Here is a 56,269-nt window from a genome sequence, read left to right as displayed (position 1 = left end):
GCGTTCGAGCGCGTCGTCGTTCAGGTCGCCGAGCGCGACGCGCGCGCCCATCGCGGCCAGCTCGCTTGCGAGCAACGCGCCGAAGCCGCTCGCGGCGCCGGTGATCATCACGGCCTGTCCGGCGTAGCTGTCGATCTTCATCGCGCGCTCAGATCGTCAGGCCGCCGTCGACGACGATGCATTCGCCGTTCGTGTAGCTCGCCGCATCCGATACGAGATACAGCACCGTGCCGGCCATTTCGCGCGGCTCCGCATGGCGGCGCAGCGGAATCTTCCCCATCCAGGTCTCGTAGATGTCCTTGTCGGCGAACAGCGCGCCCGCGAACTTCGTCTTCGTGAGGCCCGGCAGCAGCGCGTTCACGCGGATGCCGAGCGGCCCGCATTCCTTCGCGAACGCCTTCGTCATGTTGACGACCGCGGCCTTCGTGATCGAGTAGATGCCCTGCCGGTCGCCCGGCTGCAGCGCGTTCACCGACGCCGTGTTGACGATCGCGCCGCCGCCGTGCGTCTTCATCAGCTTGCCGGCCTCGACCGACATGAAGAAGTAGCCGCGGATGTTCACGTCGACCGTCTTCTCGTACGCGGCGAGGTCGGTATCGAGGATGTGCCCGAAATACGGATTCGCGGCCGCGTTGTTCACGAGGATGTCGAGGCGGCCGTGCTTGCCGCGGATGTGCTCGAACGTCGCGGCGATGTCCTCGAGCCGCCCGACGTGGCAGGCCAGCGCCTCGGCGCGGCCGCCTGCCGCGACGATCTCGTCGGCCACGGCCTGGCAGTCGTCGAGCTTGCGGCTCGACACGATCACGTGCGCGCCCTGCTCCGCGAGCAATTTCGCGATTTCCTCGCCGATGCCGCGGCTCGCGCCCGTCACCAGGGCGATCTTGCCCGTCAGGTCGAACAGATTCGTTGCCATGTTGCTGTGCTCCTCCATTGATGTGTTGTCGTGCCGCCGCGCGGTGAAGCCCGCGATGTCAGCGATGCGCGTCGATCACGCCGACGGCCAGTTCGGCCAGCCGCCCGGCCATCTCGCCGACACGCAGCGCCTGCTCGCTCGACGCATTGCCCTGCAGCGCGCGCGCCTTCACGCCCTGCGCGATCGACGCGAGCCGGAAGAAACTGAATGCCAGATAGAAGTGCCAGTCGCGGATCGGCTCGATGCCGCGCAGTTCGCAATAGCGCGCGACGATCGCCGCTTCGTCCGGCACGCCGAGTTCGGCGCGATCCTGGCCCGCGAGCCCGCGCACCTGCCCGCCGGTCGGCAGCCGCAGGCACATGCAGAGATACGCGAGATCGGCGAGCGGGTTGCCGAGCGTCGACAGTTCCCAGTCGAGCACGGCCTGCACGCGATAGCTGTCGCGCGCGAACATCAGGTTGTCGATCCGGAAATCGCCATGCACCAGCGTCGGCCGGCCGGTATCCGTGGGGCACGCCTTCGGCAGCCAGTCGATCAGCGTTTCCATCGCATCGAGACGCTCCGTTTCCGCCGCGCGATACTGCTTCGTCCACACGCCGATCTGGCGCTCGAAGTAGTTGCCCGGGCGGCCGTAGTCGCCAAGGCCCACCGCGTCGACATCGACGTCATGCAACGCGGCCATCGTCTGCAGCAACGCGTCGTAGCACGCCGCACGATCGGCCTTCGGCAGTTCCGGCAGCGCCGGATCCCAGAAAATCCGGCCGTCCTCGAAGCTCATCACGTAGAACATGCTGCCGATCACGTCGCGGTCTTCGCACAGGTGATACGGCCGCGCGACCGGCACCGCGGTGCCAGACAGCGCGCTCAGCACGCGGAATTCGCGGTCGACCGCGTGCGCGGACTTCAGCAGTTCGCCGGGCGGCTGGCGGCGCAGCACGTAGCGGCCGCTCTTCGCATGCAGCAGGAAAGTCGGATTCGACTGGCCGCCGGCGAACTTCTCCGTGTCGACCGGGCCTTCGAAGCCCGGCACGTGCGCTTCCAGATAGCGCGTGAGGCGGGCTACGTCGAGTTGCTGGGTAGGGTTCGTCATCGTCGCGATCGTTCGTGGGTCAGCCGTAGGTTCGCAGCGCGTGTCGTTCGGAATCCTCCAGATGCGGGATGCCGTTGAACGACGCGAGGTGGAACGCATCGGCGTTGAAGAAAAACTGCGAAAGACTGCTGTTGCGGATCTGCAGGTTCAGCGCGATCGCGCTCGACGGCGGGGCGGCCAGCACCTGCTGCACGGTGACCGCGATCGGGCCGCCGGAGCTCACCGCCAGCACGCGCTGGCCACCGCCGTGGCGGATCGCCGCGCGGGCGTCGGCCACGCGCTGCTGGAAGTGCGCCCAGGTCTCGGGGGCCGAATCGCCGAGCTTGTCTTCCGACCAGAGCTGCAGCACCTGCCGGAGCGCGCGGAAATGTTCCTTCATCGAGCCGGCCGCGAGGCGGGCGAGATCCGGGTAATCGTGTGCGGCGGCGGCGAACAGGCCGTGGAAGTCGTATTCGTTCAGGCCCGGGTGGCGGTCGACCGACGTGCCTTCCCGGCCCATCCCGCGCAGGATCGCGTCGACCGTCTGCGCGTGGCGGTTCAGCGTGCCGCAGATCACGCGGTCGAATGTGAGCGCTTGCTGCGCGAAGTATTCGCCGAGCCAGACGCTCTGCTGCTCGCCCGCTGCGGACAACCGGTCGTAGTCGTCCGTGCCGAAGGACGCCTGCCCGTGCCGTACCAGAAAAAGTTCAGCCATCGCATGCCCGCCAGATCAGAAGGATTCAGCATAGGGGGCGGGGACGCATTTTTAAACTTTATTTTCTGAATCCGGGGGTATTCATTGGGTGAATTGCGGCCGGCCGCCGTTGCCGCGGAGCGACGCGCCGGTGTTACCGGATCGGGCGCTGCATGACGATCACGTCGCCGGTAAACCGCGGATTCACCGTGCGCCGAATCTCGTCGAAGCCTTCGCGCTGCCAGAAGGCCTGCGCGCGAGGATTGGTCGAAATGACGGCCAGCTGCGCCACGCGATAGCCCCATTCCCGCGCCATGTCGAGGAGCAAACCCAATGCAGCCTTCCCGTAACCGCGCTGTTGCTGCGCTTCCGAGAGCAACAGCAGGCCGATCCATAGGCAATCATCGTCCGGATAGGCGCGGATGACATCCGCACAGCCGATCATGTGCCGGTCGACCCACAATCCGAACACCGATTTGTCAGCCGCCGCCTTCGCAGCGGGCTTGCCGACGAAAAAATCGTCGACGTCTTCCTCGGTGGGCGCACGGCCTTCAACGCATTGCGTGTACGAAGGCGCTTCGGTAAAGACGCGCCAGACGTTGGCACGGTCGCTGGCCGACTCGCCGGACAGCCGGTGGAGGGTGAGCATCGGGATCGGATACGCGTCGGGGACAGGAGAGCCGATTTTAGGGCGAACGGAATGCCTTTTGCGTTACGCTTCCCGGACACCCCGCAAGCCGTTTGCGCCCAGCCTCCGCACCCGCCCCTGCTCACCCCGCTCGACACGCCATGACCGACGTCCTCAACCCGAACTACCGCGAATCCGTCGCCGCCAGTTTCGACAAGCAGCACGCGATGCGCCTGATCCAGGCCAGCATGCCGCTGATCGACATCGGACGAACCGAGATCCACGTGCCGCACTGGCAGGGCATCGAACAGCAGCACGGCTTCGTCCACGGCGGCGTGGTCGGCATGATCGCCGATTCGGCCGCCGGCTACGCGGCGATGACCACGGTGGCGGCCGATGCGTCGGTGCTGACCGTCGAATACAAGGTGAACCTCGTCGCGCCCGCCGCCGGCGACAAGCTGATCGCCCGTGGCGAGGTGATCCGGCCGGGACGCACGCTGATCGTCACCAAGGCGGAAGTCTTCGCCGTCAGCGGCGACAAGGAAACGCTGTGCGCGGTCATGCAGCAAACCATCATGGTGATGCACGGGAAGCGCGATCGCGCGTGACACGGCACCGATCAGCGACGCAGCGGCGCGTGCACGCGATCCAGCGCGTCATTCATCCAACGAATGCCCCGGACGTAGCCGCCCGGGGGTGCATGCCCGTTACTGCGAGCCCTCCAGACGCAACTGCAACCGGCTTTTCACGGACGTGACACCCGGCACCTGGCGGGCCGCATCCACCGCGACCTGATCCTGCGACTGATCCGTGATCTGCCCCGCCAGCGTCACGTCGCCCGTCTTCGCCTTCGCAAACACGGTGACCTGCGCACTGCCGATGCCGGGCGCCTTCGTGATCGCCAGGCGGACCTTCTTCGCGAATGCGCGATCGGCCGCGCGATCGGCCTTCTTCGCCGCCCGTGCCGCCGCTGACGGTGACGGTGACGGTGACGCAACGGACGACGCAGCCTGCGACGTGGTGACCCGTTGCGGGCCGGACACGTCCGCATTGGGCGCGCCGGACTGCGCATGGACCAGGATCGGCGACAGCGCGACACAACCTGCAACGACGGCAAGACGGATCTTCATCGAATTCTCCTCAAGGAACGAACGGTAACTGCGGGGGAAACTGCGGGGGAAAGCGGTCAGGCCACCGCACCCGACATCGCACGGGTGCGCGCGCGGCCGCGCGGCGCGGTGATCGATTCGAGTGCGAGTTCGTCAGCCGCCAGCGCGGGCGACAGCGTCGCGCGCAGGTGGTCGAGAAAGGTACGGATCTTCGCGTCCACGAAGCGCCGGGACGCGAACATCGCGTAGACGTCGAGCATCGTCAGTCGGTAATCGGGCAGCACGCGGACGAGCCGCCCGCTGCGCAGATCGTCGATGACCGAGTAAATCGCGAGCGAGCCGATGCCCAGCCCCGCACGCAGCGCGATCGACAGCGCTTCCGGCGCATTCGCGTGGAACGGCGCGGCCAGCACGGTGTGCGTTGCAACGTCGCCGACGCCACCGGCGCCATGCAACTGCCATTCGCCAGTCGCGTCGGCGGGCGTATCGAGGCACAGGCACGTATGCCCGTCGAGTTCGGCCGGGGTACGCGGCGAGCCGTGCCGCGCGAGATAGGCCGGCGACGCGACCAGCACGCTGTAGCTCCGGCCACACGAGTGCGCGATGTAACCGGAATCGGGCAGGCTCGACGCGGTGACGACCGACACGTCGTACCCCTCTTCGACGAGATTCGGCAGCCGCTGCGAGTACGTGATTTCGACCGACACTTCGGGAAAGATCGCCTGGTACGCGACGGCCGATGCGGTCACGTGGCTCTGCCCGAGCCCCGGCATCGTATGCACGCGCAGCCGCCCGTACGGTCGGACCAAGGCATTGCGCGCTTCGGCGTTCGCCTGGTCGACATCGCCGAGGATCGCCAGCAGGCGTTCGAAATAGCGCCGGCCGCTGTCGGTCAGCGCGATCTTGCGGGTCGTCCGGTTCAGCAGCCGGATCTGCGCGTAGTCCTCCAGGCTGGCGACCGCCCGCGACACCTGCGCGGTCGCCATGTCGCCCTGCCTCGCGACGGCGGTGAAACTGCCGGCCTGCACGACACGCACGAACGTCCGCATGTTTTCAAGCATGTCCATTTCGATTCATCGTCCATCGCGGCCGTCGCGCCATCCGCCGCGCGCACGATCGGGCCAACCCGCGCCCGGCCGCACGACGCAGCCTCGGTTTCGAACCACGGCTCGCCACGCATCGGACCGCACCGGGGCCGTCGATCGTGCTACGCGCCGTCATGTTCAGTGATACCGATTGTCGCCATTCGTCGCGTTGCCTTCAGCCCCCCGTCCGGGGGGCTGAAGCGCGGCCCGATCATGTGGAATGCTTGCCGTCTGCGGCGGAAGCCGGCGTGCGTAGCACGATCTTGCCGATGTGGCGGCCGGAATCCATCAGCGCGTGCGCCGCGCTCGCATCGCGAAGATCGAAGGTCTGGTAGACCTGCGGCTTCACCGTGCCCTGTCGGATCAGCGGCCACACGGCTTCCTCCAGCTCGCGGATGAGCTGCGCCTTTTCCTCGTAGGTGCGCGAGCGCAGCGTCGAGCCGATGTGCGTGAGGCGCTTGGTCAGCATCGGGAACAGGTCGAGCTCCTTCGCGGGCCCGTTGATCACGCCGATCTGGACGATGCGGCCGTTCATCGCGGCTGCCGCGAAATTGCGCGCGACGTAGTCGCCGGCGATGATGTCGACGATCACGTCGACGCCCTTGCCGTCGGTGAAGCGCTTGACCGCGTCGACGAAATCCTCGTTGCGGTACTCGATCGCGAGGTCCGCGCCGAGCCGCTGGCTTGCGTCGCGCTGCGCTTCCGAGCCCACCGTCGTGATGATGGCCGACGCGCCGAACGCCTTCGCCAGCATCGTCGCGGTCGTGCCGATGCCCGACGCGCCGCCGTGAATCAGCACGCTGTCGCCGGCCGCGAACCGGCCGCGCTGGAACAGGTTCAGCCAGACCGTCATGAAGGTTTCGGGCAGCGCCGCCGCTTCCGTCATGTCGAGGCCTTCGGGAATCGCGAGCGTGTTGCTCTCGTTCGCCACCGCGTATTCCGCGTAGCCGCCGCCCGGAATCAGCGCGCAGACCTCGTCGCCGATCGCGAAGCGCGTGACGTCGCGGCCGACCGCGACGACTTCGCCGGCGACCTCGAGGCCGGGAATGTCGGACGCGCCGGGCGGCGGATCGTACAGCCCCTTGCGCTGGAACACGTCGGGGCCGTTCACGCCCGCCGCGTGAATGCGGATCAGCACTTCGTCCGGGCCCGGCGACGGCACGGGACGCGTGGTCGGCACGAGCACTTCGGGGCCGCCGGGACGCACGATTTCAATCGCCGTCATGTCGGCGGGCAGGGGTTTCACGTCATCAGTCACGATATGATCCTCAACGTTCGTCGATGCGCGGCCGATTCGCGGATCATCCTCGAATCGCGGCATCGCAATGGGTGTGAAGACAGTCTAGGGACGGTGCCGCTCGCAGGCACGCAGTGAATTGCCGAACGAGGAATGCAAAAATGCATCAGTCAGCACAAGCGATGAACTGGGACGACGCGCGCGTGTTCCTCGCGATTCATCGCGAACGCACGTTGCGCCGCGCGGCGCAAACGCTCGGGGTCGACCAGGCGACGGTCGGGCGCCGGCTCGCGCAACTCGAACACATGCTCGGCGCCACGCTGTTCCTGCGCTCGTCGAAGGGCTACCTGACCACGCCGGTCGGCGAGCTGGCGCTGCGCGCCGCCGAGGCGATGGAACAGCATGCGCACGAGCTCGTCCGGCTGACGCAGGGTGTCGACCGGCGGCTCGCCGGCGAGGTCAAGATCACGACGACCGATGCGCTCGCGCTCGAATTCGTGATGCCGTCGATCGCGCGGCTGCATGCGAAGCATCCCGACGTGTGCGTGTCGCTGAACACGGCGACTCAAGTCCTGAACCTGGCGAAACGGGAGGCCGACATCGCGGTGCGCACCGTGCGGCCCGACAACCCCGATCTCGTCGCGCGCCGCCTCGCCTGCTGGGACATGGGCCTGTTCGCTTCGCACGACTATCTGCAACGGCATGGCGAGCCCGTGCGCGGCAGTGCGTTCGCGGGGCACGACCTGGTCGTCTACCAGCCGTATGTCGAGGCAAGCCGGAAGCCGGCGATCGCCGGCGAGCCGATCGCCGCAGGGCGCATCGTCGGGCGGATGAATTCGAGCCTGATGATGCGCGCCGCGCTGCGCGCGGGCCTCGGCATCGGCGAAGTGCCGGTACACATGGGCGAACGCGACGGCCTCGCCCGCATCTGGCCCGCGCAGATGCGGGAAGCGCCGTACGAAGTCTGGCTCGTCACGCATCGCGACCTGCGCCACACCGCGCGCATCCGCGCGACGATCGACGAGATCGTGTCCGCGTTCGACACGCATCGATGAATGCATCGCGCCGTGGCAACGTCGGCGTGCCGCCCGCAGCCGTCTACTCGTCGCCGACGCGCGTGCGGGACGACGCATCGAGCGCCAGCCCGCTGCGAACGGCCTGGATGCGCGACGTGACGTTGAGTTTCTCGAAGATGTTCTTCAGGTGCCACTTGATCGTCTCCGGCGCAACGCGCAGCGCGCGGGCGATCTCCTTGTTGGACAAGCCGCGCGCGACGTAATCGAGGATCTCGACCTCGCGCGCGCTCAGGTTGCCGGCCGTACCGGGCCGCGCAGCCGGCGCGGCATTCGATGCGCGGTCCGCGTCGAACGCACGGGCGAGTTCGCGCAGATACCACGCGCCGACTGACGGAAACCGGTCGGCCCGCTTCAGCACGCGCGCCGTCAGGCGTTCGACCACGGCGCCTTCGTCGACGAACGTGCGCACGAGCCCGTTGCCTTGCCCGTATTCGAGCGCAGGGGCAAGCACGGCCAGTGCGTCGTCTTCCTGCCCGGCCTGTTCGAGCGCGACCGCACGCAGCACGGCGGCCTGCGCGGCGAACCAGTCGAAGCCGCGCACGGCCAGCACGTCGTGCACCGTTGCCATGACCTGGGCGGCTTCTTCCGCGCGGGCATCGGCGAGCAGCAAACGCGCCCGCGCGGACTGCGCCATCTGCCACGTCTCGACGTAGCTCGACGCGGCCTCCGGCGGCGCAGCCGACACCAGCGCCGCCAGCGCGCGGCCGACACGATGGGCCTGCGTCAGCTTCCCCGCGCTCACATGCAGCCGAACGCCGGTCGCCATGCAGGCGACGCGCAACCGCAGCCATTGCCGGCTGCAGGCGATGTGATCGGCCTCGTCGAGCATCTCGTGCGCGCGGGCCTCGTTGCCCGCCCGGAACTGCAGCTCCGCGGCCGTCTGCATGAACCGCAGCAGCGGCCCGAGCGAACACGCCTGCATCGCGATGTCGAAACGGTCGCGCTGCGCTTCGCGCACCTTCGGCCAGTCGTTCCATTCGTAATAGATCGCGGACAGGTAGCCGGCCGACAGTGCCGTCGCCGCCGACAGCCGCCCCGCCGAGCGCTCCGCGCCGCGCAGCGCGGTCTCGAAGGTCTTCGACGCATCGTGCAGCCTGCCCGCGACGAATTCGGCCAAGCCGGACATGTTCTGCCGATAGACATGCGCAAACAGCGGCTCCTGCCCCGACGCCGCACGTTCCGCGCGCACGCGCAGGTCGAGCGCATCGTCGAGGCGGCCCGCGTAGCCGAGCCCGAAGAGGAGCGTCGTCTGCCCGATCTGCTCGACCCACGAGCCGGCCGGCGGGCCGGCCGCCAGCACGCGCTCGCCGAGCTCGAGCGACTCGATGCTCCGGTCCGACAGCCCCGCGATGAGCGAGCGGACGCCGAGCAATTCGGTGGCGGTAATCGCATCCGTACCGAGCCGCCGTGCGTCGATATCGGCTTCGATCGCCTCCAGCGCGCGGCGCGCGTCGACCATCTGCATCGACAACGCCAGCGCCCACACGTGGGCGATCCGCAGGCGCAGGCGACCCGCCAGCGCCGGCTCCGGCAGGCGGGACACCCAGTCGAGCACGGTGCGGACGTCGCTGGCGGCGATCAGCTTCATCGCGCACGCCTCGACCCAGCCGGCGGCCGCGTCGAAATCGCCGGCGGCGAGCGCGTGCCTGACCGCATCCGGCCATTGCCGTTCGGTCGCGTACCACGCGCTCGCGCGACGATGCAGCGCGGCGACGTCGTCCGGCCGGCGCAACGCCAGCTCCTCGCGCAGGTATTGCAGGAACAGCGCGTGATACCGGTAGCTTCGGCGGCCGCCGTCGACCGACCGGATGAACAGGTTGTGCGCGCTCAGCCACTCCAGGCACGCGACGGCATCGTCGCGTCCCGTCAGCGCATCGCACAGTGCGGGCGTCATGCGATCCAGCACGGCCGTGCAGAGCAGGAAATGACGGATCGCGTCCGGCACCTGCGTCATCACGTTCTCGTTCAGGTACGCGGCAATGCCGGCGCGCGCATGGCTGACCTGCTCGGCGACGCGCGCCGCATCGTTGTCGTCGCGCAACGCGAGCGCCGCGAGCTGCAGGCCCGACACCCAGCCTTCGGTTGCCGCGCGCAGCCGCCCGATGTTGTCCGCGCTGAGCGGCTTGCCGGCGACGCGCTCGAAGAACGCGCGCGTCTCCGCTTCGTCGAAGCGCAGGTCGTCCTCGTCGACCCGGACAAGCTCGTCGCGCGATTCGAAATAGCTGAGCGGCAATGCGGGCGCCGAGCGGCACGACAGCACCACGTGCAGGTTCGAGGGCGCATAGCGCAGCAGCTCGAACATCGCGTCGTGGATGACGGGCGACGCGAGGCGGTCGTAGTCGTCGAGCATCAGGACCAGCTCGATACCCGCGCCCTCGAGCTCGTTGAGCAGTTCGTCGAACACGATCTTCAGCGGAATCAGCGCGCGGTCGCGCAGCAGCCGCCGCGCGCGGCCGCCGACACCGCCCGTCGCGTCGACGATCGCCGCCACCACGTACGACGAGAAGATCGACGCGTTGTCGTCGTCCTGGTCGAGGCTCACCCAGGCGACCTTCACGTTCCTCGCCACGAGCGCGTGGCGCCATTCCGCCAGCACGGTCGTCTTGCCGTACCCGGCCGGCGCGCACACGAGCGTCAGCCGGCGATCGAGGCCACGCGCGAGCCGGCCAAACCGCGCGATGCGCGACACGATTCCACGGGCCGATGCCGGTGCGAGCTTGGTGCGCACCAGCACTTCGATCCCGTCGGCGTCCGCAGGCCCTGCTGCTTGTCTGCTGTCGCTGGACGTCATGCTGTTCCTGTTCTCCTTGCGCTGCGCGCGTGCGTCCGCCTGGAAGGCCGGGCCGCCGTGCGGCCCGGTGCGCGGCGCGGAGCCGCCGCACGCCGAAACAGCATAGCGACACGGCGACGACCGTCAAAAGTAGGTGATGTCCGTACCGCGGCGCGCGCCGGTCGAACGGAAGGACTCGCATTGTTCTCGATCGGACGATGCTGTTCAGCCCCCCATTCGGGGGGCTACCGTGCCGGGAAAGTCGCCCCATCCTGACCGGAAGGTGTCCTGCACAGCCGGCTCGCGCCGCGCGGCGGGACCGTTGCCCAGCCGTTCCGCCAGGAGTCCGCATGAACCGTCGCGACGTCGTCGCCGCCTTTTTCGACCGGTATCGCCAGCATGACATCGAAGGCATGCTCGCGCTCTTTTCTCCCGGGGCCGCCCTCGACTACGTGCCGGCCGGCGCGGCTGCTCCGGTCGCCACGCACGGCAGGATGACCTGGGGCGCGCTGCTGGACGCATTCCCGGATTTGTCGAACGATATCGACGCCATTCATGCGGATGATGCCGGCCGCCACGCCACCGCCGAGGTCACGATCCGCGGCACGCAGGCGCGGGACTTTCTCGGCATCCGGAATCGCGGCCGGTCGTTCACGCTGCGGCACGCGTTCGTGTTCGAGTTCGATGCCGACGGCCGCATCGCGCGGCTGGCCGCCTACTGGGACAACGTCCGGCTCTTCGAGGATCTCGGCAAGACGACCCTCGGATGAGCCGGCGCGGCCGGCGCCCGGCCGGCCGCATCGTCACGCGGGCTGGTAGCGTTCCCGCAGCGCCCGCTTGTTGATCTTCCCGACGCTCGTCTTCTCGATCGCGTCGACGATCAGCAGCCGTTCCGGCACGGCATACCGCGAAATCAGCCCGCGATCGGCCACCTCCTTCACGTGCGCCTGCAACTCGGCCGGCCCGACGCGCCCGACATGGTCGTCGGCCAGCACGACGAGCGCGAGCGGCCGCTCGCCCCAGCGCGCATCCTTCACGCCGATCACGGCAGATTCGCGTACGGCGGGGTGGCGCGACAGGATGTCCTCGAGTTCCAGCGACGACACCCATTCACCGCCCGTCTTGATCACGTCCTTGATCCGGTCGGTGATCTGCAGCCGGCCCTCCGGATCGATCACGCCGATGTCGTTCGTGTGGAGATAGCCGCCGGCCCACAGCGACGCCGACGCCGGCACGTCGCCGAGATAGCCGGCCGTCGCCCACGGCATGCGCACGACGACTTCGCCGGCCGCGCGGCCGTCATGCGGCACATCGCGAAACTGCGCATCGACGATGCGCAGGTCGACGAGCGGCAGCGGCAGCCCCGCCCGGGTCCGGCGCGCGAGGTCGTCGTCGGCCGTGCCGTTCGCCGCGGCCGGCGCATCGACCTGGGCGATCGTCATCAGCGGGCAGGTTTCCGACATCCCGTAGCCGGTGTACACGTCGATGCCGCGCGCAAGCGCCGCCCGTGCGAGCCCTTCGGCCAACGGCGAGCCGCCGACGACCACCTTCCACGACGAGAGATCGACCGACGCCGATGCGGGGCAGTCGAGAATCATGCCGAGCAGGGTCGGCACACAGTGCGAGAACGTCACCGACTCGCGCGCGATCAGCGCCAGCAGCCCATCGGGCGAGTAGCGCCCCGGATAGACCTGCTTGAGCCCGAGCGCGGTCGCGATGTAGGGCAGCCCCCACGCGTGCACGTGGAACATCGGCGTGATCGGCATGTAGACATCGTCGCGATGCAGACGCCCGCGTTCGCGCGCGCTCGACAGCGCAGCCATCCCGGCCAGCGTGTGCAGCACGAGCTGGCGGTGACTGAACGCGACGCCTTTCGGCAGCCCGGTCGTGCCGGTCGTATAGAACGTCGTCGCGCGGGTATTCTCGTCGAAATCGCCGAACCCGAAATCGGGCGAGCTGGCCGCGACGAGCCGTTCGTATTCGTCGGCGAAACCGTCGGGCAGTTCAGTCTCGGCGCCATCCGCGATCAGCACGAAGCGCTGCGCGGCATCGAGCCGGTCGCGGATGCCGTCCAGCAACGGCAGGAAATCGCGATGTACCAGCACGACACGCGCGCCGCAATGGTTCAGCGTGTACAGCAGCTGGTCGGGCGACAGCCTGACGTTCGCGGTCATCAGCACCGCGCCCATCATCGGAATCGCGTAATAACACTCCAGGTAGCGGTGGCTGTCCCAGTCCATCACGGCGACCGTATCGCCCGCGCCGACGCCGAGCGACGTCAGCCCGCTCGCCAGTTGCCCGATGCGATGCCGGAACGTCCAGTAATCGTGCCGGACGTGATCGCCGTACACGATCTCCTGCTCGGGCCGCGTCGCGAGCGGCGCGTGAAGCAACTGCTTGATCAGCAACGGATACGCCTGCGCGGACGAGGCCGGCGCATCGTGCAAATGCGGCTGTGACGGATTCATGAAGGGCTCCATAAGCGACCGGTCAGGCACGATGCCGGCCGGGCAAAGATGCGCGCCCGCGGGCGGCTCGGCCCGTGCGTACGCCTGGGCCGGTCTTCGCGAGTGCGGCCACGATACCCGACGCACCGGCTTCGGCGTCCCCCCCTGTCAGGGGGAGCAGGTGGCCGCGCGCCGGCCCGGCGGACATCCGCGCGTCACGTGCCGGGCGTATCCACGACGGTGTGCGCAAGGGTCGCGGCGCGATGTCACGACCCACCTGATCGGGGGGGCGTGGCGCGACGGGTGCCGCGGTACGATTCATGACGGCGCGCAACCTGTCGTTCGGGACGCGCATCCCCTCGCCCCGGGCATGAACGGAGGCCCACGCCGCCGATTCGAAACCGCGCATGCGTAATGCACGTGTTTTGGCCGTTTTCCATGCCGAATCCTCAATCCGTCCCCCCGAGAAAGGAGCAGCCATGACTTCCGAACAGCCGCAGATGGACAGAACGCCCACGCCCGATCCGGCCGAAAACAACGCGTACTTTCCGTCCCCGTATTCGCTGTCGCAGTACACGTCGTCGAAGACCGACTTCACCGGCGCGGATTACCCGAATCCGTACACGGGCGGCAAGTGGAAGGTGCTGATGATCGCGACCGACGAGCGCTACATCCTGATGACGAACGGCAAGATGTTCTCGACCGGCAATCATCCGGTCGAAATGCTGTTGCCGATGCATCACATGGATCAGGCCGGCTTCGAGATCGATATCGCGACGCTGTCGGGCAACCCCGCGAAACTCGAACTCTGGGCGATGCCGGGCGACGACGAGGCGGTGCAGAGCACGTACCAAAAGTACCTGCCGAAGCTCAAGGCGCCGCTGAAGCTGTCCGACGTGCTCGACGCCGACCTCGGCCCCGAATCGCCGTACATCGCCGTGTTCATCCCCGGTGGCCATGGCGTGCTCGCCGGCATTCCGTACAGCAAGGACGTGAAGCGCGCGCTGCACTGGGCACTCGACTACGACCGGCACATCATCACGCTGTGCCACGGGCCCGCGAGCCTGTTGTCGGCTGCCGTGGACGAAGATCCGCAGAACTACCCGTTCAAGGGCTACGAGATGTGCGTGTTCCCGGATGCGCTCGACACCGGCCCGAATCTCGAGATCGGCTACATGCCGGGCCCGCTGCCGTGGCTCGTCGCGCAAAGCCTGGAAAAGCTCGGCGCGAACGTGCTCAACAAGGACATGACCGGCCGCTGCCACCAGGACCGCAAGCTGATCACGGGCGACAGCCCGCTCGCGTCGAACGGCATCGGCAAGCTCGCGGCCGCCGCGCTGTTGAAGGAAGTCGGCCACTGACACGGCCCGCCGCGCGGTCCGTCGGCACCGCGCGGCGCGATGCGTTTCGCGCACCTTCGCATGGCCACAGGGGCCCTGCCCGCCGCCGCGGGTGCGGGCCGGCCATCATCGCCATATCGTTCGTGAACACGCCGACATGGGGCGCCGCGCACCGCCGCCCCACCTCTGCTCGACGGCGTTTCCCATGCGGTAGTATGGCGACTCGATGGATACCCCGATGGACTCACACGAATGGCCCTGCCTGATCTCCCGCCCCCTTCCAGTGCCGGCCAGGACGCCCAGGCGCTCGTCCTGATCGCCGAGGACGAACCCGAGATCGCCGAGATTCTGACCGCCTATCTCGCGCGCGGCGGCCTGCGCACCGTGCACGCCGCCGACGGCCGCCGCGCACTGGAACTGCACCTGCAGCTCAAGCCCGACCTCGTACTGCTCGACGTGCAGATGCCGCACGTCGACGGCTGGAAGGTGCTCGCCGAAATCCGTCATCGCGGCGACACGCCCGTCATCATGCTGACCGCGCTCGACCAGGACATCGACAAGCTCACCGGCCTGCGCATCGGCGCCGACGACTACGTGGTGAAGCCGTTCAATCCCGCCGAAGTCGTCGCGCGGGCACAGGCGGTGCTGCGCCGCTCGATGGCCGGCTCCCGCCAGGAAGAACAGCGCGTGCTGCGGGTCGCGCCGTTCGAGATCGATCTCGAACACCACGAAGCCACGCTCGACGTGAACGGCGAACGGCACACGCTCGTGCTGACGCTCACCGAATTCAAGCTGCTCGCGCAGCTCGCGCGCGCGCCGCGGCGCGTGTTCAGCCGTGCCGAGCTGATGGCCACCTGCCTGCCGGAAGGCGACGCGCTGGAACGCACGGTGGACAGCCACGTCAGCAAGCTGCGCAAGAAGCTGGACGACCTCGGCGTGCCGGGCGTGCCGGTCAGCGTGCGCGGCGTCGGCTACAAGCTCTGGAGTTGAACGTGAAGCTCGATGGCCTGAGCCGGCAGATCGCGCTGACGATGGCCGGGATGGTGTTCGGCGTGACGCTGCTGATGGTGCTCACCGCCACCGTCTTCTACTACGTCGCGTTCAATTACTGGCCCGCGCACTTCAACACGAAGAACTTGCTGCCAACCGCGCCGGAATGGCTGTGGCTGATCGCGACTACGTCGGTCGGCCTCGCGCTGTCGGTCGCGGTCGCCGTCAATCTCGCGCGCCGCATCCTCGTGCCGCTCAACTCGGTCACGGACAGCATTCGCCGCGTCGCGCGCGGCGATCTCGGCGCGCGCGCCGTTGCGGGCGACCGCTCGCTGCACGAAGCCGCGCTGCTCGCCGACCACTTCAACGCGCTCGCCGACGAGCTGCAGCGCGTCACGAATGAGCAGGCGATCTGGAATGCCGCGATCGCGCACGAGCTGCGCACGCCCGTCACGGTGCTGCGCGGGCGCCTGCAGGGGCTCGCCGAAGGCGTGTTCAAACCCGACGAAGCGCAGTTCCGCAGCCTGCTCACGCAGGTCGAAGGGCTGACGCGGCTGATCGAGGATCTGCGCGTGGTCAGCCTCGCGGATGGCGGCCACCTGAGCATCGAGATCCGTGACGCCGATCTCGCCGCCGAGGTGCGCGCCGTGGTCGACGTGTTTGCGCACGCGCTGCAGGCCGCCGGCCAGCATCCGGTGCTCGATCTCGACACGCGGCGCATGCGCTGCGACCCGGTGCGTATCCGTCAGGCGCTGCTGGCGCTGCTGGAAAATGCGCGCCGCCATGCGGTACCCGGTGCGATCCGGATCCAGACGCGCATCGAAGCCGGGATGTGCCGGTTGCGCGTCGAAGACGACGGCCCCGGCATCGCGGCCGATTTCGCGCCGCATGTGTTCAAGGCCTTCCGGCGCGCCGACGACACGCAGCCCGGCGGCAGCGGCCTCGGGCTCGCCGTCGTCGCGGCGATCGCCCACGCGCATCGCGGCGAAGCCGTCTGCGTGCCGACCGGCGCGGGCGGTACGCGGTTCGAAGTGCAGTGGCCCGACAACCTCGTGCCGGCGGCGGAACACGAGCGCTTTCCGGCCTAGTAAATGACCTGACGTCCACCGGGTTCCATCAAGGAACACAAAAACCCTTGAAACCCGCATGAATACCAGGTTTTTTCCTATCAAGCTCCGCTGAAGCGCACCGAAGGCCGTCTGGTTTTATGTCCAAGTAACGTTTATGGCCTGAGCCATCCTCTACTTGGACATACGGAGGAAGAAGATGGCACTCACCGACACCGCCCTGAAGGCACTCGCCCAGGGACAAGACCTATACCGTCAGCGATGATCGCGGCCTGTATCTGGAGGTATTTCCAACAGGCGGCATGGTCTAGCGCTACCGCTACAGACTGACCGGCAAATACGAAAAGCTCACGCTGGGCAAGTACCCGGCGCTTACCCTCAAGAACACAAGGCTCATGCGCGATGGCACATCGCAAATGGCAATAGTTGGCGAGTCGCCCGCTCAGAAGAGACAGCGCGCCAAGGTGCGTGGTCTGCTCAAACACATGCTCGACTACGCAGTGACATGCAGGCTGATCTCGGCCAACCCGGTGCTGGCATTACCGATGCGGCACGTCTACAAGGCCCTCTCGCGTGAACGTGCATTGCCTGCCGAGGAAATCAAGCAGTGCCTCCAAGCAGTCCACCTGTCCAACATGCTCCGTCAGTTCAAGATCCGTTTGCCGCTAAGCATCAGCGGCCGCGCTGAAGGTCCGCCTACGACCGGCACCGTCCACCCCATCAGCGCTTCATGGCCATCCCGCGCGTAACGCTGCCGTGCTCATGCATCTTGCTCAAGCCGGCTAGCTGGAACGCCAGGTCGAGGACTCGCCGCTGCACGGTCGTGGAGATCGACTCGGAGCGCTCCCCCCCTTGGTTCGACTCAACGTGGGCCAATGAGGAAAACTGACGTTCGGATGTAATCGAACGTCAGCGTACTCATGTCGAAAGCAATATCCACAAAATAACGAGCAACAAAAAACCAATCTTCGTACTAAAAACAGACGTATCCGATATTTTTTCAGACGCATCCCATATTCAATTATTCATCAAACGTGACAGCCTATATCTGCAATACCCACCAAAACGACTTGCACTCAGAAATCTAGCTGGCGGCTGCGGCGGAGATTTCTCTTAAGAATTGGAGGTCTCTCGATGAACATGCGCACAAACATAAACGGAAAATCTCAGATCGTAGTTGGAGATCTTACGACCCATGGAGGGGTCGTCATCTCCGGAAGCCCTTTCCATACTTGGAACGACATTCCCATAGTGCGCGTCGGTGACCTTGTTACATGTCCAAAATGCTCACCGCATATTTTTAAGATCGCCCAAGGGGTGGCAACCTTCACCGATAATGAACTACCAGTGGCTACAGAAGACCACTTAACAACCTGCGGCGCGAAGCTCATTGCGCGCGCTGCTCCTGCTAACCTGGTAATTGCCCATACCGCCTTTGCAAGCGGTTCGGGCTACGACGAACAATTCATCTTGCACGATCTGGACGGCAATCCAATTCCGGATATGCCATATAAAATCACTACAGCAGATGGTGCGGTTATTCGCGGAATCACCGATATCAACGGACGCACTGACCGCGTGATTTCTGCGGAGACGTTAGGACTTTCTATCGAACCCGATATGGATCACCTACTCACCAGCCATAGCGAGGACTAACGATGGAAAATCCAGCCTGGCGAGGCGACGCCTCCACAAATGCTGCTCCGCTAAGTTCCAGAAGAATCAGCGCCGACATAATTCGATATATCAACAAAGTTGATGCCGACAGCGGTTGGTTACTTGTCGGAAGTGATGATCTTCCACGTTTTCAGTGGAAATCACTTTTCAAATATTGCAAAGTTATGCTCATCGGAAGCAAGAGCGGCCGAACTTACTTCAAAGTGCTTGAGGGAGAATCGAAAGGACAAATATCATTCTTGTCTGATGACAATGCAAATGAGTATCTTGGGAAAATAGCTCCCAAGCAGCAGCCTGTCGAATTGGTTGCGACCTATGGACACTTTGACCCAGGATGGGTCTCAAAGTCTCGAAATCAGCAACTGCAACAACAATTAGCGCGCGGAGTTCTCGGCAGCATTCATTTTGAAGTCGCAATGAACACCAGTTGGAACGGCGACTTCCATCCCATTCCGCCAGGGAAATACTCGATTTTGTTGCCTGACTTTCCTCACAAGAAAGACTACACCAATCAGTACAAGGCTGAATACCCAAGGCTGTCCCACCATCAAGTGTGGTTTCCAATTTCGTATGGCAACAATAGTCGATACGTTCACGTGGGCAATGTGTCTGAAGGTTGCGCGACTGTCTTGAGCTTAAGTAGCTGGTCTTCAATTCACGAAATGCTCGTTAGTCACCGCAGCGCGGACGGCAACGGCGTAGGTACACTGATTGTCAAAGGCAAACCCGAAAGGAATCGGTAATGATCAAAAGATCAGTGCACTTTGCTTGCTCACTTTTGCTTTCCTCTGTGCCCTTCCACGCCCATGCTTTCGAGGCAGATTCAAATGGGGACGTTGTTATTGATTGGAGGGATTTTAGAAATACAGTAAAAAACTACAAGAGGAAAATCAATTTGACGGTCAATATTGAACAAGCAACCAAGGCAGAGGAGAGGGGGAGGAAATACTTCCTCGAAGGTCGTTACGAACACGCCTACTTTCTTGGCTATCAGGATGCTATAGGCTACATTCCAAGGCCGGAGTATTTTTTTATAGTCGGCGACATAAGACTAAGAACTACGCTGTCACTCCATAGCGACTCTCCGCATGCGCCGCCTGGGTATAAGGCGTGCTGGGACAAATATCAGTTCGCGACGGATGTAAGTAGAGATTTGGAGCCTTCATTTCAAACGGGATTTGGCTTGGTGGATGAGCTGAATCTATCGAAAACCAAGAACTCGAAAATATACAAACAAGCCATGGTCAACGCGTCTTGCCTTGCTCGATTGACGAATAAATATTTAGAACAGATGGGGCCGCAGTGCGTACCTATTGAGGAAGTAAAAGCATGTCTTGGAAGTCCGCTCCTGCTTCTTTATCACTAAAGTGATCGCCGAAGCTTAGAGGGCTGGCAGCTTCACTCATATCGTTTTTCACGGCCCCGTCACCGCCCCACATACACCGCCGTAATCTGCGTCCTTTCGTGTCCAAGTTCACGGCTGATGGTCTGCCGTACTTGGGTATCCACGGATCACGCTTCCCCGTGGCATCAGGCATCTCCACTGTTATCCATGGTCGTCCACGAAGCGCCAGGACATGAATCTATGTCCAGATTTACGTCCACTCGTCCAAAGCGAAATCGGGAAATCGCTTTAAATGCAATATAGTAGGCGGCTTTCTCTTGCTTCTGCATCGAGACGCCACCCGCCGTCACACCGTCACACCCGCGGTTCGCGCCCGACCTGTTCGAGCGGCGGGTTGAACCCGAGCACCGTGTACTCCAGCACCGACACCGTCCCTTTCCCGGCCGCGCCCTGCACGACGACCGCGCGCACGGCGCCGGCCCGGTCGAATTTCAGGCGGGTGCCGAGGGTCGCGTTGCGCAGCGCCTCCACTTCCTCGATCCGCGCGATCGCCAGCTTGCGCACCGCGCCCGACACGTACACCGGCAGGAACACCAGCGCGATGAAGATCGACACCGCATCCTTCGAGACGCTGTCGAGCACCGGCTGACCCGACATCACGAGCGACAGCGACGTCGCGGCGACGAAGATCGCGAGCACGGTCGCGCCCACGCCGAGCGACGAGAACCGCTCGGCCGCCTTCTTCATGCGTGCCTTCACGAGCGCGCGCGTGGTCGCGGACGGCACCAGCCACTCGCGCTGCGCGCCGTGGTACCCGGCGAAGCCGAGGAACAGCGTTGCGACGGCGCTGACGGCGATGCTGGTGTACAGCGCATCGAAGATCATGCAGACGAATTCGAGCACGAACACGATCACCGGCGGCCACAGCAGCAGGCGGAACGAATAGCCATCGCGGCCATGTCCCTGGATCCACGCTCTCACGAGCGGCAGCCGCCAGAAGCGGCTCTCGCGGTGGAGCGAAAGTTGTTCGTTGTCGGTCAATTCTTCACCTGTTGAATCCCTTGCCGTTGCCGCGACGGCCGTGAACCGGCGCACCCGCATTCTCCCAGATATGCGGCGCCGTTCATCGGCGGCTCGACGCGCGCGTTCCCGCATCGCGGCCGGCCAGAACATGCCGGTACCCGATTGACCCGGCCCCTGGGATCGCCTTTATGCTGGTCGTCACGAATCGACGACCCGAAGGTGCCCCATGAGCGATGTCACGCGCGGCCTGAGCGCATCGGAAGCCGCTACGCGGCTCGGCGTATCGGTCAAGGCGCTGCGACTGTACGAGCGGCAAGGACTGGTCACGCCCGGGCGTACCGTGGCCGGATACCGGGCCTACGGCCCGGACGATCTGGCGCGTGCGGCCGAAATCGCGGCGCTGCGCGCGCTCGGTCTGAGTCTCGCCCAGGTGGCGAGCGTGCTGAACGGCGACGCCCGTAGTCTGAGCGACGCATTGGCGACCCATGAAGCGGCGCTCGGGCGCGGCATTCAGGATCTGGTCGGCAAGGTCGACAGGGTTCGCGCGATCCGCGCCGATCTCGCGCGCGGCCGGATGCCCGACGACGGCGAATTGACTCGCCTGCTCGATCCGGCGGCCACTGGCGTTGCATTCAGCCTCCCCTGGCCGTGGGGCGGCGAATGGTTCGAGTGGCGCGATATCCGTCCGTTGAACTACATCATCGGTTCGCTGGGCAGCGGCAAGACCCGTCTCGCGCATCGGCTGGCCGAGGCATTGCCCGGCGCCGCGTTCATCGGGCTGGACCGGCTGGACGACGGCGGTGCGGCGGCATTCGCCGCGTTGCAGGCCGATCCGGCACTGAAGGCACGCGTCGAGCGCACGTCGGCATGGCTCGCGGACGAAGGCGCCACGGCGTCTGCGGCACTGACCGTGCTGCTCGCCGGCCTCGAAGCGGACGGCGCCGGCGCTCGGGTCGTCGACATGATCGAACAGGATCTGGACCAGCCGACGCAGGCGGCGCTGATTGCGTGCCTTCGCCGACGTGCAAGGGCCGACGGCATGCGGCCGCTGTTCATGCTGACCCGCTCGTCGGCGATGCTGGATCTGTCGGCTGTCGGGCCCGACGAAGCGATCATTCTGTGTCCCGCCAACCATAGCCCGCCTGCCCGCGTCGCACCGTATCCCGGCGCGCCCGGCTATGAAGCCGTGGCTACGTGTCTTGCGTCGCCCGCCACCCGTGAACGGATCGCTCGCCGACCGGAGGCCGGGTAACGGCGTCGCCCGGGCTCGGCGTCACGCGCCGATGATGACCGGCGTGCGCGGCCCGGGCTACCGGTATCGTAGGGCGCCAGAGAATCGGCAACGGTGTGCGCAGAAAATCAGCGACTTACGTCCAGTTGCGCCACCGGGGCCGGGGCGGATCGTCAGTGTTCGTGCGATTGGTCTACTGCGGCGCCAAACTGGTGGTATTTCGTTGCGCCCGATTGACTGCAGCCGACCCACTACCGTCATTTATCCTCTTGGGCGGCAATGTCCGCTTTCAATGGCCTGGCTGCTCGACGTCATGTAGCTATCCGCACCGTCGTGCCTTCGATTGACTAAAGCCTTCCGCAACGTCAGATATTGATGTTCACTCCGGTCGGCAACGTTTGGGTAATCCATCCGCTTCGTTGCAGTGACCGGCGACCGTCTGCATAGACGTTCGGGTTGTCGTCGAGGGACCGAAGTGTGACTAGCACGACTGCCCTCATCGGCTTGGTCAAGATAGGCTCGAATTCGCGCCGAAGGACAGACGCTTGCACAGCCCAAACATTACCGGCGACACCGTTTTTCATTGAGCGCCGGAACACCTTGACAGGCGCCCACTTCCCTCCGTGCTCGATTTGGGCGCTTTCGAATCCATGGCTACCTTCTTCGTAGTCGCCGGGCAGTTGGCCGCCGAACTCGAGTGCGTCCTTTTCGTTTTTCTCTAGCGTCCCGAACCCGATGGAGACGTTAAAGCGTACATACTCGGCCCCAGCATCCCCGTTTAGTGGCGGTGCGTAGGCACAGGTCATGATCACTTCAGCACGGAGTTTGCCGTTGACCAATAGGCATTCCGGGATGGGGTAAGGCGCCTTGCGCCATTTCGCACCATCGACGAGATCTATCTCGAACATCAACGTGAAACTCGAATCGGAGTCGTAAAGTACGCCGACAGGATCGGAGGGTATGCCGGCACCGAAGTATCGACGGTCCCGCACGGTGCGAGGCGGGGAGTTCAGTTCTGCGGCGTGGACAATCAGCGCTTTCACAAGCGTGGGCGACACTGGGATAGGATTGCGACGGTTCCCGCTTTCCAGATCTCGCCACGTATGCGCGGCGAGTGCGGCGACGACTGGTGCAGAATAGCTGGTCCCAAACACGCGCGCTGTTTTCCCGCTCGGGTGCAGGATTCTCACGCCTACGCCAGTGCTTTCCCAGTTTGTGGTGGCGTTGCCACCGAAGTGGATCACATCGGGTTTCGGGGTGAATACCGGGCCGGGGCCGCGCCGGGAATAGGGAGCCGGCTCGCCCGACTGTACAAGTGTTTTCGCGTTCGCTCGATGCGCGACCGCACCTACTGTCAACGCTCGTACGGAATCACCTGGGCTTGCAAGGCGGTCGGGCAAACCATCGCTCGCAGGCCACGTACGCCGCGGTTGCTCTAGGTAGTTGCCGGCAGAAACCACGAAGAGAACATTGTGCTGGTCGCTCAGGTTATCAAGCTCGCGAGCGAATTCGCTGAACTCTTCATCGCTAACCTCAGAAGGGGTGGCGATCGAAAGATTCCACACATGGACATTGGGTTGCTTGGCTATGGCAGTGCGCAATCGAAGTATAAGATCTCCTAATCGCGTGCCACCGAGTTCCGCCGCGGCCACATCGTGCACAAGGCAAGGCACTCGCGGAAAGCCGTTGTCTTCCTCGTTCAGGTGCGCCGCACAAGCTATCAATGAGGCGACATAAGTCCCGTGCTCGTAATTTGTGTCTGGTGGCAGAACGTAGGTGTCGCGTCCGGCGATCCACGGTGCCAGGGATTTCAGCTTCGGCGCAACACCACTGTCGAAGACCCCCACAATAGGCAAATCTGGACTAGGTAATGGAAACGAGGGAACGTCAGTTGGGGCAGCTATCTGGGTTGAAGAACTGTGGACTTGGGGTTCCGGCATGATCCTGCGCACGGCCGGGAAGCGTAGCAGTTCTGTCAGCTTGTCCTTCGTCAGTTGTTCCATTGATACCAAAAACACTGGCGCCCCTGATCGCTGAGAGAGCTGTTCTGCACTGAGGTCGGATCGCTTGAGAAATTCAAGGAAACGTTGCAGAACCTTCTTTGACGTTTCCTCTGACGCGTAGGAAAAGAGGCGGACAAGCACGCGTTCGGCCGCCGCCTCGATAGCGCTATGCAGGGCCTTGGCGTCGAGGTCCCGAAATGTCGACGGTAGCCTGCGCTGCATGCCCCACGAGTGGATGCCCTCCAGAGCGCTCAGATTTTCGCGAATTGCTTTCGTCTTTCTCGACTGGATCACCCGATCCAGCGCCACCATGGCGCTCGCGTCTGCTGCGATCAGCATTTCATTCAGAGACCCATGACCAACCCGCACCGCTTGGCCTTCAGCGGCAAGGGTGGTGGGTCGATGGGTTTTCGCGATGGCCTCGTTGCGAAGTTCAAGTACTAGGACTGCCGGCACATCGGGGATGCTTAGATCCTGGCTACTTGCTTCGGCGGCCGCCGACAATGATTTACGCAACCGACTGCGCAACGCAGGCGTGACCGGAACAAACTCGGTACCACCGCCACCTCGCGTCTCCACGCCAAATTGATCTTTGGCCTGGAATGCGACATGTACATACGGATTAGCGCGGTTTGCCCGATCGTTTCGTTGTTTTGCTCGCGGTTTTACCGGCATTAGGCCCCCTCAGCATATTTGATATTTGCCGGGTCGAGACTGCATAGAGTCTAGCAAGCTCCCGCAAGGAAAAGGCTTCACCCCTCCATTGTCTCAACCAGCGCACTTCGTCTTCTATTGACGGCAGATGGTGCCCATTCAGTAAGGAAATGGCAAGGCCCAACCGTCGGAGGATTTCAGTGGTATCTGCTTCGGATTGCCCCGCCAGAATAGCCGTGCGGATAGCATCCTGGCACACCTGTTCAATGACGGCACCTGAAATGCCTTCGGAAAAGCTCACAAGCTCATCCCAATGCAATGACGCTGGGGCGAAGTCCCTTAGCATCGTCTTCCAAAGGGCTTCTCGCAAGGAGGCATCTGGAACGGCGAAGGGTATTTGAAATGGGAACCGTCGCCAGACAGCAGGATCGATTCCCTGCGCAAAGTTTGTCGCAGCGACCACGACCGTATGGCCAGGCAATGCATCGATGTTCTGCAGTAATGCAATCACGATACGCTGCAGTTCCCCCACATCGCGCTCGTTACCTCGCGCAGACGCTAACGCATCGAACTCATCCAGCAGCAGCACGCAGGGCGTCTGTTCGGCAAAATCGAAGACCCTACGCAAGTTTCTGCTGGTCTGACCGAGCAAACTGCTGATCAGCGTGTCGCATCGTACGGTGGCTAGCGGTAGCGCAAGCTTGCTAGCAAGCCATCGCGCGGTCATCGTTTTGCCTGTTCCAGGAGGGCCGTAGAGAAATAGGCGATTGACCGTTGCAACGCCGGCTGCAGCCAGTCGATCGTAATTGGATACCGATCCGATAAATTCCTGCACTCGCTTTGCCGCTGCGGAAGACAGATGAAATCCATTTTCCTGCAACTGGGGATAGGAAACGTCTACGGTTTCGAGGCGGCTCTCGGTGTCGGTCGGCACAGCGGTTGCCATGCGAGAGCCATCTTGTGCGAAGGCCATGGCCGACGGAGCCCTGGCAAGGCGATCGCGAATGCGCAGAGCATCCTCTCGTTCGCCACTCCGTTCGAGCTTGTCCGCGAGCAAGCCGGCGTAGTTGCCGGCCATCGAGGCGTTAGCCTTCAACGCGCCGTCTAGAATTTTCAGAACCTCGGACATGTGCTCCAAAGCGATCCTCACTGGTGTTTCATGTTTCGGTCGAATCGTAACGCAAATAGGTGTCGCCGAGACGATTTTCTCACTTGATGGAGCGAAATTTTAAAAATCGTTGCAATCCATCGCGCGCTTCGAGTGCTCGTTAGTGACGTAACGGCCGCTTACGCGTGCGAACTTTGCCGTGAGAGGCCCCTTAGTTGGGCGGTGCGAACATGCCTCGTATGACCTCTGCGCATGAAAGAGCTGACCATGCGCCCGGGACTAGAACACCTGAACGAGAGTGAAACTGCACAGGAACTGCAGCGACTAACGCGCATCGTAAGGTTCGATTGCGTCAGAACGTCGCTGGTCGAATCGGACGGGGAAGACCGAGGAGTGCTGTCGATATCTAGCGCTGCTGCTTCGACATACGCTTTCAGCGCCATCTGTGCGAAGAGATACGCCTGAATTTGGCCTATCGGTAGATCGGAAGCAGTCGTTCGAACCTGCTCTATCGAGCGGCTGCTTCTGGCCGGCAGCCGCCGTCGGAATTGCAAGCCAGGTCGGTTACGTCGACTCGGTCGAAAGTCGTAAAAGCATGGTACCGGCTGTGCGCCCTATGCGAACACGCGACCTACGAAGTATGAATCCGGACGGCGACGTCACGAGGTGTTGTCGACAATGCGTAGGGCAGTCGCAGTAACTTTGTCACACAGTCACAAAACCGTAGCGCCAGTCGCGCGCCCTCCGGCACCCTACCGGTGCGTTACCGCCACACACAGTTCACGCACGAACAAGCCGATGCAGTCGTCGAACCTGGGTCAATGCCTGCTGCGCCGACGTCAGGTTCGTGAAGCCGAGCAACATGCCGGGCGGCATCCGGCCGCCCGGGCTCCAGTCGTTCAGCGGCTGGATGGAAAACCCCTGCAAATCGGCCATGCGTGCGACGGCGCGATCGTCGACAGCCGTGCGCCAGTACGCCACGACATGCAAGCCGCCCGCGCGGGGTGGCACATGCAGCGTATCGCCGAAGACCTTGACCAGCGCATCGACCAGCCACGCGCGGCGGGTGGCGTACAGCGCGCGCATTTTCTTCAGATGGCGCGCGAAGTGCCCTTGTTCCATGAAGTCGGCGACGACGGATTGCATCAGCATCTGGCCGCTGCCGCCGAGCCAGCCGGCGGTGTCGCGAAAGGCCTCGACCTGCGCGTCGGGCACGACGAGATAGCCCAGCCGCAAGCCCGGATACAGCACCTTGCTGAACGATCCGGTGTAAAGCACGCGGTCGTGGCGATCCAGGCTTTTGAGCGCGGGCAGCGGGCGGCCGTGGTAACGGAACTCGCTGTCGTAGTCGTCCTCGACGATCCAGGCCCGCTGCTGACGGGCCCAGTCGAGCAATGCCAGGCGTCTCGGCAGCGACAGCGCGGTGCCGAGCGGGCTTTGATGGGTCGGCGTGACCACGGCAAAACGTGCATCGGGCGCACGGTGTTGCCCCGCTTCCACGCACAAGCCGTCGTCGTCGACCGGCACCGGCACGAGCCGCATGCCCGCGTGCTCGAGCAGGCGGCGGGCGTGGATATAGCCGGGATCCTCGAACCAGCCGGTGTCGCCGGGATGCAGCAGGGTCCGGCAGATCAGATCCAGCGCACCGCGATACCCCGCGGTGATGAAGATCTGCCCGGCCGAGCAGTCGATGCCGCGCGACACGCCGAGATAGGCGGACAGCGCGCGCCTCAGCGCATCGAGCCCCTGCGGCGGCGCGTAGTCGAGCGACGGCGTCGCCATCGCCCGCACATGACGCCCCGTCAACCGTATCCACGGCATGCGCGGAAACGCATCGAGCGCGGGAATGCCCATCTGAAACGGCTTCGGCTCGCGCGCCGCCGGATCGCCGCGCGGCGGTTCGTCCGGCCTGGCTGCGAGGGCGCGCGGCTGCCGGCCATCCGGCAACTGGGGCGACACGACGGTGCCGGCCGGCCCGCGTGCGACCAGGTACCCTTCGCCGATGAGGATCTGATAGGCCGCTTCGACGGTGCCGCGTGCCAGATTGAGTTCGCTGGCCAGACTCCGTACCGACGGCACGCGCTTGCCCGGCGCAAGCTTGCCCGTTTCGATCGCATCGCGGAAGCGCCGGTACAGCTGCCGATAGACCGGCATGTCGAGATGACGGTCCGGCATCAGATCGTCGAAGTTCATGTCCCAGTCAAATAGTCATTTTTTGACCCTTCAGGATACGTCATCCGGTTCGTAAAGTAACGACGTTACCTTGGAGCAATCGTGATGCCAGAGATCCATTTGAAACGCGCCGTGACGGACGAGGATTACCGGTCGGCGTTCGACGTGATGCGCGAGCTGCGCCCGCACCTGACCGATGCCGATGCGTTCGTGCGGCAGATGCGCCGCCAGGCCGAACAAGGTTATCTACTGCTGACCGCGCGACACGCCAGCCCCGATGATGCAGTCGTCGCGCTGGCGGGATACCGTCACCTTGAAAACACGGTTTACGGCCGCTTCGTCTATGTCGACGATCTGGTGGCGACCGAGCACGCGCGCGGTCAACGGCTGGGCGAGCGGCTGCTCGATGCGGTGCGCGACGACGCGCGACAACACGGCTGCATGTACCTGATACTCGATACCGGCTTGTCCAACGCGCTCGCGCAGCGCTTCTATTTCCGCCAGGGGATGCTGTCCCGCGGCATGCATTTCAGCCAGTCTCTGCAGGCGCCCTGATGAACAACCTTCTTTTTGTCGATGCCAGCCCGCATGGCAATCATTCGCTGGGCGCGCGCATCGCGCGCGACGCCATCGCGCAATGGCAGGCGGCCCGCCCCCATGCACGCGTCGTGTCGCGCAGCCTCGGTGAACCCGGGTTGCCTGCGATATCGGCCGCCTATGCGCATGCGCTGGTCGCGCGGCAGCCGAATTCCGATCCCGCGCTCGCGTGCTCCGAACAACTGATCGCGGAAGTGGAGCGCAGCGACGGCCTGTTGATCAGCACACCGATGCACAATTTCACGGTACCCGCGGTGCTGAAACAGTGGATCGATTACGTGCTGCGTATCGGCCGCACGTTCACGTCCACGCCGGAAGGCAAGTTCGGCCTGCTCGCCGATCGTCCCGTGCTCGTGCTGGCGCGCTCCGGCGGCATCTGCACCGGGGCAGCGGCACGGCAGCCCGATTTCCTGACCCCGTACCTGAAGCAGGTGCTGGCCGTCATCGGCATCTCGACGGTGGATTTCATCTACCTTGAAGGCCATGCGCCGGACGACGCGGCCATCGATGCGGTACGCGGCCAGCTGGCCGCCTCGACCCTGCTGGCTCGCCGCGCGACGGAAGCGGCCTGAAGGCGCGACGCCCCGGCGCGCGCAGGCGTCAACCGATGCGTGCCGGGAGCGGCCGATATCGGGCATCCCGCGCCGGGCGCTTCGCCGTCACGTCTCCAGCCGCCCCATCCGGCGTGCCATCGCCGGGCTGACCGCATGCACCGGATCGAACCCGAAGAATTCGAGCACGTGGCGCGCGACGTCGTCGCGGTCGTTGTCCGCGCAGATCATGTGGTAGCTGTTCTCCAGCACGATCCCGCGCGCATCGGGCATCTTGTCCAGCAGGAAATCGGCCGAGCGCAGGCTGGTCAATTCGTCCTCGCGCGCATGCAGCACGAGCGTCGGGCACGGCGTGCCGGCCGCGGCCTCGAGTGCCCAGTCGCGCATCCGGTCGACCTGGCGCACGCATGCGAGCGGCACCCACGCATAGTGGAAACTGTCCTGCCGCTCGAACTTCTTCTTCACGATCGCGCGGATCGTCGCGTTCTTGATGCCGAACGGATCGCCTTCCTCGACGCGCATCCGCTCCGCGACACCGGGCACGCGGTACAGCACATGCCGCAACGCGCGGTACCACGGCGTCGACCAGCCGTCGATGAACACCGGCGTGGCCAGCAGCGCGAGCCGGCCGCGCGCATGCTGCACGCGATGGCACAGCAGCAGCGCAACCAGCGCGCCCATGCACATGCCCGCGACATGCAGCGTGTCGTACTCGTTTTCCAGCGCGCGATACTGCTCGGTCACCGCGTCGAGCCAGGCTTCCGCGCGCACGCCGACCAGATCCTCGGGGCGCGTGCCGTGCCCCGGCAGCGTGATCATGTGCGTATCGCCGCCTGCGCGCCGCATCGCCTTGTGCAGCGAACCGAGATCGTATTGCGTGCCGCCGAGCCCGTGGATCAGCAGGACGCCCGTGCGGCCCGTCATGACGCGTCTCCGCTCATTCGTCCGCCGGCCACACGCGCTCGATCTGCCAGACGCCCGCCACCACCGTCACGTCGACATTCGAATCGAGCAGCGGCGCGCCGTGATCGGTGATCGTCTGCGTGCCGCCGTCGCGCTGCACGATACGCAGCGACAGCGACGCGCGATCCTCGCCGGCGATCTCCGCATTCCAGTAGTCGCGCAGCGCATCGCGGTCGCCCGGCTGCACGCGTTCGAGCACGCCCGGCACACTCGCGATCTGTGCCGCATCGACGCCGACGCCGAACACGCGCTCGACGTCGCCGCTCCACTCGATCCGCCCCGATTCCGGATCGAGCACGTAGGCGATCTGGCCGGCGCTCGCGAGCGCGAGCTCCATGTTGTTCTGCAGGACCGCCGCATGCTCGTGCACGCGTTCGCGCGTCGTCTTCAATGTGCTCACCGTCAGCACCAGCAGCGACGCGACCGCCAGATAAAGCTGCGCCTCGAGCAGCGCACTGCCGTAGTGCTCGTGAAACGACGCGAACGGGCCGTCGCCCTGCGCGGTCTGCTCGATCACGATCAGCGCGAGCACCAGCACCGACGACGAGCCCGCGCGGCCGCCGAGCAGCAGCGTCACCGCGACCGTGAGGAACAGCGGGATATACGTCAGCGCGAAGCCGGCGCCCGTGCCGAATTTCTGCGACGTGTCGCCGTCGAAGATCACGAGCGCGACGATCGCGAGCAGCACGAACGAAACCAGGCCGAGCACGAGGTCGAAGCGCTCATGGTCGCCCGAGCGGTGCGCGCGAAAGCGCGACCATGACGCGAGCACCGGCGTGACCAGCAGCACGCCGACGAAGTCGGACGCGGCCCACACCGACCACACGTCGAAGAACGGCGCGCCCTTGACCACCGTGTACCACGCCGCGCCGCCGATCGCGCCGACCACGCCCGCGATCAAGCCGGCGAGGATCACCGAGCGCAGGAAATACAGCCCTTCGAGCGAGAAGCGCACGCGCTGGACGAGCCACACCGCAAGCGCGGCCGCGCCGACCTCGTCGACCGTGAACAGCACCGCGTTGACCAGGCTGCCGTGTTCGATCCCGGTCAGCGCGAGCTGCCCGACCAGGAACGCGCCGGCCAGCGTCAGCCATTCGCGCATCGGCCGCAGCATGAATGCGCCGACCGTCACGCCGGCCGGCAGCCAGATGTAGCCCGTCAGCCGGACGGGGCCGTTGAACTGGTGCGAAATGTAGCCGGTCGCGAGATACAGCGCCGCCCAGAGCAGCGCGGCGACGAGGCCCGGCCGCGATCGTTTGGTGTCCATCGAGAATCCCTGTGTGCTGCGCCTGCGATCGGCAGGTGCGCGATGTGCGAATGATATGCGGACGGGGCGGGCCGGGGAATACCGGGGCCGGAAGCGCATTGTGGGTGCCGGCGCGCCCGCAAGCTGGCGGTTGTGACCGGGCAAGTATCGGAAAAGTTCGGTGTGTGCCGGGTACGGCCGGGACGCGTCCGAGCGTCGCCTTGGCCGGACGGCCAAAATCGCCCGCGGCCGGTGGTTCGCCCCTAACATGAAAGGCATCCGAAAGCATGCGCTTCGGGTATCGTCCACGTCATCAGCCAACTTTCCACATGACCGCTCGCCATGAAAACCGTACCGGCCCGGCCGATCCCGGCCCCCTCGACGCCATGAGCCGATTCCGCGTCACGTACGACGGGCCCGCGCTCGAATCGTCCGAGATGGACGTGCGCGAACTCGCGCCCGCGCTGCTTGCCATCGGGGATCTGCTCGACGCGTCGACCCGCGCGCTGTGCGGCAATCAGGTTCGGCCGCAAGTGAATGTGCGCGGCAGCTTCAAGACCGGCAGCTTCGGCATCGACTTCACGCTCGCGACTTCGCTGCTCGGCCGCATGCGCGACATGCTGAGCGGCAACGAAGGCACGGCGCTCGCCAATGCGGTCACGATCCTGACCGCGCTCGGCATCGCCGCACCCAGGGCGAGAAAGGGGCTCTTCGCCGTCCTCAAATGGCTGCGCGGGCGCGAGATCCGGCAGGTGCAGATGCAGGAACACACCGCCATCCTGCACGTCGACGGCGACGCACTCGAAATCGACCTGCCCGTCCTCACCCTGTTGCGCGACGTCGGCGTTCGCCACGCCACCGCGCAGGTGCTTGCGCCGCTCGCGCGCGACGGCATCGTGATGTTTGCGGCCGGCACCGATACGGAGATATTCGAAACGGTCGACCGCTGCGAAATCGCGTGGTTTCACGCACCCGAGCCCGCCGACTCGCTCATCCTCGACGAGCATCGCAAGATGGCGTTCTCGATCGTGTCGCTCGCGTTCAAGGACGACAACAAGTGGCGGCTGTACGACGGCACGTCGACGATTCACGCGGCGATCACGGACGCCGGCTTCCTGTCGCGCGTGAACAACAGTCAGATCAGCTTCAGCAAGGGCGACGTGCTCGTCTGCAATGTCCGAATGCAGCAGTGGCAAACCTCGGACGGAGCAAAAACCGAATACGAAGTCACGGATGTCCTCGAACATCGCCCAGCCGGCTTGCAGATTCAGTTGCCGGGGCTTTGACCGCCTTCCCGCCTTCGGAACGGATCCGCTGCGGGGTTCGCCCTTCGCGTCGACCTTCCCGAATGAACGAGTTCGCGCGATGGCACACGCAATCCGCCTGCGCCCGGCGTCTACCGCCGGCCTGCCATTCCTGCGGACGCTTCGCCGGCTCACGATGAACGAGCACCTGCAGCGGGTCGGCGCGCCGACCGGCGATGCAGCGCACGACCGCCGCATCCACGGCCGCAGCGTACCGGCCGGCGCCCTTCACGCGTCGTCGGCCGACTCCTCGTCGATCCAGTCCATGAATGCCTGCACTTCCGGCCGTTGCGTGGCACCGGGTCGCGTGACCGCGCAGTAGGCGAACCGCGCGGGCCAGGGGAGATCCAGCACCTGCTCGAGCCGCCCCTCGGCAATTTCGTCACGGGCGTATTGCTCCGGCACCAGCGCCAGGCCCTGCCCGGCTTCCGCGGCGCGAATCAGCAGGAAGTCGTCCTCGAAGGCCGAGCCACGCGCGGCCCGCAGGTCGGCCGCCGCACCATGCGCGGCCAACCAAACGGAGGAACAGCGGTCACTTGATTTAGCTCGCCTAAACTCATCGGGCAGAAATTATCGCTTTTTCCATCGAGACGTGTAGCCGAACATGCTGGAAGCGCACACGAATCACACGCGCCATCAGATTTAGTCTGCCTGCATCGAAACCGCGATATTCGATCCCTGCGCCGGCAGGTCGCCCGACAGCTTCAACGCAGCGACCGCGCGCAAGGACTCGCTCGTCCCGAACCGCCACACCGTTACTGACCACGCCTGCCATGAATGCCTCGCAAGCGCCTGCCGGAGCGTCGAATCCGGCTTTTTCCGCCCACCCCGGTTATCGGCGCATGTTCGCCGCGGACCAGCTGACCCTCGGCATCTTCCTGCCGCTACGCGCCTACCGCGGCGACATGCGCGTCCTGACCGGGCAGGCCGACCTCGTTGCGGACATCGACCGCCGCGGCTTTGCCGCCGTCTGGGTACGCGACGTGCCGCTGTTCGACCCGTCGTTCGGCGATGCGGGGCAGGTCTTCGACCCGTTCACGTACCTGTCCTTCCTCGCCGCCCGAACCACGCGCATTGCGCTCGCCACCGGCAGCGCGATCTTTTCGCTGCGCCATCCGATCGACCTGGCCAAGAGTGCGGCCACCATCGACCAGTTGTCGGGCGGCCGTCTCGTCATGGGCATCGCGTCCGGCGACCGGCCCATCGAGTTTCCCGCCTACGGGCTCGCGCATGCGTCGCGCGGCGAACGGTTCGCGCACGCAGTCGCCTATTTCCGAAAACTGATGCGGGCAGGAAACCTGACGATCGAATCACCGCTCGGCAGCTTCAATGGTGCGGAGCTGCTCCCGAAGGCCACCATCGGCGCGGTACCGCTGATCGTCACCGGCGCATCGGGCCAGCCGCTCACGTGGATCGCCGAGCACGCGGACGGCTGGCTGACCTATCCCGGCGATTCGCACACCGGCGCCGGCCCGCTGCGACTCGCGGAAAAAATCCGCGCGTGGCGCGCACTGATTCCCGACGGTGGATTCCGGCCGCACATGACCAACGAATGGATCGACCTCGTGGACGATCCCGATCACCCGCGCACGCCGTTGCATGGCGGGTTCATCCTGCGGACCGGCCGCAACGGGCTCATCGCACTGCTGAACGAATGGCGCGAGGTGGGTGTGAATCATGTCGCGCTGGGTATCCAGTTCTCGCAACGGCCCGCGGCGGAAATCATCCAGGAACTGGCCGAGGAAGTCCTGCCGCACTTTCCGTCGCATGACGGGCCGCCAGCGATCACGACGGCGTGGTAATCGGGCGCGCGCCGGCCAGCACGGCAATCAACCCCGGCCGGCGCCGGTAATCGGTCAATGCCGGCGACCCGCCACCTGGCGGGCCGGCTGCGATCGCGCCCGCATGCCACCTGCGTCGAACCTGCTCCCGATTCAATCCACTCGCCGCCACACCGAGATCGGTATGTCGCCGTTGGCACGCGGCGGCACGCGGTAGCTCAACTCACCATCCTTCAATTGATAGCTTCGCGTCTGCGTTTGCCCGATCCAGTTCGGGTACGACGCATTGCTGATGTGAAACGCCAGCGAGTGGTTCGCCGGATCGACGGTCAGCTTGCCATAGTGGGTACTCGAACCGAGCACGGCGTCACGGAATTCGTCCGGCGTGCCGGTCGCCTTGTCGTTCGACGCGAAGCGCGGGCGTTCCGACCTGAAGATCTGCAGCGAATAGTTCCCGTGCATGTCGATCAGCAGCAGCCCCTTCGGATCGGCACCATAGTCGCGGCCGACCGTGCCGTCGGGATGTTGTACGTCCGCCGCGACCAGCGTCCACGTCCCCGCGAGCGACGGCGCGGCCGATGCGTCGCCGGGAATCATCGATGCGGCCAGCAGCATGCCGGGAAGGCCCTGGCGGAATATCGAGTGGATGTTCATTCACAGTCCTTGTCGGAAAGAAGGGAAGCCCACCTCACAGGCATCCGCAGCCGCGTATCGCGCGCATCCCCGTGAACCGGAACGACCGGTTCACTTGATGGTAGCGACGGGAATGTGCAATAAATACGATAATTCGAAATCGATCTATAAGAAAAACCGAATCATGACGTTTCCGAATCTCGACATGGATGCGCTGCGCACGCTGATCGCCGCGGATCGGCTCGGCAGCCTCAACCGCGCCGCCGACCGGATCGGCCGATCGCAATCGGCGGTCAGCCAGCAGATGCGCAAGCTCGAAACGCAGATCGGTCAGCCACTGTTTCGCCGACAGGGGCGCGGCCTCGTGCCGACCGAAGCCGGCGAACTGATGCTGTCCTATGCGCGCCGCATTCTCGAACTGAACGACGAGGCGGTCGGTGCGATTCGCGGCGCGGCGATCGAGGGGGCCGTGCGATTCGGGCTGCCCGGCGACTTCGCCGAATCGTGGCTGCCCGTCGCGCTCGGCCAGTTCAAGCGCACGCACCCGGGCGTGCGCGTCGACATCGTCGTCGACGGCAACGGCGCGTTGCTCGACCGGCTCGATGGCGGCGAACTCGACATCGTGCTCGCGATGGGCCGCGGGCATCGCGCCGACGCGGAACACCTGGTCACGCTGCCGATGGCGTGGATCGGGCCGCATGGCATCGACGTGCGTCCGCGCGCCGGCGCGCCGCTGGATCTCGCGCTGTACAAACCGCCGTGCCTGTTCCGCAAGGCCGGCACCGATGCGCTCGACACCGCCGGGATCCCGTGGCGGCTCGCTTACACGACCGGCAGCCTGCAAAGCCTGTGGGCCGGCGTCGCGGGCGGGCTGGGCATTACGGCAAGAACGATGGTAGGGGTGCCGCCGACGCTGCGGCAGCTCGGCGAGCGCGACGGCCTGCCGCCGCTGCCGTCGGTCGACGTGTGCCTTCATGCGGGTGGAGGCGATGCGCGTTCCGCGCTCGCGAGCCTGAAACGCGTGGTGGTCGATACGCTGATCGCCAATCTCGCGGATGCGCACAAGGTGCCCGGCCGGCACGCCGGATGATCGGCCACGGATGCGCGCCGGATTGGGCGCGGTGCCCTTTGACCGGCTGCCCGTCATCGGGAATGATTCGCTGCGGGGGCGACCTTCCCGTCGACGATCCCGAATTCCCGAACGAACGAGTCCGCCCGATGACACACGCAATCCGCCTGCGCCCGGCGTCTGCCGCCGACCTGCCGTTCCTGTTGAACCTGCGCCGGCTCACGATGACCGAGCACCTGCAGCGCGCTGGAATGCCAACCGATGACGAAGCGCACGACCGGCGCATCCGCGCGAATTTCGACGATGCGATGATCGTCTGCGAAGGCGACGAAGCAATCGGCTTGCTGAAGGTGACACGCGCCACCGATGAGTGGCACGTTCACCAGATCCAGATCCTCCCCGCGCACCAGGGCCGGGGCATCGGCGAAGCCGTGCTCAACGCATTACTGAACGACGCAGCACACGCGCACGTGCCCGTGTCGCTCAGCGTGCTGCACGGCAACCCGGCGCGGCGGCTCTACGAACGGCTCGGTTTCCACAGCGAATCGGAAACCGACACGAGCGCGAGCATGATCTGGCGCGCGTGACGTCCGGCGTGTCGACGCCGCCGCATTACTGCGTGATCTTCGCGTCCTTCAGCAAGTTGCCGATCATCTGCGCACTCGCCTTCTCCACGGCGGCCGCCTGCAATTGCTGCTGAAGCCCCGGCTTCGCGGTCGCGAAGCCCGGCACCTGCGTCGGCCGCTTCGCATCCAGCTTCACGATCGCCCGCACGCCATCGACCGGAATCGAATCGTTCGTCGCGGCGCCGACCTTCAGTTTCTCGAGCGCCTGCGCGACCGGCAGCGGCAAGCCGGACGTCTTGCCTTCCGTCGCCGGCGTGTTGAAGCTCACCCACGGCAGCTCGCCGCCGGTATCGCGGCTCGGCGCCATGCTGTACTGGCGCGCCAGCCCGTCGAACGACTTGCCCGCCTTCAGTTCGCTCAGCACCGTCGCGGCCGTCATCGGATCCTGGACGACGATCAGGCGCGGCTTGTATTCGTTCTTGCCGAGCGCGGCCACGAGCTCGTCGTAGCGCGCCTTGACCTGCTCGTCGGTCACCGGCTCGGGCTTCACGTTGTCGCGCAGGTAAAGCTGCACTTCGGCATTCACTTTCGCCTGCTGCACCGCCGCCTTGACCTCGGGCTTGTCGGCATAGTTCGCCTTCTCGGCCGCCTGCTGAATCAGCACGCGCGTGATCAGCTGATTCTTGATCGCCTGGCGGATCTGCGGCGAGTCGGGTTGCCCGGACGCGCGCAGCAACGTATCGACGTCCGCCTGCATGATCGGCGTGCCGTTGACCGTCGCAACGGTCGCCGTGGTCGCCGCCGTCTCTGCGTGAGCGGTACCGCTCAGCGCGCCAGCCAGCGCAGCGATCAGCAACAGGCGGTTCGGTGTGGTTTTCATCTTCATCGTTTCGTCACTTCGGCTCAAAAAACGCGGCATGGGGCGGCCGCGCACATGCTCCGGCGCGGCAAAGCGCCGGTGCAACCATCCAGTCGATTCGGTTCATCGTCATGGGCACGCGCAGTGCCTGCCGGTGCCGCTGTCATTGTGCCCGGAAGCGATTTTTCGCGTCGTGTGGTTGGGGACAGCCGCCCGGCGGGCGGTGAAGCGCGCATTGCGCACGCCGGTCATTACGAACGCGAGATGTGGAAATTCTGTGGAAACGCGATGGAAATCCCGCGAAATCGCGGTGAATCACATCATGGCTGCGCGAGCCCGGCCGCCGACCGAGGTCGAGGCGGCCGCGCGCGCCTCATCGAAGTCAGGGCGTCCACCGGTACACGGTGATGCTGTTCCCTTTCACGTTGTTCTTCATCACCACGTACTCGCCGTTCGATCGGCGGTATGCGCGGATGCTGTACATCGCATCGATCGCGCTGCTGGTATCGACGGTTGCCGGGCTCGCGTTGACCAGCGTGGTGTCGAGATTGCCGGTGGTGAGGTTGAACGCGTCGACGTTCGGCCACAGCGGCCCGCTGCTGCTGAACCAGTAGCCGACGAACAGATGGTTGCCCACCGCGTCGATCGATTTCGCGCCGCTGTGCGGCAGCGTGATCACCGGGTCGGGCTTCGTCGTATTGCCCGCGCTCCAGCCGTGATACACCTCGATGCGCGTGCCGATCGACGTCCAGTCGTTGCTCCCGATGGCGCCCTGCGCGAGCACCATCGTGTCGCTGTCCGCGAGATAGACGATGCGCGTGAGCGGCTGGATGCTGTCGGGCACGCGAGTCGCGACGCCCGGCCCCCACGACGGCTTGCCGCTCGCGTCGAAGCCGGTCAGCGGATAGTGGGTAATCGTGCCGGTCTTGTCGAGGCCGGCCCACACGCCGCCCTTGCTGTCGATGCTGAAGCCGCTCGTCACACGCCGCGTCGTGTTGAACGCGGGGCCCGGAATCGAGCCGTCCGGGATCGCGATGTAGCCGTTCGCCGCGTTGAAGTGGAAGAAGTAGAAAATCGGTGGGTTCTGGCCGGCCGCGACGAGGATCCGGTTCGCGCCGACCGACGTGAGCAGCCCGAAATGCTCGTCGCGCTGCGTGTCGCTCATGTTGATGCGCGGATCGGACGGATACGTGAACGGATCGACCGTGTTCGCAACGAACGTGCCGCCCGCGCTGCCGCCGTACACGTGCGTGGCGCCGTAGAACAGTGCACCGTCGGTGACCGGGTCCGGCGCGGCGACCCCTTCGAAGTTCAGCGACTGCAGCGTCCACCGCAGGCTGCCGGTGCTGCTGTACGCATGAATGTCGGTCGCGCCGTTGCGGCCGAGATCCCAGCTGCCGCCCCACGGATTGTTGAGCACATAGAGATTGCCGCCGGTGTCCTTGCCGATCCCGACGATGCGCGTGAAGCGCTGCGCACCGACCTGCCCCTTGATGCCCGTGGTCGTGTCGAGATAGCCGCCGCGCACGCCGAACGTGCCGGCCAGCGCGGGCCGGCCCGCCACCGTATAGCGCTTGATGTTCTGGTCGGGGCCTTCGTCGCCCACCAGCAGCTGCCCGGCCGCCGCATCGAAAACCAGCGCCGACGGCTGTGATCCGGCCGGCATCCGGATCGTGTTCAGCAGCGCGCCGGTCGGGCTGAAGCCGACGATCGAGCCGGCGCTCTTCTGCGCGACCCACACGTTGCCCGCCGCGTCCACCGCGAGCGCGCCCGGCGCCGATACGCCGATGTCCCGCTGCCACACGCCGTCGGTGGTGAACACGCGCACGCGATTGCCGTAGAAGTCGCTCGCATAGAGCAGCGAGCCGGCCGTCGCGAGCCCGGTGACGACGTCGATGCGCGGCTGGTTGGTCGCCGCGCTGACCTGGATGACGCGGTCGCGATACTTCGTCGCGCGGTTGTAGCGCCCCACCGCGCCGCTGCCGTAGGTCTTGCCGGGCTGCAGCGCGACGAACAGCGAGGTCGCGTTGCCCGTGATCGCGCTGCCCTGGAACTCCGAGTGCGTGCCGATCGAGCCGGCGCTCTTGCCGTTCTGGTAGATCGCGACACCGCCTTCATCCTCGTCCCACATCGACGCCGTATAGATCACGCCTTCCGGCGCGACCCACATCGCGCGCGCGACGTTGCCGACGTGGGCCGCAAGCGTGCCGTACGTGTTCGCCAGCCAGTCGGTGGTGTTGCGTGCGTGAACGGAAGGGGTAATCGCGGCGATCGCTGCGGCGAGAAGCGCAGCCTGAAACCGTTGTCTGGCGACCATGACGGATGCTCTCCTGAATGGTGCGAACCTTCACCTGAAAGGCCGGCCGGATGGCTTGAAAACCGCGATGCGTAAATTCTTCCCCTGAATCATCCGGCGCAGTCGGTATTACGTGCAGCATGCGTTCGATAATGCGCAGCGCGAGAATAGCGTTATATAAATCGAAAAAAATTGCGGATTGCACGCGCGGTTGCGCTTTTCACCGGTTCGGCTTCGATTGCATTGCCGGTCGCGCCCATCCACGCTGACGGCGCGTGCGCCGGCGCGACAGTGAATGGTCACTTACACGTCGAATCGGGAGGGGAAAAATCAGGCTCGTGCCTGCGGGAATATCGCCGCGCGTTCAACGACGATCGATTGAAACGGCGAATGCCGGTTTCAGGGAATCGGGCAAAACCACCGCATTCAAGGCGAAATCACGGCACCAAACAAAATCGCCGGCCTGAATCCGTATCGAATCCAGGCCGGCGATCATCCATGCTCAAAGGGCAGGCAACGCGCCACTATCGCTGCGCTGCCGCACTGCCGTGCATCATGCCGATGCCGAGGTTTCCGGCACCTTCACCTTCATGGCGCGTCCGTTGCCCGAATCGTCATCGTCGCGCGGATCGTCGAGCTGCCCTTCCCACTTCGCGACCACGGCCGCCGCGATCGAGTTGCCGACCGCGTTGGTGGCCGAGCGCCCCATGTCGAGGAACATGTCGACGCCCATGATCAGCAGCAACCCGGCTTCCGGCATGTTGAACTGGTTGAGCGTCGCCGCGATCACGACCAGCGACGCGCGCGGCACGCCCGCCATCCCCTTCGACGTGACCATCAGCATCAGCAGCATCGTGATCTGCGTGCCCAGCGGCAAATGGATGCCGTACACCTGCGAGATGAACAGCACCGCGAACGTGCAGTACATCATCGAGCCGTCGAGGTTGAACGAATAGCCGATCGGCAGCACGAAGCTCGAGATCTTGCGGTTCACGCCGAAGCGGTCGAGCGCGTCCAGCAGCTTCGGATAGGCGGCCTCCGAGCTCGCCGTCGCGAACGACAGCAGGAACGGCTCGCGAATCAGCCGGATCAGCGTGAATGCCCGCTTGCCGAGGAAAATCACGCCGGCGAGCGTCAGCACGCCCCACAGCAGCGCCAGTGCCAGATAGAAGCTCGCCATGAACTTCGCGAACGTGAGCAGGATGCCGAGCCCCTGGGTCGTGATCGTCGACGCCAGCGCCGCGAACACCGCGACCGGCGCGAACCACATCACGGCGCCCGTCACCTTCAGCATCACCTGCGCGAGATCGTCGATCACGCCGGTCAGGCGCTTGCCCGATTCGCCGAGCGCGGACAGCGCGGTCCCGAAGAAGATCGAGAAGACGACGATCTGCAGGATTTCGTTGTTCGCCATCGCTTCCGCGATCGACTTCGGCACCAGGTGGACCACGAAGTCCTTCAGCGTGAACGCGCCCGTCTTCAGGCCGAGGGACGCATCGGACGCCGGCAGCGGCAGGCTCAGATGGCTGCCCGGTTGCAGGATCGTTGCGGTCAGCAGGCCGAGCAGCAACGACGTGAACGATGCGATGAAGAACCAGCCGAACGCCTTGACGCCGACGCGGCCCACCGCGCTGCCGTCGCCCATCTGCGCAATGCCGACGGTCAGTGTCGCGAATACCAGCGGCGCGATGATCATCTTGATCAGGCGCAGGAACACGTCGGACAGCAACGACACGTAGCCGGCGACCTCCTTCGCCATGTTCGGGTCGGGAAACGCGCTATGACAGGCGTAACCCACTGCGATACCAAGAATCATCGCGACAACGATGTACTTGGTGATGTTGTGCTTCTTCTTCATTAGTAATCCAAATCACAAAGCTTATGTTGCTAACGGCTGGCACATCTTTCGCGCCCGGCTACGAATCGAAACCCACGTCTCTCTGGGTGCGACAAGTCCGCCGTTGGCGGTCGCCATGGCGGACAAGGGGGGGCATTCTAACGCAAATGGCCCCCCGGCTTTCAAATCTGAAAGTCAGTCAGGTTGATCTGCGTCCGGATGTCGTCGAAAAGGCGGGTTTTGTCGCGATCCAGCCCGCTTCCTGCGCGACCTGGAGGGTAATCGCGCCCTATCGTCGTTCGCGCCAGGGCCGCCACGGGTCACGCGTCGCCGGACTTCCCCCGCCTCCCCGGCGGCGTCGCACCACGTGACGACACCGCAAGCGATCGCGACACATCCTCACAAAGATGCGCAGACCTTGACACTACGGCACGTAATGCTTCTGTAATATTTGGAAACGATTCGCATTGCCGCCACGCCCGGGCGTCGATGCGCCCGCCCGCATCGGCAACACGGAACCGGGTTCGAGTCATGGCTTTCAACGGGTTGAGGCATTCATTTTATAAGCAGTCCTGCTCAATGAATGAGCGAGGAAAGGCGGCATCGTGATGAACATTCTGTACACCAACTTCCACGGCGACTACGGCGGCGGCCAGGACACCTACGTCCGCGATCTCGCTGCCGCGATGAGCCGGCATCATCGCGTGACCGTCGCGTCGCCGGAAGGCAGCCGCCTGTCGCGACTGTTGAAGGACAGTCCCGACGTGGCCATCTTCGACATGGAATTCAAGCCGCGCTGGAACCGGTTGTGCCAGGAAATCGTCCGGCTGCGCCAGCGGATCGTCGCCGAGCGCTTCGACGTCATCCATGTCAATGGGGCCGCCGATCACCGGCAGGTGATGCTCGCGCTGCTCGGCTGCCGGTATCGGCCCGCGGTGGTGCTCACCAAGCACAACACCTATCGCGCCGACAGCTTCGGCAACGTGCTGCGCGCCCGGCTGGCCACCGACCACACCATCGCGGTCAGCGATTACGTGGCGGGCATGCTGGCGCTCCAGTCGCCGTATGGAAACGTCACGGTCGTCAAGCACGGCGTGCGCCGGCAGGCCGCCGAACGGCTGGCCGGTGACGAAATTCGCCGCCGCAAGATCGCACTCTTCGGGCCGTCCGCCGCGGACGCGATCGTGCTGGGCAGCAGCGCCGGCACCGCGCCGGAAAAAGGCTGGATGGACCTGATCGCGGCGCTGGGCCGCTTGCCCGAACACGAGCGCGAGCGGTTTCGCGTGCTGCTGGTCGGCTCGGAGCCGTCCGGCGAGCAACGCGAACAGGTCGCGCACCACCGCATGGCCGCGCGCACCGCTTTCACCGGCCGCGTCGACGACGTACGGACGCCGTTCTCGATCGTCGACGTGTCGTTCGTGCTGTCGTACTACGAGAGCCTGTCGTACGCGTGCCGCGAAGCGATGGCGCTCGGCTGCCCCGCGATCGTCACGCGGGTGGGGGGACTGCCCGAGAACGTCGAACCGGGCGTGGACGGCTGGGTGGTTCCGCCGCGCGAGCCCGAGGCAATCGAGGCAATCCTGCGCGCGATCGTGCGCGAACCCGGGTGCGTGCGCGCGATGGGACGCAGCGCGCGGCTGAAGGGCAAGCGCGAGTTCTCGTTCGAACGATTCGTCGACGCGACGCTGTCCGTTTATCAGAAATCGATTCGACACAACCCCTATCGTCGAGCAACATCCTTGAGGTCGGTTTAATGGCAATGAACATCTGGAAGAAATACTGGGACCTGCGCACGCGGGAGTGCCCGTGCGACGTGCACTTCATCGAATGGCTGGAATCCGTTCGCCTCAACGGCATCCGCATCTATCACTTCGGCACCGGCGGCCACCATCATGTCGGCCTCGAATGCGCGCGGCCGCATCTGAACAACACCGTCTTCGGCGTCACGGCGTCGCCGAAGGAATACAAGTCGTACGTCGATCTCGTCACGCGGCTACCGGAGGTCAGCAAGACCTATCTGGCCTATTTCGGCGACATCTATACGAGCAATTCCGACCTGCTGCCGGCGTTCGACGTCGTCACGCTGTTCCATCTGTGCGAATTCCGCAACGAGAAGAACAGCCTCTACGGTGCGAAGACCGACGCCGACGTGCTCAACCTGTTCGCACGCCATACCGCACGCGAAGGTCACCTGCTGTTCTACAAGGGCTCGTCGGCGTACCGGCAGGCCGAGCCGATCATCGAGCAATGGGCGGCGAATGCCGATTTCGTCGAAGTCGGCGACTTCAAGACCCTGCGGATTTTCCGCAAAGCCGCCTAATTCCCCGACCTCGCGAGCCGCTCATGCTGCTGTCCGCCCCGCGCTACCCGATCCTGATGTATCACCAGATCCGCACGCTGCCGCCGCCGCCCGACCGGCTGCGCAGCCTGAGCGTCGCGCCCGACGCGTTCCGCCGCCAGATGACGCTGTTCAGGCGGCTCGGCTATCGCGGCCTGAGCGTGCGCGAACTGCAGCCGTATCTGCGCGGCGAGCGCAGCGGGAAGGTCTTCGGCATTTCGTTCGACGACGGCTTTCTCAACGTTCTGACGCATGCGATGCCCGTGCTGGACGAGCTCGGCTTCACCGCGACCTGCTACTTCGTCGCCGGCCGGTTCGGCGGCGAGAACGACTGGGATGCGGGCGCCGATACCGCATGCTCGCCGCTCATGACGTGCGCGGACATGCTCGCCTGGCGCGATCGCGGCCATGAAATCGGTTCGCATACGCTCGATCACGTCGCGCTGTCGCACGTGCCAGCGCACGTGTCGGCGGTGCAAATCGCCGAATCGAAGCGGCGGCTCGAAGCGTTGAGCGGCCAGCCGGTCGAATCGTTCTGCTATCCGTACGGCGATCTGGACCCGCGCGTGCGCGACCAGGTCGCCGCCGCGGGTTACCACCACGCGACGACGACCCGGCGCGGCTGCGCCGATGCGCACGACGACCGGTTCCTGTTGCCGCGGATTCCGGTCGCGGGCGGTGTCGGTGCGCTGCGGCTGTGGTTCAAGTGCGCCAAGGCACGGGTACGGCGGCGCAGGTCGCTCACGTGACATCGACCGTCGCCCTGGCTATGCCGGCCGCTGCCGGCAGAATGCGAGCAGACCGGCCAGCGCGATTCCCATAAAAAGGATCCATCCCGGCGCGAGCGCCGTCCAGCCTGCGGCGATGCTGCCGATGAAGTTGCCGAGCAACCCGCCGATCGCCCACGAAATCGCCGACGCACCGAAATAGCTGCCGGCATTGCCGTCCGTCGTCAGGTCGGCGAGCGCAATGTTCGACGCGGGAAGAATCAGGCTTTCGCCAAACGTGAAGACGATCGCAATGACGATCAGGATCACGAGCGACGCATCCGCGCCCCGATCGCGAGCGAACAGCAGTGCCGCCATCGCAAAGCAGCCGCACAACGCGGCATGCCCGATCACCATCATCGCGCGCCAGTTCGTGCGCTGAAACCAGCCCATGCCGAGCCACGCGGTGGCGATTCCGATCAGCGCATTCGTGATGTAGAACGGTCTCACGCCGTTATAGCCATGTGCGCCATGCGAGAAGGTCAACGGAATGAATACGTAAATCTGCGTATACACGGTCCAGAACGGGACAAGCGCCCAGCAGAGCCGGCGAAACCGCCTGTCGCCAAACGCGACCAGCACACCGCGCAGCGGGTGCGCCGCGACTGCGTTGCGCCTGCTTCGCCCCGCGATCCACGGTGCAATCAGCGCGAGCGCGGTGAACACCGCGCCGCTCACCAGAAACGGCAGTGCCCCGTTCGTGTTCGGCACGACGAACAGCAACGCCGGGCCGATCAACGCGCCGAGATTGAGCGCCAGATTGTTCAGCGCGAACACCTTGGGACGCACGGCGCCATCGAGCGAGCCGAAGATCGAATACGCGGTCGTTTCGTAAAGCGCGGCCCCCAGCCCGGACAGGCATGCCCACGGCAGCAGGCCCGGCAACGACAGCGCATACGCGAATCCGACGAACCCCGCCGCGCGGCAAAGCAGGCCGAGCGTGGTCAGCACGCGACTGCTGAAGCGATCCGTCGACGCCCCCAGAACGAGCGGCAGCAGCCGGCTCGCCAGCAGATTCACCGTCAGCACGCTGGCGACGCTACTCGCATCCAGATGACGCTCCATGTCCAGGAACGCGGCAAGCAGCGGCAGCGATCCAAACACCGACAGGTTCACCAGGAACTGGAAGATCAGCAGGACGCGCGTCGACGTCGACACGCCTTCCGCGATTCCGGTGAGCCACGCGGCCGGCTTGTTGGACTTCTGGCGAAACGAGTCGACTCTGTCGCCGGACACCCGGCGATCGCAATCTTCCATCCTGTTCTCCGCTGACGTTCGATGCCGGCCAGACGGAGCATGAAAAAAGCCCCGTCCGTTTCCGGCGGGGCTTGGGGTGGGTTCGACACACTGGACTACGACGCGCAACCTCCTCCCGGCCCGCCATTGGCGGTCGTGGTGGTAGTCGTGGTCGTGACGAAAAGTGCGTTCATGGAGAAGAATTTAGTCAACCTGCTGTCGGGCGTCAATACGTCGACTGCGTGATCTGCCAGACAGGAAGTCCGTCGAAGCCACCGAAAACGCGCCGGTCTTCCCAAGTTCGCGCACGCACCCTTCGGCCATGCGCTCACCGCCGGAACGCCCTGCGCATCTGCGCGCCGGCCACGTCGAACACCTGGCGGGCTGCCGGCGTCACGCCAGCCATATGGATGCACGCATGGATCATCCCCGGCAGCACGACGCAATCGACCGGCACGCCGGCCTCCCGCAATCGCTCGGCATACATCAGCGCGTCGTCGCGTACCGGGTCGTACTCGCACGCCAGCAACGTGGCCGGTGGCAAACCCTCGAGCGACGCCGCCCGCAGCGGCGACACGCTGGGTGAGCTGCCGTCGTCCGCATCGGCCAGGTACAGGTCGAAGCAATACCGCATGATCTCTTGCGTCAGGTAGTAGCCCTGCCCGCAAGTCCGATAGGACGTCGTGCTCATCGACGCATCCAGCGGCGGGTACAGCAACAGCTGATGCGCGATCGACGGGCCGCCCCGCTCCCGTGCGACCAGGCAGGCAGCCGCCGCCAGGTTTCCTCCGGCACTGTCGCCGCCGACGGCGATGCGCGTCGGGTCCAGCCCCAGGCCGGCCGCCTCGCCGACTACCCAGTCCAGCGCATCGCAGAAATCCTCCAGCGGGACCGGAAACCGGTGCTCCGGCGCAAGCCGGTAATCGACCGACAGCACGACGCATTGCGTCGCGTTGACCAGCGCGCGGCACCGACATCAAGGCGCTGGCCGATTTCTATGCGACGCAGCTGCACGGCATTTCCGTGCAATCCCGCGACGGGGTATCGAAAGAGCGCCTGCTCGCCTCCATCGGGCCGGCGATGATGCCGCTCGCGATGGCGGTGCGCGACCACGCGTGACGCTGCCCGACACGCCGCCCCGGCCGGTCATTTCGCGCTGGCGCGCCCTCGCCGCGGTTTCGGTTCGGCTTCGGTCGGCTCGGGTGCCGCGCATCCGGACGTGGCGTGCCTCAGTTTGAGCGCGATGTCGAGTTGCGCGATCCAGCCCGGATCGTCGAGCGACGCGCCCAGCACGGTTTCGATGCGCTCCAGCCGATGGATCAACGTATTGGGATGAATGTTCAGGCGTTCGGCCGTCACCCTGCGCCGCTGCCCGCTCTCGAAATAGGCGGCGAGCGTCGCGATCAGATCCGCCTCGCCCGACAACTGCTCGATCAACGACACCAGGTAGCGCAGCACGTTGGGCGTGCCGCGCACGCTTTCCTCGATCGCCATCGACGAATATCGGTGGATCCTGCGGGACTGCCCGTCGCGCGGCGCGAAGTCGACGGCCTTCAACGCCTCGGTGACCGACGCAGCCCAGCCGTCCGCGCCATGATTCATCAGGCCGATCCCGATGTTGCGCATGCGTGGTTCCGCACCGACGAGGCGCGCCGCCCGCTCGGCCACGATCTGGTCGCAGCGGCTGAGCGTATCGCCGCGCGTGCACGGCACCCAGATCACCAGCCGTTCGCGATGCCACGCATGCACGAGCGCCTCCCGCGCCACGTCCAGATGCCGTGCCGCAATCAGGACGAGCCGTTCGAGTTCGTCGTACCGGACAACCGGCGGAAGATCCCGGAGATCGGCGTCGATCGCGAGTGCGACGCGCGGTGACGTGGCATCCAGTCCGAGTGCGGCGGCCAGCTCCGCAAACATCGCAGCATCGCCGGACGCATGGAAGATCACGTCGCGGAACTGATGCAGCAGCGATTCACGCCACCAGGCTTGCTGGTGCTGCTCGGCCAGATAGGCTTGCGCGGTGATCTGCGCCTGCTCGTCGAAGAAGTCGAACAGATACGGCGACACGTCGAACAGCAATTCCTCGGCGAGTGCCGGGTCGGCCCGGCCGAGCTCGGCGCTCACCCGCCAGATCTCGCGCGCGCCAAGCTGATACGCACGCAGGATCGACTGCAGCGGCACATTCTGGTGCACGCGGCGCCGCGCCGATTCCTGCAACGCGTCGATGACCTCCGCCGAACAGGGCTTCCCCGTCAGTAACGACCGGAGGCAGAGATCCGTCTGCAGCGACATCGTTTCGAAGATGTCGTTTCGGACGGTCGGCGCGAGGTCCCGGTAGCCCTCGAGCTTCATCAGGATTGCATACGCGCTCTCGACGATCACGGCGCGGTCGTCCGCGAGCTCGGCAAGCTTGTCGCGCAGGCGCGAGCTGAGGGTGGGAACGATGACTGGCATGGTCGGCTTGGGTCGCAATGGAATGGACAGGCACAGCGCGGTGCTGTGCCCGCGTAGGCGAAAGTATCGCGGATTTGCTTGGCGGCGGCATGGCTGCGACCGGTCGCGTTGTGAATATCGACAATCGCATTGTCGGATTTTCCAATTTTCCCGCCGGCCCCGCACGCTTACCATCGAAACCGCACCTTGCCCAGCGCGCACGGTGGTGGATATCGACCGGATGCGCGTGTCGCGTCGAATGCAGGGTGATGCCGAGTATGTTCGAGAACTTTTTGTCCTTCAGCCGAGGTGGCACACCGTGCCACGTCGACAGCTTCCGGTTGCTGCTGGACATCCGTGTCTCGATCGAGCGCATGCTCGACCAGCGCATGCTGACGACACTCGGGATCTCCTTCTCGCAGGGCAGCGTGCTGGTCCAGCTCGCGGGCGGCGAAACCGTCTCGCAACAGGATCTCGCGAAGGCGCTCGGCTGCGGTACGAGCCGGATCTCGCGACTGGTGCACGATCTGCCCAACCGCGAATGGGTCGTATGCCGTCCGGGCAGCGACGATCGCCGCACGCGCAACCTGTCGCTGACGCCCGCCGGCCTCGCGCTCGCCCGGCAGATCCCGTCGGTCCTCGCCCAGGCCGGGCAGGCCGTGCTCGGCCGCTTGTCCGTCGAGGAACGTCGCGTTCTCGGCGCCTCGCTGGCCCGCATGCTCGACGAAGTGCGGAAGCCTCGCCGTTGACCCTCGCCGGCCTCGATGCGGCCCGTTCATGCCGCCATCGGGACGCCGCGCATTACCGATAGAACCGAAACGAATCACGTCACGTGTCCCAACCTGCCTTGATTGTTTGCCATACCTGCGATGCCGTGCTGAACAAGCCGCGCCTCGCGGGCAAAGCAACCGCGCGCTGCCCGCGCTGCAACGAACGGCTCTACCGCGGCCATGCCGCGCAGCTCGACCGGCTCTGCGCGCTCACGCTCGCGGCACTGATTGCGTTCGCGATCGCCCAATGTTTCCCGATCCTCGACATGAACGTCAGCGGCATGCATGTGCAGACCACGCTGACCGGTGCGCTCGAAGCGCTGTGGCGCCAGGACATGCGGATCGTCGCGGTCATGGTGTTCTGTTCCGCCCTGCTGTTTCCGCTGGTCGAGCTGACCGCGCTGCTCTACCTGCTGGCCCCGCTTCGCGCCGGCCGGATCCCGCCGGCCTTCGACACCGTGTTGCGGGCGATCCAGCTCGTCCGCCCGTGGGGCATGATCGAGGTGTTCATGCTCGGCATTCTCGTCACGATCGTGAAGATGGTGAGCCTCGCACAAGTCGTCCCCGAGGCGGCGCTGTTCGCGTTCGCGACGCTCACACTGCTGCTTGCCGTGGCCGCCGCGTTCGATCCCCGCGCGCTGTGGGACGTGGCCGATGCGCTGCGCGAGCGGGCGGCGGGCGGTCCGGCACGTCGCGCGACCGCACGATGAACATCGTCACAGCTACCCGGGCGGGTGTGACGGGCTGCCACGCGTGCGGCCGCGTACAGCGGCACGCGCAGCCGGGCGCCGGGCACCCGCATGCCACCCCGGCCCGCTGCACGCGCTGCGGCACGGCGCTGCACGCGCGCATCCCGAATGGCCTCGCACGCACGTGGGCGCTGCTGATCGCCGCCGCGATCCTCTATATCCCGGCCAACCTGCTGCCGATGATGCACACGACGTCGATCGTCGGTTCGCAGGACGACACGATCATGAGCGGCGTCGTCTATTTCTGGGCGTCGGGCGAATGGCCGCTCGCCGTCGTCGTGTTCGTCGCGAGCATCCTCGTGCCGATGCTCAAGCTCGGCGTGCTCTTCATCCTCGCTTTCACCGCACAGCGCCGCTCCGCGTGGCGACCGATGCAACGCACCCGGCTCTACCGGATAGTCGAACGGATCGGCCGCTGGTCGATGCTCGACATCTTCGTCGTGACGCTCACCGCCGCACTCGTCCATTTCCGCTCGCTGGCGACGATCACGGCTGGCCCCGGCGCACTCGCGTTCGGTTCGGTCGTGATCCTCACGATGCTCGCGTCGATGCAGTTCGATCCCCGCCTGATCTGGGATCCAGTCGAAACTTCTGGGAAACACCATGACTAGTCCGCAAGGCCCGCAACACGATTCGAATGCGGAACGCCCCGGGAACGGCCACCCGTTCCCGTCCGTCCCCGATCCCGTCATCGCGACACGCGCCGGATGGCTGCCGTCGCTCGTCTGGCTGGTGCCGCTCGTCGCCGCGCTGATCGGTATCGGGCTGGTCGTCAAGTCGGTGCTCGAGCGCGGGCCCGAGATCACGATCAGCTTTCGCAACGCCGATGGCCTCGAACCCGGCAAGACGCGGGTGAAATACAAGGATGTCGAAATCGGCACCGTCAAGACGATCAAGCTTGCCAAGGACTTGTCGCACGTGCTGGTCGACGTCCAGCTCACCAAGGACGCCGACACCTTCGCCGTGAAGGATTCGCGGTTCTGGGTCGTGCGGCCGCGGGTCGGTGCAAGCGGCGTGTCGGGCCTCGGCACGCTGCTGTCCGGCGCGTACATCGGCGTCGACGCCGGGCGCTCGAAGATCGACGCCACCACGTTCATCGGACTCGAGACGCCGCCCGCCGTCACCGGCGACCAGCGCGGCACGCAATACACGTTGCGCGGCGATTCGCTCGGCTCCCTCGATATCGGCTCGCCCGTCTACTACCGGCGCGTGCAGGTCGGGCAAGTCGTCGGATTCTCGCTCGACCCGCTCGGCACGGGCGTCACGTTCACCGTGTTCGTCAACGCGCCGTACGACCAGTATGTCCATGCGAACTCGCGCTGGTGGCAGGCGAGCGGCGTCGATCTGCGGCTCGATTCGAGCGGCCTCAAGCTCAACACGCAATCGCTCGCGACCGTGATTCTCGGCGGTATCGCGTTCCAGGCACCGGTCGACCAGCCGGCCGGCGCCGTTGCCACGCACGATACGGTCTTCGCACTCGGCGCGGACGAAACGCAGGCGATGCGCGATCCGGACGGCGAACGCGTGCCGGTCGTGATGAACTTCAACCAGTCGCTGCGCGGGCTCAGCGTCGGCGCGCCAGTCGACTTCCGCGGCATCGTGCTCGGCGAGGTCACGAATATCGGCATCGACTACGATCCGAAAGCCAAGGGCTTCACGATGCCGGTGACGATGAACATCTACCCCGAGCGCCTCGGCAAGCGCTTCCGCGATACGATCCGCAGCAAGGGCGAACCCGCGCGCCGCGAAATTCTTCAGCGACTCGTCGAACACGGCCTGCGCGGCCAGTTGCGCACGGGCAACCTGCTGACGAGCCAGTTGTACGTCGCGCTCGACTTCTTCCCGACCGCCTCGGCCGTGAAACTCGATGTCAATCAGGAGACGATCGAGTTGCCGACCGTGCCGAACACGCTCGACGAGCTGCAAGTGCAGGTCGCCGACATCGCGAAGAAACTCGACAAGGTGCCGTTCGACCAGATCGGCAACAACCTGAACAGCACGCTCGCGAACGCCAACAAGCTGTTCCAGCAGCTCGACACGCAGGTCGCGCCGGAAGCGCGCGATACGCTGTCGGCCGCGAAGCGGACGTTCACGACCGCCGAAGCCACGCTGCAGCAGGACTCCCCGTTGCAATCGGACGTACGCGGCGCGCTGAAGGAACTGACGCAAACGCTCCGTTCGCTGAACATGCTCGCCGACTATCTCGAACGCCATCCCGAATCGCTGCTGCAAGGCAAGCCTGGAGACAAGCAATGAACGCACGCACGTCACGCCTCGGCCAGCTTCTCGCACGGGCCGGCGCAACCCTTGCCGTGGCCGCGACGCTCGCCGGCTGCGCGTCGCCGCCGGCGCGCTTCTACACGCTCGCCGCCGACGGATCGGCCGCCACGCCCACTGTGCCCAACCCGTCGGCCGATCCGGCGTTCCTGATCCAGGTGCCCGCCGTCGGCGTCCCCGAGCAGGTTGCGAAGAATCAGTTCGTCGTACAGAAAAGCATCGGCCAAGTTGCCGTGCTCGAGCAGGAACGCTGGGCGTCGGCGCCGGCCGACGAGATTCGCAGTGCGCTTTCGTCGGCGCTGACGCATCAGCTCGATACGATCGACGTCGCCCATTCGGCCTACCCGCCCGGCGTACCGGTATACCGCGTCAGCGTGGACGTACAGCGGTTCGAATCGTGGCCGGGCCAGCGCGCCGTGCTCGATGCCGTCTGGAGTGTGCGCTCGCTCTCCAGCCAGCGCGTCACGACCTGCCACACCCACGCGGCCGTACCGGTGAGCGCGGGCTACGACGCGCTCGTGACCGGGCACCGCCAGGCGATCGGTCAGCTTGCGACCGAGATTGCCGGCACGGTACGCGCGATGGCGACCGTGCAGCGCATCGCCAAAAACGTCGATACGGTGTCGCCGGCCATGCACTGCCCTTCCGTGCCGGAACATTCGTGACGCCCGCCGGCACCGCGCCAGTGCTGGAGTGGTGCCGGCAAACGGCGGGGGGCCGCGTGTGCGTAGCCCTGGACGAACGCCAGGCCGCGTGTCGCGACTCGATTCGTTGAAGAGATTGGCTGATCGACTGGCGGCTGATCGATAGAAGCAGTCGCGGACAGAAGCGGTCGCGGTCGGGGAACGATGCAGGTAGGCAACAGGCGTCCATCGGATGCCATCGGGCGCATGCCACGCATGCGCGCCTTCCGACAGCGACGATACGCGCCGCTTTCACTCCATCGCGGGATGACGATGACGATGACGCGTCACGCATCACGCTCGCCAAGTATCCGCTGGAGCAACCGTGCGAGGAACATCCGCTCCTCCGCCGTCAACGGCCCCAGGGCGACGGCCTCTGCTGCGGCGATGACGGCCGGGACACGCTCCGCGATTGCCTTACCTGCCGGCGTGAGCGTCAGCACCAGTGCCCGGCGATCCCGGACATCCCGGCATCGCACGATCAGCGCGCGACGTTCGAGATCCTGCGCTAGACGTGTGAGGCGGCTGGTCCCGTAGCCGAGCACGCTCGCGAGCCGCTGGCACGACATCGCGCCGCCGCAAGCGAGCTGAACCAGCGCACGCCCTTGCGAGAACCGGATACCGAGCGCCGCCAGCATGGTCTGGTCCAGCACGCGCTTGATCGCGAGCTGCGCGCCCAGCATCGTGCGAAATCCGTCTGCCTCGCGCGATGCGTCACCCAGGCCGGAGCATGCGAGCGGGTCGGGCACGTGCTGCATTACCGCGGGTTCAGAACGACAGGTGCGTCTGACCGGTAGCCGCCGCCGAGCGCCTTCGTCAACGCGATGTCCTGGCCGATTCGCCGGCCGTCGATCTCGAGCAGCGCAATCCGTTCCTGAATGACGGCCTGCGTCGCCTCGACCGCGGTCAACTGGCTCGCCAGCCCGCGCTGGTAGTGGGCCTCGGCGCTGTCCTGGGTGAACGTCACCGCGCGGATCTTCCCGGTTTGCAGGGCCGCCTCGGCGTCGAGATCCTGCAGCCGGCTGCCGCTCGTGGCCACGTCGCGCACGGCGTTCAGCACCGCCTGGTTGTACTGCAGGATCAGCAGGTTGCTCGCGGTGCGGGCGTTGCCGAGGTTCGCGTTGAGCCGCCCCCCGTCGAAGATCGGCAGGGTCAGGCCGGGCACCAGGTTGATCTGCTGGCTGGCATGCGTGAACAGGTCGGCCAGATGCAACGCATTGACGCCGAAGAATGCCTTGATGTCGAAGCTCGGATAGAACGCGGCCTTGGCTGCGTCGATCTTGTCGAACGACGCTTCGACGTACCAGCGCAGCGCCTGCAGATCCGGACGGCGCGCCAGCAGTTCGTACGACAGCGTCGCAGGCAACGCGGACGGCGGCGCCGGCAACGGCACGGGCCGGATCTCCGCGAGATCGTCCGGTCCCGCGCCGATCAGCGCGCGCAGGGCTTCGCGCTGTTGCGTGATGCGCCCCCGGGCGGCCACGATCTGCCGTGCCGTCGCCAGCTGCTGCGCACGGGCAACCTCGGTCTGCGTCTGCGGCTCGAGCCCCCGCGCCGCTCGCGCGGCGTGCGCATTCAGCGAAAACGTCGCGACGTCCTGCAACTGCTCCAGCAGCTCGATGAGGCGATAGGTGGTCTGGATGCCGTAGTAAAGCTGCACCACGTCCGCGGAGAGCTCCAGTTCGACGGCCGAAGTCTCGACCACCCGCGCGTTGTGCACGCCCAGCGCAGCCGCCACCTGCGCGCGCTCCTTGCCCCAGATATCGATATCGAGGCTCGCGCCGAGACCGACGATGCCTTCCGTGTACCACGGCCCGGTTGCGCCAATGAGCGGTTCATTGCCTGAATAGGCGCCCAGGAAGCCGTTGCCCGACACGCGCTCGCGGTCCACCGAGGCCAGCGCCCCCACCTGCAGGCCGGTGCCCGATTTCACGAGGTCGACGTCGGCCTTGGCCTGCGACACGCGCGTCCGCGCGATCGCCATCGTCGGAGAATCGGCCAGCGCACGCCCGACCAGCGCGTCCAGTTGCGGATCGCCGTAGCGTGTCCACCAGCGCGCCGACGGCCAGCCGTCCTTCGCCAGATGGATGTCGTCGGCCACGCGGATGCGTTCGGCGTCGAGCGCCGCCGCCGGCTTCACGTCATGACGAATCAACGCACAGGCGGACAGGCCGCACAGCAACACCGCGACGGAGATACGGCGCAACGATGAACGGAAAGGGCGAATCAACGAATCAGTCATGCTTGCGAAGCTCGAGAAGTCAATACTGGACCGGCGGGTTCCGGCGCCCATGCGGGCAGGCCCGAGATCTGGCTGGCCAGGCTGTCGGCCCGAGTCATCAGCCGGTCATACGCGGCCCGCAGCGCATCGGTCGGTCGGGCCGCAAGATCCGCCGCGCAGCATTCGGCCAGCGTATCGAGCGACGCGCGCGGCGGCGCGCCCACCGTCAGCGGATGCGCGGCCAGCGCGTCCGCATAGTCGTCGAGGAGCGCGGCCAGCTCGTGCTGAAAGGCGGTTGCCGCAGTCGCGGTGCGCGTCGGCCACGACGCACGTCGCTCCGCGCCGAACGCATCGACCGCGAGCAGGATTTCCCGGGCCCGGGCCAACAGCGCCTGCATGCGCAAGGTCAGGCCTTCGTGCTCGCCGTCCGCCATCTGCCATCCCGGCTCGAGCGCGACGCGCGCCGACATCGCCTCGCTGTCGCCCAACTCGCTCCAGAGCGCGACGGGCACCGGCTGCACCGGCTCCGCACGGAGATGCTCGCCGATCCGGCGCACCAGCCGCGCGGCGCGCTGGCGCAACGCTTCGCCTTCCGCCTCGGGCCACAGGCACGCATGGACGACCGTCGACACGACGACACCGAGCAGGATCCCGATCATCCGGTCGCGGATTTCGGTGAGGTCGGTGGTCGGGCCGAATTTCTCCAGCAAGGCCAGCGCGAACGTAAACACGATCTGCGTGCCGGCATAGCTGATGCGTTCCGACCCGGCGGACACCCACGCGCCCAGCGCAACCACCGGCAACGTCATCATCAACAGGCCGACGATGTCGTCGAGATGCGGCACGACCCACACGACCATCGCGAGCGCCAGTGCGCTGCCGACCGCCGCGCCGCCGATCCGGAGCGCCGCGCGCTGGGTCGTGGCGCCGAGGCTCGGCTGCGCAACGATCAGGCAGCTCAGCATCATCGTATGAATGCCCGGCCAATCGGTCGCGACATAGAAGACGTAGCTGAGCAGCGCGGCCATCAGCGTCTTCAACGCGAACTGCACGTAGGCGGGATTGGTCAACGCGTCCGGAACCAGCAGGCGCGCCTTCTCGGCCGGGGACGGGGTGGCCGGCGGTGCGGCGGATCGATCCGCGAACGCCAGCAACGCGTCGCGCATGTCCGCCAGCGCGCCGGGCAAGCCGTCCGTCGGCAAGTCGACCAGCGACGGCGGCGCGACGAATCGCGTGCCCGTTTCGATCGCGTCGCCGAGACCACGGCATGCGTCGCGCAGTGCGCGTATCGCGTCTGCCGCCGTGCCGGCCGCAGTGTCCGGCAGATGGCCGGCCGCCGCGTACAGGCGGGACACCGTCGCCACCCGCGCGAGGTGCAGCGCCTGATTCGCGCGATACGACGCATCCCGCATCGTCGCAAAGCGCAGCAGTTTCTGGAGCGTCAGCGCACCGGCC

The 56,269-nt window shown here is 65.6% G+C and carries 53 protein-coding genes and 2 pseudogenes (2 of these 55 only partly in view); 27 read left to right on the top strand and 28 right to left on the bottom strand.

The window, feature by feature from the left end; genetic code table 11:
- The 5 genes from G3N61_RS01685 to G3N61_RS01665 form a co-directional block, all read right to left on the bottom strand.
- Positions 1–141, bottom strand: partial view of a glucose 1-dehydrogenase gene (locus G3N61_RS01685; RefSeq protein ID WP_089453972.1) — the 5' end (the start) only. It extends 618 nt beyond the left edge of the window; only the first 141 of its 759 coding nucleotides appear in the window; the start codon lies at positions 139–141; its stop codon lies off the left edge, out of view.
- Positions 142–148: 7 nt separating this feature from the next.
- Positions 149–913 (bottom strand): SDR family oxidoreductase, encoded by a 765-nt coding sequence (locus G3N61_RS01680; protein ID WP_043179052.1) that lies wholly within the window; start codon positions 911–913, stop codon positions 149–151.
- Between the two features lie 58 nt (positions 914–971).
- Positions 972–2,003 (bottom strand): phosphotransferase, encoded by a 1,032-nt coding sequence (locus G3N61_RS01675; RefSeq protein WP_089453973.1) that lies wholly within the window; start codon positions 2,001–2,003, stop codon positions 972–974.
- 19 nt (positions 2,004–2,022) lie between these two features.
- Entirely contained in the window at positions 2,023–2,697 is a 675-nt protein-coding gene (locus G3N61_RS01670; RefSeq protein WP_089453974.1) for a histidine phosphatase family protein, read from the bottom strand.
- A gap of 133 nt (positions 2,698–2,830) precedes the next feature.
- Positions 2,831–3,325, bottom strand: a complete 495-nt coding sequence (locus G3N61_RS01665; RefSeq protein ID WP_089453975.1) for a GNAT family N-acetyltransferase — start codon at positions 3,323–3,325, stop codon at positions 2,831–2,833.
- A gap of 140 nt (positions 3,326–3,465) precedes the next feature.
- On the opposite strand from G3N61_RS01665, the gene G3N61_RS01660 reads away from it, so the two are divergent.
- The gene (locus G3N61_RS01660) at positions 3,466–3,912 is read left to right on the top strand and encodes a PaaI family thioesterase (protein ID WP_089453976.1); all 447 of its coding nucleotides are present in this window, start codon (positions 3,466–3,468) and stop codon (positions 3,910–3,912) included.
- A 99-nt stretch (positions 3,913–4,011) separates the two neighbouring features.
- Here the strand turns inward: G3N61_RS01660 and G3N61_RS01655 are convergent, their stop codons facing one another.
- The 3 genes from G3N61_RS01655 to G3N61_RS01645 form a co-directional block, all read right to left on the bottom strand.
- Positions 4,012–4,434, bottom strand: a complete 423-nt coding sequence (locus G3N61_RS01655) for a BON domain-containing protein (protein WP_205821201.1) — start codon at positions 4,432–4,434, stop codon at positions 4,012–4,014.
- Between the two features lie 56 nt (positions 4,435–4,490).
- The gene (locus tag G3N61_RS01650; RefSeq protein ID WP_089453978.1) at positions 4,491–5,480 is read right to left on the bottom strand and encodes a LysR family transcriptional regulator; all 990 of its coding nucleotides are present in this window, start codon (positions 5,478–5,480) and stop codon (positions 4,491–4,493) included.
- A gap of 229 nt (positions 5,481–5,709) precedes the next feature.
- Complete coding sequence (locus G3N61_RS01645) at positions 5,710–6,723, bottom strand: NAD(P)H-quinone oxidoreductase (RefSeq protein ID WP_089454086.1); 1,014 nt, start codon at positions 6,721–6,723, stop codon at positions 5,710–5,712.
- Positions 6,724–6,896: 173 nt separating this feature from the next.
- On the opposite strand from G3N61_RS01645, the gene G3N61_RS01640 reads away from it, so the two are divergent.
- Positions 6,897–7,790 (top strand): LysR family transcriptional regulator, encoded by an 894-nt coding sequence (locus G3N61_RS01640; RefSeq protein ID WP_241017503.1) that lies wholly within the window; start codon positions 6,897–6,899, stop codon positions 7,788–7,790.
- 43 nt (positions 7,791–7,833) lie between these two features.
- Here G3N61_RS01640 and G3N61_RS01635 read toward each other — a convergent pair whose 3' ends face one another.
- Positions 7,834–10,602, bottom strand: a complete 2,769-nt coding sequence (locus G3N61_RS01635; RefSeq protein WP_205821200.1) for a LuxR C-terminal-related transcriptional regulator — start codon at positions 10,600–10,602, stop codon at positions 7,834–7,836.
- A 329-nt stretch (positions 10,603–10,931) separates the two neighbouring features.
- On the opposite strand from G3N61_RS01635, the gene G3N61_RS01630 reads away from it, so the two are divergent.
- Positions 10,932–11,351 (top strand): nuclear transport factor 2 family protein, encoded by a 420-nt coding sequence (locus G3N61_RS01630; protein WP_089453981.1) that lies wholly within the window; start codon positions 10,932–10,934, stop codon positions 11,349–11,351.
- A 33-nt stretch (positions 11,352–11,384) separates the two neighbouring features.
- Here the strand turns inward: G3N61_RS01630 and G3N61_RS01625 are convergent, their stop codons facing one another.
- Positions 11,385–13,049 carry a fatty acid--CoA ligase gene (locus G3N61_RS01625; protein ID WP_205821199.1) on the bottom strand — a complete coding sequence of 555 codons (1,665 nt, stop codon included), beginning with the start codon at positions 13,047–13,049 and terminating at the stop codon, positions 11,385–11,387.
- A gap of 458 nt (positions 13,050–13,507) precedes the next feature.
- Here G3N61_RS01625 and hchA point away from each other — a divergent pair, with 458 nt between their 5' ends.
- The 7 genes from hchA to G3N61_RS01590 all read left to right on the top strand — a co-directional run bounded on the left by hchA (position 13,508) and on the right by G3N61_RS01590 (position 19,468).
- Complete coding sequence (gene hchA, locus G3N61_RS01620; protein ID WP_089453983.1) at positions 13,508–14,389, top strand: glyoxalase III HchA; 882 nt, start codon at positions 13,508–13,510, stop codon at positions 14,387–14,389.
- A 231-nt stretch (positions 14,390–14,620) separates the two neighbouring features.
- Positions 14,621–15,358, top strand: a complete 738-nt coding sequence (locus G3N61_RS01615) for a response regulator (protein WP_205821198.1) — start codon at positions 14,621–14,623, stop codon at positions 15,356–15,358.
- Positions 15,359–15,360: 2 nt separating this feature from the next.
- Positions 15,361–16,446: an ATP-binding protein gene (locus G3N61_RS01610; protein ID WP_043179089.1), complete on the top strand. Its 1,086-nt coding sequence runs from the start codon at positions 15,361–15,363 to the stop codon at positions 16,444–16,446.
- A gap of 305 nt (positions 16,447–16,751) precedes the next feature.
- Positions 16,752–17,174 carry a hypothetical protein gene (locus G3N61_RS01605; RefSeq protein ID WP_346778533.1) on the top strand — a complete coding sequence of 141 codons (423 nt, stop codon included), beginning with the start codon at positions 16,752–16,754 and terminating at the stop codon, positions 17,172–17,174.
- A 385-nt stretch (positions 17,175–17,559) separates the two neighbouring features.
- On the top strand, positions 17,560–18,081 hold the full coding sequence (locus G3N61_RS01600) for a PAAR domain-containing protein (RefSeq protein WP_205821194.1): 522 nt from the start codon (positions 17,560–17,562) through the stop codon (positions 18,079–18,081).
- 2 nt (positions 18,082–18,083) lie between these two features.
- Positions 18,084–18,845: a hypothetical protein gene (locus tag G3N61_RS01595; RefSeq protein WP_205821193.1), complete on the top strand. Its 762-nt coding sequence runs from the start codon at positions 18,084–18,086 to the stop codon at positions 18,843–18,845.
- Positions 18,845–19,468 (top strand): hypothetical protein, encoded by a 624-nt coding sequence (locus G3N61_RS01590; RefSeq protein WP_205821192.1) that lies wholly within the window; start codon positions 18,845–18,847, stop codon positions 19,466–19,468. Before G3N61_RS01595 ends, G3N61_RS01590 begins: the two co-directional genes overlap by 1 nt.
- 333 nt (positions 19,469–19,801) lie before the next feature.
- Here the strand turns inward: G3N61_RS01590 and G3N61_RS01585 are convergent, their stop codons facing one another.
- Entirely contained in the window at positions 19,802–20,488 is a 687-nt protein-coding gene (locus G3N61_RS01585) for a hypothetical protein (RefSeq protein ID WP_089453998.1), read from the bottom strand.
- Between the two features lie 208 nt (positions 20,489–20,696).
- On the opposite strand from G3N61_RS01585, the gene G3N61_RS01580 reads away from it, so the two are divergent.
- Complete coding sequence (locus G3N61_RS01580) at positions 20,697–21,722, top strand: MerR family transcriptional regulator (protein WP_205821191.1); 1,026 nt, start codon at positions 20,697–20,699, stop codon at positions 21,720–21,722.
- A 344-nt stretch (positions 21,723–22,066) separates the two neighbouring features.
- On the opposite strand, the gene iteS is transcribed toward G3N61_RS01580, so the two are convergent.
- The 3 genes from iteS to G3N61_RS01565 form a co-directional block, all read right to left on the bottom strand.
- The gene (gene iteS / locus G3N61_RS01575; protein ID WP_205821190.1) at positions 22,067–24,379 is read right to left on the bottom strand and encodes a S8 family anti-phage peptidase IteS; all 2,313 of its coding nucleotides are present in this window, start codon (positions 24,377–24,379) and stop codon (positions 22,067–22,069) included.
- Positions 24,327–25,487, bottom strand: a complete 1,161-nt coding sequence (iteA, locus tag G3N61_RS01570; RefSeq protein WP_241017502.1) for an anti-phage ATPase IteA — start codon at positions 25,485–25,487, stop codon at positions 24,327–24,329. Before iteA ends, iteS begins: the two co-directional genes overlap by 53 nt.
- A 759-nt stretch (positions 25,488–26,246) precedes the next feature.
- A complete protein-coding gene (locus G3N61_RS01565; protein WP_089454000.1) occupies positions 26,247–27,659 on the bottom strand; it encodes a PLP-dependent aminotransferase family protein in 1,413 nt (470 codons plus the stop codon).
- A gap of 84 nt (positions 27,660–27,743) precedes the next feature.
- On the opposite strand from G3N61_RS01565, the gene G3N61_RS01560 reads away from it, so the two are divergent.
- Positions 27,744–28,193, top strand: coding sequence for a GNAT family N-acetyltransferase (locus G3N61_RS01560; protein ID WP_205821189.1), 450 nt, complete (start codon positions 27,744–27,746; stop codon positions 28,191–28,193).
- Positions 28,193–28,807 carry an NAD(P)H-dependent oxidoreductase gene (locus G3N61_RS01555; RefSeq protein WP_205821188.1) on the top strand — a complete coding sequence of 205 codons (615 nt, stop codon included), beginning with the start codon at positions 28,193–28,195 and terminating at the stop codon, positions 28,805–28,807. The genes G3N61_RS01560 and G3N61_RS01555 overlap by 1 nt, the downstream gene beginning before the upstream one ends.
- A gap of 87 nt (positions 28,808–28,894) precedes the next feature.
- Here the strand turns inward: G3N61_RS01555 and G3N61_RS01550 are convergent, their stop codons facing one another.
- Positions 28,895–29,710, bottom strand: coding sequence for an alpha/beta fold hydrolase (locus G3N61_RS01550; RefSeq protein WP_089454003.1), 816 nt, complete (start codon positions 29,708–29,710; stop codon positions 28,895–28,897).
- A 13-nt stretch (positions 29,711–29,723) separates the two neighbouring features.
- Entirely contained in the window at positions 29,724–31,016 is a 1,293-nt protein-coding gene (locus G3N61_RS01545) for an MASE1 domain-containing protein (protein ID WP_089454004.1), read from the bottom strand.
- Positions 31,017–31,324: 308 nt separating this feature from the next.
- On the opposite strand from G3N61_RS01545, the gene G3N61_RS01540 reads away from it, so the two are divergent.
- Together G3N61_RS01540 and G3N61_RS40185 are read left to right on the top strand one after the other, a co-directional pair.
- A complete protein-coding gene (locus tag G3N61_RS01540) occupies positions 31,325–32,281 on the top strand; it encodes a hypothetical protein (protein WP_089454005.1) in 957 nt (318 codons plus the stop codon).
- Positions 32,282–32,360: 79 nt separating this feature from the next.
- A pseudogene (locus tag G3N61_RS40185) lies at positions 32,361–32,498 on the top strand (GNAT family N-acetyltransferase); the annotation flags it as partial.
- Positions 32,499–32,527: 29 nt separating this feature from the next.
- Here G3N61_RS40185 and G3N61_RS01535 read toward each other — a convergent pair.
- Positions 32,528–32,818, bottom strand: a pseudogene (locus G3N61_RS01535) (LysR substrate-binding domain-containing protein); the annotation flags it as partial.
- 323 nt (positions 32,819–33,141) lie between these two features.
- On the opposite strand from G3N61_RS01535, the gene G3N61_RS01530 reads away from it, so the two are divergent.
- Positions 33,142–34,101 (top strand): LLM class oxidoreductase, encoded by a 960-nt coding sequence (locus tag G3N61_RS01530; protein WP_205821186.1) that lies wholly within the window; start codon positions 33,142–33,144, stop codon positions 34,099–34,101.
- Positions 34,102–34,233: 132 nt separating this feature from the next.
- On the opposite strand, the gene G3N61_RS01525 is transcribed toward G3N61_RS01530, so the two are convergent.
- Entirely contained in the window at positions 34,234–34,734 is a 501-nt protein-coding gene (locus tag G3N61_RS01525; RefSeq protein ID WP_205821184.1) for a lipocalin-like domain-containing protein, read from the bottom strand.
- A 163-nt stretch (positions 34,735–34,897) separates the two neighbouring features.
- Between G3N61_RS01525 and G3N61_RS01520 the strand changes: the two genes are divergently transcribed.
- Both G3N61_RS01520 and G3N61_RS01515 read left to right on the top strand, forming a co-directional pair.
- Positions 34,898–35,803: a LysR substrate-binding domain-containing protein gene (locus tag G3N61_RS01520; RefSeq protein WP_205821182.1), complete on the top strand. Its 906-nt coding sequence runs from the start codon at positions 34,898–34,900 to the stop codon at positions 35,801–35,803.
- A 128-nt stretch (positions 35,804–35,931) separates the two neighbouring features.
- Positions 35,932–36,369 (top strand): GNAT family N-acetyltransferase, encoded by a 438-nt coding sequence (locus G3N61_RS01515; protein ID WP_205821180.1) that lies wholly within the window; start codon positions 35,932–35,934, stop codon positions 36,367–36,369.
- Positions 36,370–36,394: 25 nt separating this feature from the next.
- Here the strand turns inward: G3N61_RS01515 and G3N61_RS01510 are convergent, their stop codons facing one another.
- The 4 genes from G3N61_RS01510 to G3N61_RS01500 form a co-directional block, all read right to left on the bottom strand.
- Positions 36,395–37,234: a peptidylprolyl isomerase gene (locus tag G3N61_RS01510; protein ID WP_205821178.1), complete on the bottom strand. Its 840-nt coding sequence runs from the start codon at positions 37,232–37,234 to the stop codon at positions 36,395–36,397.
- Between the two features lie 355 nt (positions 37,235–37,589).
- Positions 37,590–39,524, bottom strand: a complete 1,935-nt coding sequence (locus G3N61_RS01505) for an SMP-30/gluconolactonase/LRE family protein (RefSeq protein WP_205821176.1) — start codon at positions 39,522–39,524, stop codon at positions 37,590–37,592.
- A gap of 343 nt (positions 39,525–39,867) precedes the next feature.
- Complete coding sequence (locus G3N61_RS40025; protein ID WP_277405079.1) at positions 39,868–39,999, bottom strand: hypothetical protein; 132 nt, start codon at positions 39,997–39,999, stop codon at positions 39,868–39,870.
- Positions 40,000–40,056: 57 nt separating this feature from the next.
- A complete protein-coding gene (locus tag G3N61_RS01500) occupies positions 40,057–41,361 on the bottom strand; it encodes a dicarboxylate/amino acid:cation symporter (protein WP_205821174.1) in 1,305 nt (434 codons plus the stop codon).
- 587 nt (positions 41,362–41,948) lie between these two features.
- Between G3N61_RS01500 and G3N61_RS01495 the strand changes: the two genes are divergently transcribed.
- From G3N61_RS01495 to G3N61_RS01485, 3 genes are read left to right on the top strand one after another with little or no spacing between them, the layout of a single operon-like run.
- Positions 41,949–43,094, top strand: a complete 1,146-nt coding sequence (locus G3N61_RS01495) for a glycosyltransferase family 4 protein (RefSeq protein WP_205821218.1) — start codon at positions 41,949–41,951, stop codon at positions 43,092–43,094.
- A complete protein-coding gene (locus tag G3N61_RS01490; protein ID WP_241017500.1) occupies positions 43,094–43,660 on the top strand; it encodes a hypothetical protein in 567 nt (188 codons plus the stop codon). Before G3N61_RS01495 ends, G3N61_RS01490 begins: the two co-directional genes overlap by 1 nt.
- A gap of 23 nt (positions 43,661–43,683) precedes the next feature.
- Complete coding sequence (locus G3N61_RS01485) at positions 43,684–44,427, top strand: polysaccharide deacetylase family protein (protein ID WP_205821172.1); 744 nt, start codon at positions 43,684–43,686, stop codon at positions 44,425–44,427.
- An 18-nt stretch (positions 44,428–44,445) separates the two neighbouring features.
- On the opposite strand, the gene G3N61_RS01480 is transcribed toward G3N61_RS01485, so the two are convergent.
- Positions 44,446–45,702: an MFS transporter gene (locus G3N61_RS01480; RefSeq protein ID WP_205821170.1), complete on the bottom strand. Its 1,257-nt coding sequence runs from the start codon at positions 45,700–45,702 to the stop codon at positions 44,446–44,448.
- 39 nt (positions 45,703–45,741) lie between these two features.
- Here G3N61_RS01480 and G3N61_RS01475 point away from each other — a divergent pair, with 39 nt between their 5' ends.
- Positions 45,742–45,927 (top strand): hypothetical protein, encoded by a 186-nt coding sequence (locus G3N61_RS01475; protein ID WP_155291993.1) that lies wholly within the window; start codon positions 45,742–45,744, stop codon positions 45,925–45,927.
- Positions 45,928–46,009: 82 nt separating this feature from the next.
- Here G3N61_RS01475 and G3N61_RS01470 read toward each other — a convergent pair whose 3' ends face one another.
- On the bottom strand, positions 46,010–46,618 hold the full coding sequence (locus G3N61_RS01470; RefSeq protein ID WP_346778532.1) for an alpha/beta hydrolase: 609 nt from the start codon (positions 46,616–46,618) through the stop codon (positions 46,010–46,012).
- Between the two features lie 209 nt (positions 46,619–46,827).
- Positions 46,828–48,336 carry a helix-turn-helix domain-containing protein gene (locus G3N61_RS40180; RefSeq protein WP_346778531.1) on the bottom strand — a complete coding sequence of 503 codons (1,509 nt, stop codon included), beginning with the start codon at positions 48,334–48,336 and terminating at the stop codon, positions 46,828–46,830.
- Between the two features lie 71 nt (positions 48,337–48,407).
- Here G3N61_RS40180 and G3N61_RS01455 point away from each other — a divergent pair, with 71 nt between their 5' ends.
- The 5 genes from G3N61_RS01455 (at position 48,408) to G3N61_RS01435 (ending at position 52,575) form a co-directional block, all read left to right on the top strand.
- Positions 48,408–48,863, top strand: coding sequence for a MarR family winged helix-turn-helix transcriptional regulator (locus G3N61_RS01455; protein ID WP_196249825.1), 456 nt, complete (start codon positions 48,408–48,410; stop codon positions 48,861–48,863).
- 83 nt (positions 48,864–48,946) lie between these two features.
- Positions 48,947–49,594 carry a paraquat-inducible protein A gene (locus G3N61_RS01450; protein ID WP_205821169.1) on the top strand — a complete coding sequence of 216 codons (648 nt, stop codon included), beginning with the start codon at positions 48,947–48,949 and terminating at the stop codon, positions 49,592–49,594.
- Complete coding sequence (locus G3N61_RS01445; protein WP_205821168.1) at positions 49,591–50,244, top strand: paraquat-inducible protein A; 654 nt, start codon at positions 49,591–49,593, stop codon at positions 50,242–50,244. The genes G3N61_RS01450 and G3N61_RS01445 overlap by 4 nt, the downstream gene beginning before the upstream one ends.
- Entirely contained in the window at positions 50,237–51,889 is a 1,653-nt protein-coding gene (locus G3N61_RS01440) for an MlaD family protein (protein ID WP_205821167.1), read from the top strand. Before G3N61_RS01445 ends, G3N61_RS01440 begins: the two co-directional genes overlap by 8 nt.
- The gene (locus G3N61_RS01435; RefSeq protein WP_205821166.1) at positions 51,886–52,575 is read left to right on the top strand and encodes a PqiC family protein; all 690 of its coding nucleotides are present in this window, start codon (positions 51,886–51,888) and stop codon (positions 52,573–52,575) included. Before G3N61_RS01440 ends, G3N61_RS01435 begins: the two co-directional genes overlap by 4 nt.
- 305 nt (positions 52,576–52,880) lie before the next feature.
- On the opposite strand, the gene G3N61_RS01430 is transcribed toward G3N61_RS01435, so the two are convergent.
- The 3 genes in view from G3N61_RS01430 to G3N61_RS01420 are tightly spaced (each overlapping or abutting the next) and all read right to left on the bottom strand, a layout consistent with a single transcriptional unit that may run on beyond the window.
- Entirely contained in the window at positions 52,881–53,351 is a 471-nt protein-coding gene (locus tag G3N61_RS01430; RefSeq protein WP_205821165.1) for a MarR family winged helix-turn-helix transcriptional regulator, read from the bottom strand.
- Positions 53,351–54,835, bottom strand: a complete 1,485-nt coding sequence (locus G3N61_RS01425; protein WP_205821164.1) for an MdtP family multidrug efflux transporter outer membrane subunit — start codon at positions 54,833–54,835, stop codon at positions 53,351–53,353. The genes G3N61_RS01430 and G3N61_RS01425 overlap by 1 nt, the downstream gene beginning before the upstream one ends.
- A protein-coding gene (locus tag G3N61_RS01420; RefSeq protein WP_205821163.1) for an FUSC family protein crosses the window boundary here: on the bottom strand, positions 54,832–56,269 show its 3' portion. It continues 656 nt past the right edge of the window; 1,438 of the gene's 2,094 nt are visible here — the last part of the coding sequence; its start codon lies off the right edge, out of view; the stop codon is at positions 54,832–54,834. Before G3N61_RS01420 ends, G3N61_RS01425 begins: the two co-directional genes overlap by 4 nt.

The organism is Burkholderia sp. Ac-20349 (genome assembly GCF_017104865.1).
GTDB lineage: Bacteria > Pseudomonadota > Gammaproteobacteria > Burkholderiales > Burkholderiaceae > Burkholderia > Burkholderia aenigmatica.
This window is presented reverse-complemented; position numbering and strand designations above follow the sequence as displayed.

What these genes read in the sequence shown, in the direction of transcription:
- G3N61_RS01680 (WP_043179052.1), bottom strand. Translation starts at nt 913, where the DNA reads ATGGCAACGAATCTGTTCGACCTGACGGGCAAGATCGCCCTGGTGACG.
- G3N61_RS01675 (WP_089453973.1), bottom strand. Translation starts at nt 2,003, where the DNA reads ATGACGAACCCTACCCAGCAACTCGACGTAGCCCGCCTCACGCGCTAT.
- G3N61_RS01670 (WP_089453974.1), bottom strand. Translation starts at nt 2,697, where the DNA reads ATGGCTGAACTTTTTCTGGTACGGCACGGGCAGGCGTCCTTCGGCACG.
- G3N61_RS01665 (WP_089453975.1), bottom strand. Translation starts at nt 3,325, where the DNA reads ATGCTCACCCTCCACCGGCTGTCCGGCGAGTCGGCCAGCGACCGTGCC.
- G3N61_RS01660 (WP_089453976.1), top strand. Translation starts at nt 3,466, where the DNA reads ATGACCGACGTCCTCAACCCGAACTACCGCGAATCCGTCGCCGCCAGT.
- G3N61_RS01655 (WP_205821201.1), bottom strand. Translation starts at nt 4,434, where the DNA reads ATGAAGATCCGTCTTGCCGTCGTTGCAGGTTGTGTCGCGCTGTCGCCG.
- G3N61_RS01650 (WP_089453978.1), bottom strand. Translation starts at nt 5,480, where the DNA reads ATGGACATGCTTGAAAACATGCGGACGTTCGTGCGTGTCGTGCAGGCC.
- G3N61_RS01645 (WP_089454086.1), bottom strand. Translation starts at nt 6,723, where the DNA reads ATGACGGCGATTGAAATCGTGCGTCCCGGCGGCCCCGAAGTGCTCGTG.
- G3N61_RS01640 (WP_241017503.1), top strand. Translation starts at nt 6,897, where the DNA reads ATGCATCAGTCAGCACAAGCGATGAACTGGGACGACGCGCGCGTGTTC.
- G3N61_RS01635 (WP_205821200.1), bottom strand. Translation starts at nt 10,602, where the DNA reads ATGACGTCCAGCGACAGCAGACAAGCAGCAGGGCCTGCGGACGCCGAC.
- G3N61_RS01630 (WP_089453981.1), top strand. Translation starts at nt 10,932, where the DNA reads ATGAACCGTCGCGACGTCGTCGCCGCCTTTTTCGACCGGTATCGCCAG.
- G3N61_RS01625 (WP_205821199.1), bottom strand. Translation starts at nt 13,049, where the DNA reads ATGAATCCGTCACAGCCGCATTTGCACGATGCGCCGGCCTCGTCCGCG.
- hchA (WP_089453983.1), top strand. Translation starts at nt 13,508, where the DNA reads ATGACTTCCGAACAGCCGCAGATGGACAGAACGCCCACGCCCGATCCG.
- G3N61_RS01615 (WP_205821198.1), top strand. Translation starts at nt 14,621, where the DNA reads ATGGCCCTGCCTGATCTCCCGCCCCCTTCCAGTGCCGGCCAGGACGCC.
- G3N61_RS01600 (WP_205821194.1), top strand. Translation starts at nt 17,560, where the DNA reads ATGAACATGCGCACAAACATAAACGGAAAATCTCAGATCGTAGTTGGA.
- G3N61_RS01595 (WP_205821193.1), top strand. Translation starts at nt 18,084, where the DNA reads ATGGAAAATCCAGCCTGGCGAGGCGACGCCTCCACAAATGCTGCTCCG.
- G3N61_RS01590 (WP_205821192.1), top strand. Translation starts at nt 18,845, where the DNA reads ATGATCAAAAGATCAGTGCACTTTGCTTGCTCACTTTTGCTTTCCTCT.
- G3N61_RS01580 (WP_205821191.1), top strand. Translation starts at nt 20,697, where the DNA reads ATGAGCGATGTCACGCGCGGCCTGAGCGCATCGGAAGCCGCTACGCGG.
- iteS (WP_205821190.1), bottom strand. Translation starts at nt 24,379, where the DNA reads ATGCCGGTAAAACCGCGAGCAAAACAACGAAACGATCGGGCAAACCGC.
- iteA (WP_241017502.1), bottom strand. Translation starts at nt 25,487, where the DNA reads ATGTCCGAGGTTCTGAAAATTCTAGACGGCGCGTTGAAGGCTAACGCC.
- G3N61_RS01565 (WP_089454000.1), bottom strand. Translation starts at nt 27,659, where the DNA reads ATGAACTTCGACGATCTGATGCCGGACCGTCATCTCGACATGCCGGTC.
- G3N61_RS01560 (WP_205821189.1), top strand. Translation starts at nt 27,744, where the DNA reads ATGCCAGAGATCCATTTGAAACGCGCCGTGACGGACGAGGATTACCGG.
- G3N61_RS01555 (WP_205821188.1), top strand. Translation starts at nt 28,193, where the DNA reads ATGAACAACCTTCTTTTTGTCGATGCCAGCCCGCATGGCAATCATTCG.
- G3N61_RS01550 (WP_089454003.1), bottom strand. Translation starts at nt 29,710, where the DNA reads ATGACGGGCCGCACGGGCGTCCTGCTGATCCACGGGCTCGGCGGCACG.
- G3N61_RS01545 (WP_089454004.1), bottom strand. Translation starts at nt 31,016, where the DNA reads ATGGACACCAAACGATCGCGGCCGGGCCTCGTCGCCGCGCTGCTCTGG.
- G3N61_RS01540 (WP_089454005.1), top strand. Translation starts at nt 31,325, where the DNA reads ATGACCGCTCGCCATGAAAACCGTACCGGCCCGGCCGATCCCGGCCCC.
- G3N61_RS01530 (WP_205821186.1), top strand. Translation starts at nt 33,142, where the DNA reads ATGTTCGCCGCGGACCAGCTGACCCTCGGCATCTTCCTGCCGCTACGC.
- G3N61_RS01525 (WP_205821184.1), bottom strand. Translation starts at nt 34,734, where the DNA reads ATGAACATCCACTCGATATTCCGCCAGGGCCTTCCCGGCATGCTGCTG.
- G3N61_RS01520 (WP_205821182.1), top strand. Translation starts at nt 34,898, where the DNA reads ATGACGTTTCCGAATCTCGACATGGATGCGCTGCGCACGCTGATCGCC.
- G3N61_RS01515 (WP_205821180.1), top strand. Translation starts at nt 35,932, where the DNA reads ATGACACACGCAATCCGCCTGCGCCCGGCGTCTGCCGCCGACCTGCCG.
- G3N61_RS01510 (WP_205821178.1), bottom strand. Translation starts at nt 37,234, where the DNA reads ATGAAGATGAAAACCACACCGAACCGCCTGTTGCTGATCGCTGCGCTG.
- G3N61_RS01505 (WP_205821176.1), bottom strand. Translation starts at nt 39,524, where the DNA reads ATGGTCGCCAGACAACGGTTTCAGGCTGCGCTTCTCGCCGCAGCGATC.
- G3N61_RS40025 (WP_277405079.1), bottom strand. Translation starts at nt 39,999, where the DNA reads ATGATCGCCGGCCTGGATTCGATACGGATTCAGGCCGGCGATTTTGTT.
- G3N61_RS01500 (WP_205821174.1), bottom strand. Translation starts at nt 41,361, where the DNA reads ATGAAGAAGAAGCACAACATCACCAAGTACATCGTTGTCGCGATGATT.
- G3N61_RS01495 (WP_205821218.1), top strand. Translation starts at nt 41,949, where the DNA reads ATGAACATTCTGTACACCAACTTCCACGGCGACTACGGCGGCGGCCAG.
- G3N61_RS01490 (WP_241017500.1), top strand. Translation starts at nt 43,094, where the DNA reads ATGGCAATGAACATCTGGAAGAAATACTGGGACCTGCGCACGCGGGAG.
- G3N61_RS01485 (WP_205821172.1), top strand. Translation starts at nt 43,684, where the DNA reads ATGCTGCTGTCCGCCCCGCGCTACCCGATCCTGATGTATCACCAGATC.
- G3N61_RS01480 (WP_205821170.1), bottom strand. Translation starts at nt 45,702, where the DNA reads ATGGAAGATTGCGATCGCCGGGTGTCCGGCGACAGAGTCGACTCGTTT.
- G3N61_RS01475 (WP_155291993.1), top strand. Translation starts at nt 45,742, where the DNA reads ATGAAAAAAGCCCCGTCCGTTTCCGGCGGGGCTTGGGGTGGGTTCGAC.
- G3N61_RS01445 (WP_205821168.1), top strand. Translation starts at nt 49,591, where the DNA reads ATGAACATCGTCACAGCTACCCGGGCGGGTGTGACGGGCTGCCACGCG.
- G3N61_RS01440 (WP_205821167.1), top strand. Translation starts at nt 50,237, where the DNA reads ATGACTAGTCCGCAAGGCCCGCAACACGATTCGAATGCGGAACGCCCC.
- G3N61_RS01435 (WP_205821166.1), top strand. Translation starts at nt 51,886, where the DNA reads ATGAACGCACGCACGTCACGCCTCGGCCAGCTTCTCGCACGGGCCGGC.
- G3N61_RS01430 (WP_205821165.1), bottom strand. Translation starts at nt 53,351, where the DNA reads ATGCAGCACGTGCCCGACCCGCTCGCATGCTCCGGCCTGGGTGACGCA.
- G3N61_RS01425 (WP_205821164.1), bottom strand. Translation starts at nt 54,835, where the DNA reads ATGACTGATTCGTTGATTCGCCCTTTCCGTTCATCGTTGCGCCGTATC.